Source organism: Limnohabitans sp., assembly GCF_040400975.1.
Classification (GTDB): Bacteria; Pseudomonadota; Gammaproteobacteria; order Burkholderiales; family Burkholderiaceae_C; genus Limnohabitans_A.
The window spans coordinates 1-55,582 of sequence record NZ_JBBAPF010000008.1 but is presented as its reverse complement, the minus strand read 5'-3'; the positions used below and the strand labels follow the sequence as shown (position 1 = coordinate 55,582).

The following is a 55,582-nucleotide window of genomic DNA, read 5'->3' as shown; positions in this document are numbered from 1 at the left end:
CCATCGTCGACACCTTCTGGCAAACCGAAACCGGTGGCCACATGATCACGCCGCTGCCTGGCGCCACACCCATGGTTCCAGGTTCCTGCACGCTGCCTTTCCCCGGCATCCAAGCGGCCATCGTGGACGAGACCGGCAAAGACATGCCCAACGGCCAAGGCGGCATTTTGGTGGTCAAGCGCCCATGGCCTTCCATGATCCGCACGATCTGGGGTGACCCTGAGCGCTTCAAGAAGAGCTACTACCCTGAGGACTTCAAGGGCAAGTACTACTTGGCCGGCGACGGTTCGATCCGTGACGAAAAGACCGGTTACTTCACCATCACCGGCCGCATCGACGACGTGCTGAACGTCTCTGGTCACCGCATGGGGACGATGGAAATCGAATCGGCCTTGGTCAGCTGCACCGAGTTGGTCGCCGAGGCCGCCGTGGTGGGCCGCCCTGACGACACCACGGGTGAGGCGATTTGCGCCTTCGTGGTGCTCAAGCGCTCGCTGCCCAACACCGAAGAAGGCAAGGCGATTGCCAAGCAATTGCGCGACCACATCGCCAAAGAAATCGGCCCGATCGCCAAGCCCAAAGACATCCGCTTTGGCGAAAACTTGCCCAAGACCCGTTCGGGCAAGATCATGCGCCGCTTGCTGCGCTCTTTGGCCAAAGGCGAAGAGATCACGCAAGACATCTCCACGCTGGAAAACCCCGCCATCTTGGGTCAGTTAGGTCAGGCTTACTGATCTTGAGATTTGTTTTCAGCGGTCATCTGTCCGCTGCAAGCGTTCAAAACAAAAGGCAGCCTCGGCTGCCTTTTGTCTTGGTGCTTAGCCGGGTCAGCTTTTCATGGCCAGGCCCAAACGCTCGATGGTCGCTTTTTCGGATTGAAACATGTTGTGTATGAACCGGGTGTATTCCTCGGTGCCCATGTAGATCACCGACTGGTCGTACTTGTCGAAGCTGGCCAGCACGGCCGGGTCTTGCAGCGTGCTTCTGAAGGCGTCGTGCAGGCGTTTGACCACGGCCGGGTCCATGCCCTTGGGGCCACCGATGCCAAAGGGCGAATCAGACACGGTGTCGTAGCCCAATTCGTTGAGTGTGGGCACGTTGGGCCAGCGCTTGGTGCGTTTGCTGCCGTAGGTGGCCAGCAGGCGCATGGTGCCCGCCTCGACTTGCGGGGCCCAGCCGGTGGCGTCGCTGTGCGACATGACATGGCCGCCCAACACCGCTTGCACGCCATCGGCGCTGCCTTTGAAGGGCACGTGGGTGACGTCGATCTTGGCTTTGCTGGCGAATTCGGCAAACGCCAGGTGTGGCGTTGTGCCGTTGCCCGTCGAGCCATAGGTGAACTTGCCCGGGTTGGCCCGCGCAAAAGCCACCAGGTCAGCGATGGAGCGAATGGGCGAGTCGGACCGCACCACCACGCCAAAGGTGTAGCCGGTCAGGCAAGCGATGTAGGTGAAGTCTTTGAGCGGGTCGAATTGCATTTTTTGCATGTGCGGCAAACGCGCGACGCCGATGGTGATTTGCGACAGGGTGTAGCCGTCGGGCTGGGCACGCACCAGCTCGTTGGGGCCGAGCATGCCGCTGGCGCCGGGTTTGTTTTCGATGACAACTTGAACACCCAAAGCCTTGGTGGCGCTTTCAGCCAAAGCGCGCATCACGGCGTCTGTCGAGCCGCCAGCAGGCCAGGGGCAGATCAGTTTGATGGGCCTGGCCGGGAAGGCTTGAGCTTGGGCCAGCGATGGAAATGCCACCGTGACGGCGGCGGCGGCCGAGGCCTGTACAAAAGTGCGACGTGAGGTGTCTTGGGTTTTCAAACCAGTCTCCTTTTACAAATGGGTGAATCCATTGAAAAGCAAGACCGCAGATCCGGCAAGGGGGGAAACCTTCAGCCTGGCCTGTGGTGGGTCGCTTGCGTGACTGGCAAGCGACCACGCCCAGCGGCGCGTGTTCAGTCGCCCATCACCACGCCTTCGCGCCGGGGGTCGGCACCGCCGAACCAGCCTTTGGGGTTACGTTCAATGGCTTGCAGGCCACTGGTCATGTCGATTTGCAACACGTCATGGCCACGGGCTTTGAGTGCGTCGACGGTGGCGCCGTCAAAGCCCTGGGCTTCGAGCAGGGTGGGGCCGTTCAGCGAGCCGAAGTTGGGCAGGTTGATGGCTTGTTGAGCGTTCAGCCCCCAGTGCAAGCTGCCCCTGAGCAGCTTGGCCGTGTAATGGATGATGAGGGCACCACCCGGGCTGCCACCGCTCATGAGCAGTTGGCCTGTGGCTTTGTCAAACACCAGGGTGGGTGACATCGAAGAGCGGGGGCGCTTGCCGGGCTCGACGCGGTTGGCGATGGGGCGGCCCTGCGCGTCTGTTGGGGACAAGCTGAAGTCCGTCAACTCGTTGTTGAGCAAAAAACCGCCTTGGCGAGAGGGGTCGGTGGTCACCATGCGGCGCGAACCGAAAGCGGCTTCGATGGTGCTGGTCATGGCCACGGCGCGGCCTTGTGCATCGATCACGCTGATGTGGCTGGTGCCGTATTCGGTCTGGGTCGGCATGGGCGCATAGCTGCTTTGGCTTGTGCCCGGTTGTCCGGGCTTGGCCACTTTCATCGACTGGTTGCCAATCCCTTGGCTGCGTTGGCGCAGGTAGTCAGGCGCCAGCAGGCTGCGCCAGTTGCCGCCCGGGGCGGGCACAAAATCCGGGTCGGCCAAGTATTGCGCACGGTCGGCAAAAGCCAGGCGCGAGGCTTCGGTGTAGCGGTGTAAAAAATCGGGCGAGGGCAAACCACCCACCAGCTCGGGGCCCTGCGGCTGGGTGTGGGCCAGTAGCCCCAAGATTTGCCCGATAGCGATTTGCCCAGACGACGGCGGAGGAAAGCCGCAGACACGGACCTCGCGGGCAAGAGCCGGGTGGTCAAAACACAAGGCTTCTCTTTCCTTGGGCTGATAAGTCGCCAAGTCTTGCAGGCTCAAGCTGCCGGGGCGCGGTGCCTTCGCTGTGCGTGCCACGATGGCCTGGGCCACCGGCCCTTCGTGCAGGGCGCGGCTGCCTTCTGTGGCGATGCGTCGCAGCACATGGGCGTATTCAGGGTTGCGCAGCACATGGCCCACAGGCCAAGCCTGGCCTTGGGCGTTGTAGAAAAAGCGCAAAGCCAGCGGGTCTTTTTTCAGGTGCGGGTCGGCCTGCAGCAGGGTGTACAAGCGGGGGCTGACCCGAAATCCTTGCTCAGCCAGCGTGATGGCGGGCGTCAACAGCTGCGCCCAGGGCAGGCGGCCGTGTTGCTGGTGCGCTGCCTCCAGCATGCGCACCACGCCGGGCACGCCCACCGAATGCCCGCTTTGAACGGCTTCGTCAAACGGCAGCGGCTTGCCCTGGTCCATGAACATGTCGCCCCGTGCGTCAGAGGGAGCGGTTTCGCGTCCGTCGTGCGCCGTGACTTTTTGGCCATCAAAGTGCAGCAAAAATGCACCGCCCCCAATGCCGCTGGACTGCGGCTCTACCAGCCCCAGCACCATCTGCACGGCAATGGCCGCATCGAGCGCTGAGCCGCCAGCACGCAGTACTTGGTGCCCCGCGTCGGTGGCCAGCGGATTAGCTGCGGCCACGGCCTGGCGCGAGAAGGCCCAGCCGGGTTTGGCGCTGCGGCCGCTGGCCGCTTCGGGTTGAACGGCAAGATCTGGCACGCTGTAGCGCAAGGCGTTGGCGGGTGTTGGTGGTGTGGGCCCGGACGCGCAGGCGCTCAACAGCGTCACCATGATCAGGCTCAAAGGCCAGTGTGCGTTCATGTGGTCTTCCTCTCGAGGAGATGCTAGCGGCAAACCAGGTCAGCACCCAGCGAATACGTGACAGGTGGGCCGCCGGTTTGGGACAAGTCATCCAGCGCTTTGGCCGTGTAACCGTGCGCCCAAAAGGACCCCAGCAAAGCCCCCATGCTGGAGCCCACCACCCGGTCCACGCCAATGCCCGCATATTCCAGTACACGCATCAGGCCGATGCTGGGGCGGCTTGGGATAGCTGGGCGGGCCCATGGGTCAAGGCGGTCTTCATCATGCCCATCAAATACGGTTCGGCCATTTCAGAAACACCGGGCGAGAGCACCAGGTGCTGCATGACATTGGCTTGTTCGATGCTGGCCATACCATGCAGGGCCGACCAAATGAACAGGGCTTGCAACTCCGCTTGGGCTAAAAGGGCCAGCATGTCACTCTGAGTGGCTTCTGCGTGCTGTTGCAATTGCAGCTGCAAATGCTGACGCAAAAAATCGAAAGCATGCACCGCATGGCGCACCAATTCAGGATGAACTGCAGGTTCGGGCCACGGGGTGCCAAACATCAGCCGGTATTCAAGCGGGTTTTGAGCGGCGTAGCGCATGTAGGCCTGGCCCATGCCCAGCAGGGCATCCGTGGTGTGAACTTTGGAGGCTTGGTTCAGAAAAGTGGCGAAATCCTCAAAACAGCGCTGCATGATGGCCGCCAGCAAGTGGTCTCGGCTGGGGTAGTGCCGGTAGGGCGCTTGGTGCGAAACCCCGAGTTTTCGGGAGACATCGCGCAAGCTCAGGCCTTCAATGCCTTGCTCGGCAATCACCTCGCGAGCCGCTTGAATGCAGGCTTCTTTCAGATCCAGGTCGAGGATGGTTTTGACCATGTGGGTCCTTGATGCACCATTTGTTGACAGTGTCAACATTGGGGTCAGCATGTCATTTTTAAGTTTTACCGACAGCCTTGGCGGCTCTGCCATGGGGTGGTCCAGTCTGAGCATGGCGCAGAAAATACTCTGTGCATACGGTCAGGCTGCCATGCCCGCTGTGCTGGTTTTCACCAGCGCTTACATCGCGGCTTGGGTCGCCTTGAGCTGGATTGGCATGGTGGCCTGAGTCAGCGGGCCTGCTGGGCGCTCATTTCGGAGCCAAGCGGATCGCGCCATCCAGACGAATCACTTCGCCGTTGAGCATGTCGTTTTCGATGATGTGTTGGGCCAATTTGGCGTAGTCCTGTGGGGTGCCTAAGCGGCTGGGGAAGGGCACGCCTGCGGCCAGGGCGTCTTGCACTTCTTGCGGCATGCCAAACAGCATGGGGGTGCCGAAGATGCCGGGGGCAATCGTCATGTTACGGATGCCGTTGCGCGAGAGGTCGCGGGCAATCGGCAAGGTCATGCCGACCACGCCGCCCTTGGATGCAGCATAGGCCGCCTGCCCAATCTGGCCGTCGTAGGCGGCCACGCTGGCGGTGGAAATCAGCACGCCGCGCTCGCCGGTGGATTCAGGCTCGTTTTTGCACATGGCCTCTGACGCCAAGCGGATCATGTTGAAGGTGCCCACCAGGTTGACCATGATGGTCTTGGTGTAAACGGCCAAGCTGTGAGCGCCGTTTTTGCCCACGGTTTTTTCGGCCGGGGCGATGCCCGCGCAGTTGACCAGACCCACCAGCTTGCCCATGGACACGGCCTGGGCCACCACGGCCTGGCCATCGGCTTCGTTGCTCACATCGCACTTGACGAATGCGCCTCCCAGTTCTTTGGCGATGGCCTCGCCTTTTTCAGCCTGCATGTCGGCGATCACGACCTTGCCGCCGTTGGCCACCAGCATGCGCGCCGTGCCTTCGCCCAAGCCCGATGCGCCGCCGGTGACGATGAAAACTTTGCCTTGAATGTCCATGTTCAACTCCTGAATTTGATTGACGTTACGTCAACGTCAATTATGCACAGATGGCTTGCGCAAAAGGACGCCATGCATCCGATCCATTCCGCCAAGCCCTACCGAGAACACGGTACAGGGCTACCGGCTTTGCTGAATGGATCTGGGCTAAGAGACGGCCTAGCATGGACAAAACCACGGGCCACCGGTCCGGGGGGGCATCAACAGGAGAACCGGATGGCAATAGAGCTCAATTGGGACACGAACGAATCGGCTTTGTTGCACACCGACAGCAACTGGCGGCGCGCTTGCGATTTGTTGGCCACGGCCGATATACGGGTCGGGGGCGGCAGGCCTTGGGACATGCGGGTGCGCCACCCCGACACCTTTGACCGCATCTTGACCCGCGGCAGTTTGGGTTTGGGCGAAAGCTACATGGATGGCTGGTGGGACTGCGACCAGTTGGACGAGTTCATCACCCGTATCCTCAGGGCGCGGCTGGACGAGCAGGTGGGTCGAGCGGGTTGGTTGTGGGCGTCGCTCAAGGCCCGTTTGACCAACTTGCAATCTCCCCACCGGGCCTGGCAGGTGGGCGAGCTGCATTACGACTTGGGCAACGATTTGTACGAAGCCATGCTGGACCCGTCCATGGCCTACAGCTGCGGATATTGGCCGGTGGCGCAAACCCTGACACAGGCGCAAGAGGCCAAGCTGGACCTGATTTGCCAAAAGCTGCAACTCCAGCCGGGCATGACGCTGCTGGACATTGGCTGCGGTTGGGGCAGCTTGATGTTTCACGCGGCCCGGCATTACCGGGTGCAGTGTGTGGGGCTGACCATCTCCAAAGAGCAAGCCCGAATGGGCGCGCAAAAAGCGCGTGACTTGCCGGTCCGTTTTGAGCTGGCCGACTACCGGCAGTTCAACCCACAGGGTGAGCAGCGCTTTGACCGTGTCGCTTCAATCGGCATGTTTGAGCATGTGGGGCACAAAAACTATCGCGCTTACTTCGACATGGCCCGCCGTTGCCTGAGGGACGACGGCTTGTTTTTGCTGCACACCATAGGCAAAAACCGGGCCGGTGCGGGCATTGACCCTTGGATTGAAAAATACATCTTCCCCAACGGCGTGCTGCCTTCGGCCGCAGAAATCGCTTACTACAGCGAAGAAGATTTCGTCATGGAAGATTGGCACAACTTTGGCGAAGACTATGACAAAACCCTGATGGCCTGGCATGCGCGCTTTGAAGCAGCTTGGCCTGCGCTGAAGGACCGCTATGGCGAGCGCTTTTACCGCATGTGGCGCTACTACCTGCTGTGCTGCGCGGGGACTTTTCGGGCCCGCGACAACCAGTTGTGGCAAGTGGTGCTGTCGCCCAATGGGCGAGCAGGGGGTTACCGAAGGCCGCTGATGTGAGCTTCATTTTTGGTTCATGGGGTTCACAAACATGCTCCAATGCGCGGGTCACATTTTTGGCCTTGTGCCCAGCACCCCATGTCCAGTCCGTCTTTTGCTTTTAGCGCCGATTCCTCGCCTGAAGTCTGGCCCCTGTCGGCCCGATGGTTTCTGGCGTTGGGGTCGATCAGCGCCTGCGCCAGCGTGGTGTTCAGCGCCGCATTCGCCCATTTGCCTGTGTTTGCTGGGGGCGTGCCCACGGCGGTGCAAACCGCTTTGAGCCAGCAACAATTTCATTCGCTGGGTTTGTTGCTCACCGGGCTGGCGCTTCGGGTCTGTTGGGCGTCGCGATGGCTGCAGGCAGCCGGCTGGCTCATGTTGCTTGGTTTGCTCTTGTTCAGCTTCAACCTTTATGCCCGGCACGTGTTGGCTTGGGATGCATTGCGCGCTTTGGTGCCGTGGGGCGGCATGGCTTGGATTCTGGCTTGGCTGACTTTGGCTGTGGGTTTGGTGCAGGGGAGTGGAAGATTAAATCGACAGTCTTGAGTTGAAAGCTTTTTCCTATGGGGTTGATAGGAACTACTCATGAGTGGAAACCCTAGGCTGCATTATGATTGCGACCAATGAGTTATCTCATTCGATAGTTTTTATAAACCAACCCAAGGAAACACCATGTCCTCTTTGATCAATACCCAAGTCCAGCCTTTCAAGACCCAGGCCTTCCACAACGGCAAGTTCGTGCAAGTGTCGAACGAAACCCTCAAGGGCGAGTGGTCCGTGCTGATTTTCATGCCCGCAGCCTTCACCTTCAACTGCCCGACTGAAATCGAAGACGCGGCCGACAACTACGCCGCTTTCCAGTCCGCCGGTGCCGAGGTCTACATCGTGACCACCGACACCCACTTTTCGCACAAGGTGTGGCACGAGACTTCGCCTGCCGTGGGCAAAGCCAAGTTCCCCTTGGTCGGCGACCCGACACACACCCTGACACGCGCATTTGGCGTGCACATTGAAGAAGAAGGCCTGGCACTGCGCGGCACCTTCATCATCAACCCCGAAGGCATGATCAAGACCGCCGAAGTGCACTCCAACGAGATCGCACGCGACGTGTCTGAGACCCTGCGCAAGCTCAAAGCCGCTCAGTACACCGCCGCCAACCCCGGCCAAGTGTGCCCAGCCAAGTGGAAAGAAGGCGCCAAGACTTTGGCTCCATCCATCGACCTGGTCGGCAAGATCTAAATCTCGGGTGCCCTGCTGGTCAGAGCGCTGAGTTCAACGCATGCGGGCCACAAGCCTGCGTGCCTTGCGCTCAACGTGTTCCCCCCCCCAAGTCCCCCAAATTGCCCCTGTTCCCTGGCCTGCGCCACAAGTGCGGGTCATGTTCACTGCCCCCTGAAAACCGGAGATCACCATGCTCGACGACACCCTCAAAGCCCAATTGCAGCAATACCTGGGCTTGCTGCGCCAGCCGATTTGCCTGATTGCCTCGCTGGACGACAGCGAGACGGGCTCCGACATGAAGAGCCTGCTGGAAACCATCGTGGGTTTGTCTGACAAGGTCAGCCTGGACATCTCGGGCAACGATGCCCGCAAGCCGTCTTTTGTGGTGGCACGAGAAGGTCAAACGCAAGGTGTGCGTTTTGCGGGACTGCCTTTGGGCCACGAGTTCACCTCGCTGGTCTTGGCCCTGCTGTGGACAGGCGGTCACCCGCCCAAGGTCGAGGCGGACGTCATCGACAGCATCAAGGCGCTGGAAGGTAACTTCAATTTCGAGGTCTACATGTCGCTGAGCTGCCACAACTGCCCCGACGTGGTGCAGGCGCTGTCGCTGATGGCCATTGTCAACCCGAAAGTTAAAACCGCGGTGATTGAAGGCGGTGCCTTCCAAAAGGAAGTGGAAGAGCGCCAGATCATGGCGGTGCCCATGGTGTTTCTCAACGGCCAAGTGTTCGGCTCGGGTCGCATGTCGGTTGAGGAAATCGTGGCCAAGCTTGACACCCACGCTGGTGAGCGTGACGCGGCCAAGCTCAGCGCCAAAGACCCCTTTGACATGTTGATTGTGGGCGGCGGCCCAGCGGGGGCGGCTGCGGCTGTCTATGCTGCGCGCAAAGGCATCCGTGTGGGCCTGGCGGCTGAGCGTTTTGGCGGACAGACCAACGACACCATGGCCATCGAAAACTACATCTCGGTCCTCGAGACCGACGGTCCCAAGTTTGCAGCGGCCCTGGAAGCCCAAGTGCGCCACTACGAGGTGGACATCATGAATTTTCAGCGCGCCGAAAAAATCATCCCAGCGACGGAGCCCGGAGGCCTGATCGAGGTGCAAATGGCAAACGGGGGCTCTTTGAAAGCCCGGTCGGTTATCCTGTCCACCGGGGCCCGCTGGCGCAATGTGAACGTACCTGGCGAAGCCGAGTACAAGAACAAAGGCGTGGCGTATTGCCCGCACTGCGACGGTCCGTTGTTCAAGGGCAAGCGTACCGCCGTCATTGGCGGTGGCAACTCCGGCATTGAAGCGGCGATTGACTTGGCGGGCATCGTGGCGCATGTCACGGTGTTCGAATTTGCCGACCAACTCAAGGCCGATGCGGTGCTGGTGAGCAAGCTCAAGAGCTTGCCCAACGTGAGCATCCACACCCACGCCCAAACGACCGAAATCACGGGCGCAGACGGCAAAGTCAATGGCATCCGCTACAAGGACCGCACCACGGGTGATGACCATTGGGTGGCGCTGGAAGGGGTGTTCGTACAAATCGGCCTGGTGCCCAACACCGAGTTCCTCAAAGGCACGGTGGACTTGAGCAAATTCGGCGAGATCGTGGTGGACGCCAAGGGCCACACCAATGTGCCCGGTGTGTTTGCAGCCGGAGACTGCACCACCGTGCCTTACAAGCAAATTGTGATCGCTGCAGGCGAGGGTGCCAAAGCCGCCTTGAGCGCTTTTGACCACTTGATCCGCATGCCTGCTTTGCCGGTGAGTGACGCCACGACACCCGCGCACGCAGAAGCCGTTTGAGCCGACCGTTTTAAATCCCCGAGGAGCGCTTTGATGACGTGTTTTGTGATCGACCCCACCGCCAAAACCATCACCCCCGCCCCTTGGGACGGTGGGCTGGATGCGATCCGTCAGCTGATCGGTTTTGAAACCATTGACAGCGACGAGATTGATGCGAACGGTGACCGTTTGTTTTTCGACGAAAAATGCTTCATACGCCAGACCCCGGGCGTGGGACGTTTTCAGCTCGACAGCCTGGCCCCGGTGGCGGGAGTGGGCGTGGTGGTGGGGGCCGACGTGTCCTCACCTCAAGTGACCCTTGAGGGCTTGCAGGGGCGGGTCAAGTTTTAGGCATCACCCGTCTGACCGCGTTGGCTTATTTGAAGCCAACCCGGTCCAGCATCTGCTGCACCTTGATCTGGTTCATGCCCACGGCGCTGATCGGGAGCAATTCGCTTTTGAAGCTGCCACCGGTCATGGCTTTCAGGGCCGGGTTGTCAAAGGTCACGCCTTTGGCAGCAGGCCATTCGTTGTTGCCGTTGGCAAAGTGGTTTTGGGCGGCGGGGCTGGCCAAGTACTCCAAAAACTGCACCGCGTTGCCGCTGTTTTTGGCGTGGCGTGCCACCGCGCCGCCAGCCACGTTCATGTGGGTGCCCCAGCTGCTTTGGTTGGGAAAGACCACACCGACTTTTTCAGCCACGGCTTTGTCTGCAGGGTTGGGCGACCGCATCATTCGGGCTAGGTAATACGTGTTGGTGACGGCCACGCCGCATTCACCCGAAGCCACGCCCCTGATCTGGTCGGTGTCCCCCCCTTTAGGGCTGCGCGCCATGTTGCTCACCAGGCCTTTGAGCCAAACCTCGGTGTTTTGCGGTCCCAGGTGCTCGGTCAAAGCCCCAAAAAGACTCAAGTTGTAGGGGTGTGAGCCGCTGCGGATGCACAAGTTGCCTTTGAACTTGGGATCGGCCAGCTTTTCATAGCTGTCCACATCGGTTTTGTTGAATTTGACTTTGTCATAAACCATCACACGGGCGCGGGTTGACAAACCAAACCAGGCCGTGCCGCCGTTGTCAGCGGGTTTCGCGCGCAAGTGGGCAGGGATCGCGTCTTCCAAGACTTTGGATTTGATGGGCAAGAAAAGACCATCGACCTCGGCGCGCCACAAACGTGCAGCATCGACCAACAAAATCACGTCAGCAGGTGAGGCTGCACCTTCGGCCTTCAGTCGGGCGAGAATACCGGCATCGTCGGCATCCACCCGGTTGATCTTGATGCCGGTGGCTTTGGTGAATTCGCTGTACATCACCTCGTCACTGGGGTAGTGGCGGGCGGAATAGATGTTCAGAACTTTGTCTTGGGCCAGGGTGGATGCCGCGGTCATCAGGCAAGCCAGGCTCAAAATCGTTCTCGAGAAGTACATGGTGGACGTTAGGGAGAATCAATGGTGGTGGTATTGTAAACCAAATGCGAATCGTTATCAATAAGATTTGAGGGGAAAAATGTTGCTGTCAGTGAAAACAATCAATGTAAAAAACCGATGCCGCCAGGGTTTTGGCGTGGCCGCTCTGAGGGGGCTTAGGGGTTGGGCATTGCTGTCGCTGGTGGTGGTGCTGGCCGCTTGCAGCAGTGTGCCCAGCACGCCGCCGACAGCCCCTAGCACCGTCCCTCCCAGTGTGGAGCGCCAAGAGCTACGTCTGGGTTTGGCTTTGGGCGGTGGGGCCGCCCGGGGCTTCGCGCACGTGGGCGTGATCCAGGTGTTGGAAGAGGCTGGTCTGCGGCCGGCTTATTTGGTGGGGACTTCTGCAGGCAGTTTGGTGGCCGCTTTGTATGCCAGTGGCAAGACACCCGCTGAGTTGGTGCGCGTGGCCGAGAGCATGCAAGAGGCTGAGATCACCGATTGGATGTTGCCCATTTTGAACCGGGGCGCTTTGCGCGGAGAAGCCTTGGCACGGTATGTGAATACCCAGGTTGGAGGACGAACGCTGGAGCAAATGAGGATCCCCGTGGGCATTGTGGCCACCGACTTGGGCAATGGCGATGTCATCACATTCAGGCGGGGCAACACGGGGGCTGCGGTGCGTGCTTCGAGCGCGGTACCAGGGGTTTTTCAGCCGGTGCGTGTGGCGGATCGTGAATATGTGGATGGCGGTTTGGTGTCTCCTGTGCCGGTCCGTCAGACCCGCGACATGGGGGCCAACTTTGTGATCGCCGTTGATATCTCCAGTGATCCTGAGGGCAATCCGTCTGGCGACACGTTTCAGATCCTGATGCAAACCTTTGCCATCATGGGCAAAAGCATCAACCAACTGGCGCTGAAAGAGGCCGATTGGGTGGTGCGGCCAGCCTTGTCCGGTGTGAAAAGCGCCGACTTCAGCGCCCGAATGCGATCCATCGATGCGGGCAGAGCCGCCATGCGCGAAGCCCTGCCGGGCCTGAAAGCGCGCTTGGCAGCCTTTGAGGCAGGGCGCTGACGAGGGGATTGGAAACAAAAAAAGGGCTGATCTGGCGATCAGCCCTAGAAGGGATCCCTGTTTCCCAGACGAAATTCAAAAGGATCCGAGGAGACAACTTGCAAAAAACGGTTCAAGTCAGACCGACTTGAGCATCCCTGAATTACTTCTTCTTGGCGGCTTTGGGCGCAGCGGTCACAGACTGGGTCACCGCGGCAATGTTGGACTCGGCCATGTCGGTGGCTTGCTTGACGGCTTTTTGCACCGACTCGTAAGCGGAGTTGGCGGCGGTCACAGCACCTTTCATCATGGCCACGGCTTGCTCAGAGCCCGCTGGAGCATTTTGGGTGGCGGTCTCCACCAAGATGGCAAATTGCTTTTGGGCAACAGCCGATTGGGCTTCCATGGCTTTGGTGAATTCGCTGCCTGTGCCCGATGCGATGTCGTAGAGGTGACGGCTGTAGGCGGCGGTTTTTTCGGCCAAAGGCTGAAACAGGTTGGCTTGCATGGCCAGCAATTCTTGTGCGTCTTTCACGCTCAGAACAGCTTGCGTGCTGTGGGCCGACTCGTCCAAGGCGGCTTTGGCTGCGCTCAGGTTGAGTTCGACCAGCTTTTCCACGCCTTCGAAGGCTTTGGCGGTCAGGCCAAACAGGGTTTCCACGTTGGCTTTGTGTGAGGCGACGATTTGTTCGGGTGTCATCATGAGGGGCTCCAGATAAAGGGTTGGTTTCAAGAAGACTGCGCCGTAACTGGCCGGGGCCGTACAACTTTGTTGCAGTGCAGCATAGATTGAAGTATAGGGTTTGGACGCTCTCTTGCAAGGGCATGGACCTGTTGCGGGCTCAGATTAGAGAGTGTTTTCTAGAATCGCCTTGCTCTGAATCAATCCATGCACGCTTACTACGCCGATCACTTTGTCCTGCCTTTGCCCGAAGGCCACCGCTTTCCGATGCGCAAGTACAGCCGACTGCGGGACCGACTGACACAAGAGTTGCCCGCCGTGGTCATGCGCGAGGCCCCGGCCGCCAGCGACGGTGAGCTGGCGCTGGTGCACACACCCGCCTACATCCAGGGCGTGGCCACGGGTAGTTTGGAGCCTGCGCTGCAGCGCGAGATCGGTTTCCCGTGGAGCCCGGCCATGGCCGAGCGGGCAAGGCGCTCGGTGGGCGCGACCGTGGCCGCTGCCCGTGATGCCTTGGCCCAAGGTGTCGCTGGCAACCTGGCTGGCGGCACTCACCATGCCTATGCGCACAAGGGCGGAGGCTTTTGTGTGTTCAACGACATCGCTGTGTCGGCCCGCCTGATGCAGGCCGAGGCTTGGCGGCACCATCGGCAAACATTGAAGGTAGCGGTGATTGATCTGGACGTGCACCAAGGCAATGGCACCGCGCACGTGTTTGCCAATGACCCCAGCGTGTTCACGCTGTCGATGCATGGCGAAAAGAACTTCCCGTTTCGCAAAGAGCCGAGCGATCTGGACGTGGGCTTGCCAGATGGCTGCACCGACGAGCCTTATCTGGCGGCGCTCCACCAATCTTTGCAAACGCTGCAAGATCGGTTCGATCCGCATTTGGTCATTTACTTGGCTGGAGCCGACCCGCACGAGGGGGATCGGTTGGGGCGCCTCAAACTGACGATGGACGGCATGCAGTCCCGCGACCGTGTGGTGATGGACTGGGCCTGGCAGCGCAGGCTGCCGGTGGTGTTGTGCATGGGTGGCGGCTACGGTCACGACATCGAAACCACGGTTCAAGTGCAAATGCAGACTTGGGATGTGGCTTTGGGCTACTGGCGCCTTTGGCAAGGCTGGCACAATCGCGGGCGATGAAGACCCCTGCCAATTCCTCCCCTGCGGCCACCACCAAACCCCAGGCCGACGCCCGCAGCAGCTATAAAGCATTTCGCCCCATCAGCACGCGCTGGATGGACAACGATGTCTACGGCCATGTGAACAACGTGGTCTATTACAGTTGGTTCGACACCGCCGTGAATGCCACGCTGATCGAGCAGGGTGTGCTCGACATCCACGCGGGCAGCACCATCGGCCTGGTGGTGGAAACCCAGTGTTTTTATTTCGCGCCCTTGGCCTTTCCCCAAACCATCGACGCGGGCATCCGCGTGGCCAAGCTGGGCTCGTCCAGCGTGCGCTACGAGGTGGGCTTGTTCGCCCAAGGGGAAGAACTGACCGCCGCCCGGGGCCACTTTGTGCATGTGTACGTGGACCGCGAAACACGCCGCCCCGTGGCCTTGCCAGCCGCACTCAAAGCATTTTTGGAGACATTGACATGAGCATTTTGGACATCGGACCCCAGGTCAGCACCCGCGTGAACGACCCGGCCAGCGTGGATGCGGCCATCTTGAGTCGTTTTTCAGCCCGCGCTTATTTGCCAAAGCCGGTGGACCGCGCTGTGCTGCAAGAGGTGCTGAGCATTGCCGCTCGCTCACCCAGCGGCACCAACACCCAGCCCTGGAAGGTCTATGTGCTGCAAGGCGCTAAGCGCGATGAGCTGGTCGCCAAGACCTGCGCCGCGCACGACGCCATCAGCGCCAACCCCGCTCTGGCCGCCGACTATGCCGAGGCCTACGACTATTACCCCGAAAAATGGGTCAGCCCCTACATCGACCGCCGCCGCGAGTGCGGTTTTGGCCTGTACGGCGTGCTGGGCATTGGCAAGGGCGACAAAGCCATGATGCACGCCCAGCACCAAAAGAATTTTCGCTTTTTCGATGCGCCCGTGGGCCTGATCTTCACCATCGACAAGGTCATGGGCCGGGGCAGTTTGCTCGATTACGGCATGTTCTTGCAAAGCATCATGGTGGCCGCCCGCTCGCGGGGCCTGCACACCTGCCCGCAAGCGGCCTGGAACGGGTTTTCCAACATCATCTTGCCGCTGGTCGGTGCGGGTGAAGGCGAAATGGTGGTCTGCGGCATGTCGCTGGGCTATGCCGATGAGTCGGCCCTGGTCAACACCTTTCAGACCACACGGGTGCCGGCGCAAGACTTCACCCACTGGGTGGACTGAGGCTCTGCCATCCAAGAAGAGAGCCTGATTTGGGACTCGAAGCACTGGCGCTGCAACTGCTCAACGGGCTCAGTCACGCCACCACCTTGTTCTTGATGGCCTCCGGCTTGACGCTGATTTTTGGCGTCACCCGGATCGTCAACTTTGCGCATGGCAGCTTCTTCATGCTGGGCGCTTTGTGGTCGGCGCACGCGGTGACCCATTGGTGGCCCGCGATGGCCGACACAGCTTGGGGCTATGGCGCGGTCATTTTGATGGGCGCGTGCGTAGCCGCTTTGCTGGGGGCTGTGACCGAGGTGCTGTTGCTCAAGCGCATGCGCCACGCGCCGCAGCTTTACCAACTGGTGGCCACCTTTGGGTTGACGCTGGCGCTGCACGACGCCATGCGCTGGTTCTTTGGGCCGGAAGAGGTGTTCGCGCCACGCTTTCCGGGCCTCAAGGGTGCGATCCAGATGGGGGAGTCGTATTTCCCGACTTGGCAACTTTTTACCCTGGTGTTGGGCCCCTTGGTTTGGTTGGGCCTTCATCTGTTGCTCACGTGCACGCTGTGGGGCCAGCGCGTGAAAGCGGCCACTCAAGACCGCGAGATGCTGGGCGCCTTGGGTGTGAATCCTGCGCCCCTGATGTTGGGCGTGGTCATGCTGGGCTGCGGTCTGGCGGGGCTGGCTGGGGCGCTGCAATTGCCGCGCGAGCCGGCGCACTTGCAGATGGACATGAACGTGGTGGTGGAGACCTTTGTGGTGGTGGTCACCGGGGGCTTGGGCAGCATCGGCGGGGCGTTTGCAGCGGCGGTGCTGATTGGGGTCATCCACGCTTTGGGTCTGAGCTTTTTCCCGCAAGCGACTTTGGTGCTGGTGTTTTTGACCATGGCCGTGGTGCTGGTTTGGCGGCCTCAGGGCTTGGCGGGTTCAGCTGCGCATGCCGAGCAACGTGAAAGCGTGCCGGTATTTGCGCTCTGGCCTGTGGCGGGCTGGGGCCGTGCCATGTTTGGCTTGGCCTTTGTGGGTTTGACGCTGCTGGCCTGGAGGCAGGGCGATTACGGCCGCAGCCTGGCCGAAGACGTGATGGTGATGATGCTGTTTGGCCTGAGCCTGCAGTGGATGATGGCTTTGGGCGGCTTGGTCAGTTTTGGCCATGCAGCGTTTTTTGCGCTGGGTGCCTATGGCGTGGCCTTGTCGCATCTGCATTGGGGTGCGGGTTTGTTCCCCGCTTTGGCAGCGGGCATGGCGCTGGCGCTGGCCGTGGCTTTGGCCTTTGGCGCTTTGGTGGGGCGCAGCAGCGGGGTGTACCTGGCCATGCTCTCGCTGGCGTTGGCGCAAATGATTTGGGCAGGTGCCACGCAATGGGTAGGCCTGACGGGCGGTGACAACGGTTTGATTGGCTTGCGCTTGATCGCGCCCGAATCGCGTGCTTTGGCGGATGCGGTGCTGTGCGCCTTCATGCTTTTGGCCATCTTGGGCATGGCCCGCGTGGTTCGCTCCAGCCGGGGCGCGGCTTTGCAGGCGCTGCGCGATGCACCGCAGCGGGCGGCGGCCAGTGGTTTGCCGGTACAGGCCTTGCGCTACCAGGTGTTTGTGGGCAGCGCCACCTTGGCGGGCCTGGCCGGAGGCTTGTGGGCCGCCTTCAAAGGCGCGGTGTTCCCGTCTGTGGCTTCAGTCGCCATGTCGGTGGATGCCTTGTTGGTCATCTTGTTGGGCGGTGTGCACCAGTTGTGGGGCTCGGCTGTGGGCAGTGCACTCTTGGTGTGGGGCGGGGCCGAGTTGGGTCGGGGTCTGGAGTATTGGCGCGGCGTTTTGGGCTTGGTGATCATGTGGGTCATGGTGCTGGCACCCAGTGGTGTGCTGGGTGGTTTGCAATTGCTGAGGGTCCGCTTGATGCCATCTCAGGGTGGCCGCACATGAGCACAGAGCAGGCTTTGCAGGTCAAGGGCCTGTCCAAGCACTTTGGGGGCGTGCGGGCGCTCGATGGCGTGGACTTTGCGGTGCCCGTTGGTCAGTGCGTGGCTCTGATCGGCCCCAACGGCGCAGGCAAGTCGACCTGTTTTGCCTGCTTGGCAGGCCAGCAAGTGCCCACAGGGGGCGAAGTGCTGTGGCAAGGTCAATCGCTGTTGGGCAAACCACCCGCCGAGCGCCAGCGCCTGGGCGTGGCCCGCACCTTTCAGGTGGCGCAAACCTTTGAAGCCCTCACGGTGTTGCAAAACATCCAGCTGGTGCTGCGCGGTGCTGCGCCACTGGCCTGGTGGGACCGGCTGGACCGCCGTCAGCCCGAACGTGCCATGCAACTGGCCGCGCAAGCGGGTTTAGAAACCCAAGCCAAGGCCACCGTAGCCGATTTGCCTTATGGCGCGAAAAAACGCCTGGAGCTGGCCATGGCCCTGGCGGGCTTGCCCGACGCCGAGTCAGGCGCTGCGGCCCATCAAGGTTCCCAGGCCGCGCCGTCCTTGCTGCTGCTGGACGAACCTGCTGCCGGACTGGCCCTGGCCGAGCGGGCTGACATGATGGCGCTGGTGCGCCAAGTGGCATCGCAAGGCGTGACGGTGCTCTACACCGAGCACAACATGGACGCCGTTTTTGGCGTAGCCGACCGGGTGTTGGTGCTGATGCAAGGGCGCTTGGTTGCCGACGGTTTGCCCGAAAAAGTGGCCCAAGACCCACAGGTGCGCGAACGTTATTTGGGTCAAGATTTCGACATGAAAGGCCTGCTTGATGCTCACCGTTGAAGGCCTCAACGCCTGGTATGGCCAAGCCCAGGCCTTGTTCGAGGTGAGCCTGTCGGTGGGCGAGGGCGAGCTGGTCGTCATTCAGGGTTTGAACGGCGCGGGCAAATCCACCTTGCTGCAAAGCCTGATCGGCATCGGCCCCCGGACGCAAGGCCAGATCACCTGGCAAAGCGCACCCATTCACGCCTGGCCCGCGCACCGCCGCGCCCAAGCGGGTCTGGGTTTTGTCGCCGAAGACCGGCGTTTGTTCACCGGTTTGTCGGTGAAAGAAAACCTGTGGATTGCTGCGCCATCGGGCGCATTGCCCGGCGACCCGGCCACGCCCGTGCAGCGCTTTGACCGCGTGATGGCCTTATTCCCGCAGCTGCAAACCATGCTGCACCGCCCGGCCAGCCAGATGAGCGGGGGTGAGCAGCAAATGCTGGCCTTGGCCCGCACGCTGATGACCGGCCCGGGCCTTTTGCTGTTGGACGAGCCTTGCGAGGGCATTGCCCCGGTGTTGGTGGTGGCCATGCGAGACGCGCTGCTGCAACTGGCCCGTGAGGGTGTGGCCATGTTGGTGGCCGAGCAAAACAACATCCTGGCCGGACATGCCCAGCGCGTGCTGGTGCTGACCAGTGGACGCCTGCAAACGGTGATTTGAGCCTGATCTGTCCGAGCTCAGCCATCCCTTACACTGACCTGCAGGAACAAACGGCACCAGCCGTCAGAGACAACACACACCATGATCATCACCAGTCTGCTCGATACCGACCTGTACAAGTTCACCATGATGCAGGTCGTGCTTCACCAGTTTCCGGGGGCGCAGGTCGAATACAAGTTCAAGTGCCGCAACCCGGGTGTGCCCCTGGCGCCTTTTGCCGAAGAAATTCGCCGGGAAATTCGTTCCCTGTGCAGTTTGAGCTTCAAAGAAGCTGAGCTGCACTACCTGCGTTCACTGCGCTTCATCAAGAGCGATTTCGTGGATTTTTTGGGCCTGTTCAAACTCAATGAAAAATGCATCGAGGTCTTGCCTTTGCCGTCCGGTGAGATCGACATCACCATCCGTGGACCGTGGTTGCACACCATCTTGTTTGAAATTCCGGTGCTGGCCATCGTCAACGAGGTGTACTTTCGCAACACCCAAAAGGTGCCCGACCTGATGGAAGGTCGCCGCCGCCTAGACACCAAAATAGCCCAGTTGCAGGCTGCTGGCCTTGAAACTCTGAAGATTGCCGACTACGGCACGCGCAGGCGCTTTTCACGTGCGTGGCATGAAGAAGTTTTGCGTGTCTTGTCGGCCCGCTTAGGCACCGGACCCGAGGGCCAGTTTGCCGGAACCAGCAACGTTTATTACGCTTACCTGTTGGGCCTCTCGCCCCTGGGCACCATGGCGCATGAGTACCTGCAGGCTGCGCAGGCGCTGGGGCCCCGTTTGCGTGACAGCCAGGTTTTTGCTTTTGAGTCTTGGGCCAAAGAGTACCGGGGTGATTTGGGCATTGCGCTGAGCGATGTTTACGGCCTCAATGCTTTTTTGCGCGACTTCGACCTGTATTTTTGCAAGCTGTTCGATGGCGCGAGGCACGACAGCGGCGACCCTTTCAGCTGGGGCGAACGCATGATCGCGCACTACCAACACAACCGGGTAGACCCCAGAACCAAGACACTGATTTTCAGTGACAGCTTGACCATTCCACGCACCATTGAGCTGTTTGAGCAGTTCCGGGGGCGCTGCCAGCTGGCCTTTGGGGTGGGTACCAATCTGACGAATGACCTGGGATATGAGCCGCTGCAAATCGTGATCAAAATGACTCGCTGCAATGGCCAACCCGTGGCCAAATTGTCCGATTCCCCTGGCAAAGGCATGTGCGACGATGAAAAATACTTGGCTTACCTGCGCCAAGTGTTTGAAATTTCGCCGGTGGTCTGAAATGGCATAGAGCGACCGTTAACATACGGCACCTTTTCACAGGAGTTGCACTGATGACGCTATTGGGTACGAGATGGACCGCCTGGCTGGCTTTGCCAATGTTGCTGGCCATGTCCAGTGGGGCTTTTGCGGCTGATTTTGACGGTTCGCAGTTGTCGGCGATTTGGGGTGTGCCTTTTGCGGGCCTTTTGTTGTCGATTGCCCTGATGCCATTGTTGGTGCCGCATTTTTGGCACCACCATTACGGCAAAGTGGCTGCTGCTTGGGGTTTGGCATTTTTGGTGCCTTTTGGCGTGATGTTTGGGCCAGCGATGGCCGGCGTGAACATGGTGCATGCACTCTTTGCCGAATACATCCCCTTCATCATTTTGCTCACGGCCCTGTTTACGGTGTCCGGCGGCATTTTCATTCGGGGTAATTTGCATGGCAGCCCGGCCTTGAACACGGCCATACTGGGCATTGGCGCTGTGCTGGCCAGCTTCATGGGCACCACCGGAGCCTCCATGTTGTTGATTCGCCCCTTGATCCGGGCCAACGACAACCGCAAGCATGTAGCGCATGTGGTGGTTTTCTTCATCTTCATCGTCTCCAATGCCGGTGGCTCGCTGACCCCCTTGGGCGACCCACCGTTGTTCTTGGGCTTTTTGAAGGGCGTGGATTTCTTCTGGACCCTCCAACACATCTTCCCTGAGACCTTGTTCTTGCTGGGCAGCTTGCTGACCATTTTTTACTTCCTCGACAGTTGGTATTACAACCGCCGTGAAGAGTTGGTGCCGCAAGACCCCACACCCGACTCCAAGGCCATCGGTTTTGATGGCAGTGTCAACTTCGTTTTGTTGGCCGTGGTGGTGGGCTTGGTGCTGATGAGCGGGTTGTGGAAGTCCGATGTGTCCTTCGACATCTATGGCACTGTGGTCGGCCTGCCTGGCGTGGTCCGTGATGTGGGCCTGGTGGCTGTAACTTTCTTGTCGCTCATGATCACGCCCGCCAAAGTGCATGCTGACAACCAGTTTGGTTGGGCACCGATGCAAGAAGTGGCCAAATTGTTTGCGGGTATTTTTCTGACCATCATCCCGGTCATTGCCATGCTCAAGGCCGGCGTGAATGGTCCGTTTGGTGCGGTGGTTTCGGCTGTGACCCAGCCGGACGGTAGCCCGGATGTGCTGATGTATTTTTGGATCACCGGTGCTTTGAGCTCCTTCTTGGACAATGCCCCGACCTACTTGGTGTTCTTCAATACCGCGGGCGGTGACCCTCAGGTCTTGATGACCAGCTTGGCGCCGACCTTGGCGGCCATCTCGGCAGGTGCCGTTTTCATGGGGGCGAACACCTACATTGGCAATGCGCCGAATTTGATGGTGAAAGCCATCGCTGAAGACCGTGGTGTGAAGATGCCCAGCTTCTTTGGCTACATGCTTTGGTCGGGCGGTATTTTGTTGCCCTTGTTCGTCATCATGAGTTTCATCTGGTTCAACTGATGTCCAAACCCTCCATCCTGGTGGCGCGCGCCATCTTCCCTGAAGTCCTGCAGTCTTTGGCGCAGGTGTTTGAAGTTGAGAGCAACCAGGCCGATGAGGTTTGGTCTGCGGCTGAACTCATACGCCGCATGCAAGGCAAAGTGGGCGCACTGACCACAGGCAGCGAGCGCATTGATGCAACGCTCTTGCAGGCCAATGCGCAGCTCAAGATCGTCGCCAACATGGCTGTGGGCTTCAACAACTTTGACGTGTCCGCCATGACCGCGGCCGGGGTGGTGGCCACCAACACCCCTGATGTGTTGACCGAAACCACGGCCGACTTTGGTTTTGCCTTGCTCATGGCCACCGCCCGCCGCGTGACCGAGAGCGAGCATTACCTGCGTGCCGGTTTGTGGAAAAAGTGGAGCTACGACATGTTTGCCGGCGCCGAGGTGCATGGCTCGACCCTCGGCATCATTGGCATGGGGCGCATCGGTCAGGGCATTGCACGCCGTGCGGCGCATGGCTTTGGCATGAAGGTCCTCTACAACAACCGCAGCCGATTGAGCGCCCAGTTGGAGGCGGACTGCAAAGCCACGTATGTCTCTAAGCAAGCGCTGCTGCAAACCGCTGACCATGTGATGCTGGTGCTGCCCTACAGCGCCGAGTCGCACCACACGATTGGCGCGGCCGAGTTGGCGCAGATGAAGCCCACAGCGACGCTGGTCAACATCGCACGCGGTGGCATTGTGGACGACGCGGCTTTGGCCCAAGCCCTGGCCGCGCACCAAATCGCGGCAGCAGGCATCGATGTGTTCGAGGGCGAGCCCTCGGTGCACCCCGACTTGCTCAAGGTGCCCAATGTGGTGCTGACTCCGCACATTGCCAGCGCGACCATCCAGACCCGCAAAGCCATGGCCCAGCTGGCGGCCGATAACCTGGTGGCCTACCTGACCCGTGGCCAAGCGTTAACGCCTTTGAACACCTTGCCCGGCACAGCTGCATGATCGAATGGGCTCTGCTGGCCCTGGTGGGGCTGAACCTGTTGTTGCTGGTTTTGTTGCTGCGTCGCGGTGCTTCGCCGCAAGAGCAAGCGCAGCAAACCGCTGCCCATTTGGCCGAGCAAACCGCTTGGATACAACAGCAGTTTGGCAATTTGCATGGCCAGTCAGAGCGGCTTGAACGCGAATTACGCACCGAGATCAGCCAATCCGGCGTGCAGGGGCGGCAAGAGGCCATGCAGAACCTCAGCTTGTTCCAGCAGTCGCTGCTGCAGCAAAGCGCTGAGGCCACCCGCACCCAGAACCAACAGATCGATGCGTTGGCCCAGCAATTGGCCTTGTTGCAAAAAAGCCTGACCGACAGCCTGGCCCAGCAAGTCAATGCCTTGTCCGAGGCCAACGCTCGCCGCTTGACCGAGATGCGCGGCACCATGGAAACCCAGCTGGCCCAGCTGCAACAAAGCAACGCCGCCAAGCTGGATGAAATGCGCCAGACGGTGGACGAAAAGTTGCAAGCCACCTTGCAAGCCCGCTTGGGCGAGAGCTTCAAGCAAGTGGCTGAGCGCTTGGAGCAGGTGCACAAGGGCTTGGGCGAAATGCACAACTTGGCACAAGGGGTGGGCGATCTCAAGCACCTGCTGACCAATGTCAAAACCCGTGGCATGTTCGGTGAGGCGCAACTGGCTTCGCTGCTCGAGCAGGTCCTCACGCCTGAGCAATATGCCGTGCAAGTGGCCACGCGCCCCGGCGACAAAAACCGGGTGGACTTTGCTATCCGCTTGCCGGGACGCTCCGACAGCGGTCAGCCCGTTTGGCTGCCCATTGATGCCAAGTTCCCCAACGAAGACTACGAGCGCCTGCTCGAAGCGCAGGGCCGCGCTGATCCGGTGCAGGCCGAGCTGTGCGCCAAAGCGCTGGAGGCCCGCATCAAGCTCGAAGCCAAATCGATCGCTGAAAAGTATTTGGAGCCCCCGCACACCACCGACTTTGCGGTCATGTTCTTGCCCACCGAAGGGCTGTACGCCGAAGTTTTGCGCCGTCCGGGCCTGATGGAGAGCCTGCAGCGTGAGCACCGCGTCACGCTGGCGGGTCCCACCAACCTGATGGCCATGCTCAACGCCTTGCAAATGGGCTTCAGAACCCTGGCGCTGGAAAAGCGCTCCAGCGAAGTGTGGCAGGTGTTGGGCGCTGTCAAGACCGAGTTTGGCAAGTTTGGTGATGTCTTGGACAGAGTGCGCAACCAAACGCAAACCGTGCTCAACACCCTGGACCAGGCCCAGACCCGCAGCAACGTGATGAACCGGGCGCTGCGCCAGGTCGATGCTTTGCCCGAACCCGAGGCCAAGGCTTTGTTGCCTGGCAGCGAACGCTGATTCGTCCAGTGAAAGCCGGGGGGGACCTGACATGAAGACACTCCCTCAGCTGATCGCAGGCCAAATTTTTCTGCATGCTTGCATGGCCGGGATGCGCATGGCCACGCCATTGCTGGCTTTGAAGCAAGGCTATAGCCCACTGGCTGTGGGCGCCTTGTTGGCGCTGTTTGCCCTGACGCAGGTTTTTTTGGCCTTGCCAGCAGGCCGGTACATTGACCGCACGGGCCTCAAAAAACCCTTGATGATCAGCGTGGCTATTTCGTCTTTGGGGGCCAGTTTGTCGGCCATTTGGCCGATTTTTCCGGTCCTGTGTCTGAGTGCCTTGGCCACGGGCGGTGCCACGGGCATGGCAGTGATCGCGCTGCAACGCCATGTGGGCCGCATGGCGCAAAACCCCGCTGAGCTGCGTGTGGCCTTCAGTTGGTTGTCGATTGGCCCGGCCATCTCCAACTTTTTGGGCCCCGTGATGGCCGGTTTGCTGATTGACTATGCCGGACCGCATCCGGACCATGTTTCAGGCTTCCAATGGGCTTTTTTGTTGTTGGCCATGCTGCCCTTGAGCACCTGGTTCTGGGTGCGTGCGGTGCCCGAGCTGCATACCCCGAAAGCGCCCGACGAGGTGCAGACCCGCCGGGCCATGGATTTGCTGGCCGAGCCCATGATGCGCCGTTTGCTGGGGGTCAATTGGGTGTTGTCGTCCTGTTGGGATGTGCACACCTTTGTGGTGCCGGTGCTGGGCCATGAGCGCGGTTACAGCGCTTCGGTGGTAGGCACGATTTTGGGCGCTTTTGCCATCGCGGCCACCTTCATTCGCGTCTGTTTGCCTTTCATCTCGCGGCACGTCAAGGAGTACCAGATCATCACCGGCTCGATGGCCTGCACTGCGGTGTTGTTTGGGCTCTACCCCTTCATGCCGACCGCATGGGCCATGGGACTGTGTTCGGTCATGTTGGGGCTGGTCTTGGGCACGGCCCAGCCCATGATCATGAGCACCTTGCACCAGATCACCCCGCCACACCGACATGGCGAGGCGCTGGCATTGCGGCTGATCAGCATCAACGCCTCCAGCGTGCTCATGCCGGTGCTTTTTGGTGCTGCCGGGGCGGTGGCGGGGGTGGGGCCTGTGTTCTGGGTGGTGGGATCGGTGGTGGGCTGGACATCGCAATGGGGCTGGCGGCTGCGGCCAAGCTGCGCTCAGACCGGAAACTCCTGAACAGATCGGGTGCAATGAACTGTGTTTGTATCCAGTGGTTCGCCTGAAATCCCTCTACAATCCGCCACCATGTCCACCCAATCAACTGTCAAAACATCTAGTGAGTACTCCGAAGGCTCGATCCGCGTCTTGAAGGGCCTTGAGCCCGTCAAGCAGCGCCCGGGCATGTACACCCGCACCGACAACCCCCTGCACATCATCCAAGAGGTGCTGGACAACGCCGCTGACGAGGCGCTGGCGGGTTATGGCAAAAAAATCAAAGTCATCTTGCACCTCGATGGCTCGGTCAGCATCGAAGACGATGGCCGGGGCATTCCCTTTGGTCTTCATCCCGAAGAAAACGCGCCAGTGATCGAGCTGGTCTTTACCCGTTTGCACGCGGGCGGCAAGTTCGACAAGGGCAAGGGCGGGGCCTACAGCTTCTCGGGTGGGCTGCACGGCGTAGGCGTGTCGGTCACCAATGCGCTGTCCAAGCGGCTGGAAGCCACCAGCTACCGCGAAGGACAAGTGGCCACCTTGGTGTTTTCGGGCGACGACGTGACCGAGCCACTGGTCAAGCGCGCCACAGGCGAGGGCGATCGGAAACAAGGCACCACGGTGCGGGCCTGGCCAGACGCCAAATACTTCGAATCCAGCGCCCTGCCGATGAACGAACTGACGCACCTGTTGCGCAGCAAAGCCGTGCTCATGCCGGGCGTGACGGTGACCTTGGTGAACGAGAAAACCAAGGAATCCCAGCAGTGGCAATACAAAGCTGGCCTGCGCGACTACCTGACGCAAACACTCAGCGGCGACCCGGTGATCCCCTTGTTTGAGGGAGAAGGCTTCGCAGACGGCAACAGCGAAAGCTTTGCTGAGGGCGAGGGCGCCTCGTGGGCTGTGGCCTTCACCGAGGACGGCGCGCCTGTGCGCGAGAGCTATGTGAACCTGATCCCCACCAGCGCAGGCGGCACGCACGACAGCGGCTTGCGAGATGGTTTATTCACCGCCGTCAAAAGCTTCATCGAGTTGCATGGCTTGCTGCCCAAAGGCGTCAAGCTCATGCCCGAAGACGTTTTCGCCCGCGCCAGCTATGTGCTGAGTGCCAAAGTGCTGGACCCGCAGTTCCAGGGCCAGATCAAGGAGCGTCTGAACTCGCGCGACGCTGTGCGCTTGGTCTCCAGCTTCGTGCGCCCTGCGCTCGAACTCTGGCTGAACGAGCATGTGGATTACGGCAAAAAACTGGCCGAGCTGGCCATCAAGGCCGCGCAAACCCGCCAAAAAGCCGGCCAAAAGGTGGAAAAGCGCAAGAGCTCCGGTGTGGCCGTGCTGCCCGGCAAGTTGACCGATTGCGAGAGCAAAGACATCTTGCACAACGAGGTGTTCTTGGTCGAGGGCGACTCGGCGGGCGGCAGCGCCAAAATGGGCCGCAACAAAGAGAGCCAGGCCATCTTGCCCCTGCGCGGCAAGGTGCTCAACACCTGGGAAGTGGACCGTGACCGCTTGTTTGCCAACAACGAAATCCACGACATCTCGGTGGCCATTGGCGTGGACCCGCATGGCCCCACCGACAACCCCGACATGAGCAACCTGCGCTACGGCAAGGTCTGCATCTTGTCAGACGCGGACGTGGACGGCTCGCACATCCAGGTGCTGCTGCTGACTTTGTTCTTTCGCCACTTCCCCAAGCTGATCGAAGCGGGGCACCTGTATGTGGCCAGGCCGCCCTTGTTCCGTGTCGATGCGCCTGCACGCGGCAAAAAGCCTGCGTCCAAAGCCTATGCGCTGGACGAGGGGGAGCTGACGGCCATCATCGACAAGCTGCGCAAAGATGGCGTCAAAGAAGGCGGCTGGAGCATCAGCCGCTTCAAGGGCTTGGGCGAGATGAGCGCCGAACAGCTGTGGGACACCACGCTCAACCCCGACACGCGCCGCTTGCTGCCCATTGAGTTGGGCCCACTGGACAACGCGGGCACCGAAAACCTCATGACCCAGCTCATGGGCAAAGGCGAAGCCGCCGCCCGCCGTGAGCTGATGGAGCTGCACGGCGACAGCATCGAAATCGACGTTTGAATTTCTTGTAGGTCGGAGCTTCAGCTCCGACAAATGTATGCGCATCCCACGTCGGAGCTCAAGCTCCGACCTACAAAACCATTGACATGACCACTGACCTGTTGACCCCCGAACCCACCGCCGCACCCGAAGGGGACCACCTGGGCGCCTACGCCCAGCGGGCCTATCTGGAATACGCGCTGTCCGTCGTCAAAGGCCGCGCCTTGCCCGATGTGTGCGACGGCCAAAAGCCGGTGCAGCGGCGCATTTTGTATTCGATGGACCGCATGGGTTTGTCGTACAGCGGACCGAACAACAACACCGCGGCCAAGCCCGTCAAAAGCGCCCGTGTGGTGGGCGATGTGCTGGGCCGTTACCACCCGCACGGCGACACGGCGGCGTATGACGCGCTGGTGCGCATGGCGCAAGACTTTTCGCAGCGCTACCCACTCATTGACGGGCAGGGCAACTTTGGCTCTCGCGATGGTGATGGCGCTGCCGCCATGCGTTACACCGAAGCGCGTTTGTCGCGCATCACCAGCTTGCTGCTGGATGAGATCGACATGGGCACGGTGGACTTCATCCCTAACTACGACGGCTCCACCGAAGAGCCGCGCCAGCTGCCCGCGCGTTTGCCGTTCAGCTTGCTCAATGGCGCCAGCGGCATCGCAGTGGGTTTGGCCACCGAAATCCCCAGCCACAACTTGCGCGAAGTGGCCGACGCTTGTGTCGCCCTGATCAAAAACGACAAGCTGAGCGACAGTGAGTTGATGGCCATACTCCCCGGCCCCGACTACCCCGGAGGCGGCCAGATCATCAGCCCGGCCAGTGACATCGCCGACGCATACCGCACGGGGCGCGGCAGCCTCAAGGTGCGTGCCCGCTGGAAGATCGAAGACCTGGCCCGTGGCCAATGGCAACTGGTGGTGACCGAGTTGCCGCAAGGCGTCAGCTCTCAGCGTGTGCTCGAAGAGATCGAAGAGCTGACCAACCCCAAGGTCAAAGCCGGCAAAAAAGCCCTCAGCACGGACCAAATTCAGCTCAAAGCCAGTATCTTGAACGTGCTGGACGTGGTGCGTGACGAGTCCAGCAAAGACGCTGCTGTGCGTTTGGTTTTCGAGCCCAAGACCAGCCGCATCGAACAGAGCGAACTCATCACCGCTTTGCTGGCCCACACCAGCCTGGAAACATCGGCCCCGATCAACATGACTTCGGTGGGCATCGACGGCAAACCGATCCAGAAGTCACTGCGCCAGATGCTGGTGGAGTGGATCAGCTTCCGCCAAACCACCATCACCCGCCGCAGCCAGCACCGCCTGAACAAAGTGCTGGACCGCATCCACATTCTGGAAGGCCGCCAGCTGGTGTTGCTCAACATCGACGAGGTGATCCGCATCATTCGCCACAGCGACGAGCCCAAGCCTGCGCTGATCGAGGCCTTCCGCTTGAGCGACCGTCAGGCCGAAGACATTCTGGAGATTCGCCTGCGCCAATTGGCCCGTTTGGAGGCCATCAAGATCGAGCAAGAGCTGAGCGAGCTGCGATCAGAGCAAGGCAAGCTGGAAGAAATTCTGGGCAGTCCTGCTGCGCTGCGCCGCTTGATGGTCAAAGAGATCGAGGCCGACGCCAAGACCTTTGCCGACCCGCGCCGCACGCTGATCCAGGAAGAGAAAAAAGCCGTGGCCGAAGTCAAGGTGGTGGACGAACCCGTGACGGTGGTCGTCTCGGAAAAAGGCTGGGTGCGCGCCCGCACCGGGCATGGCCACGACGCCACCAGCTTTGCCTTCAAGGCGGGCGACGGCCTTTACGGCACCTTTGAATGCCGCACGGTGGACACGCTGCTGATTTTTGGCAGCAACGGTCGCATTTACAGCGTGCCCGTGGCCACACTGCCCGGAGCCCGGGGCGACGGCCAACCGGTGACCACGCTGATTGAGCTGGAAGCCAGCACGCAAATCGCCCACTACTTTGCAGGCCCGGCCTATGCCACGCTGCTGCTGAGCGGCTCGGGCGGCTACGGCTTCATCGCTTCGGTCGAGAACATGGTCTCGCGCAACAAGGCAGGCAAGGCCTTCATCAGCCTGGGCGAGGGCGAAACCGTCTGCGCCCCCAGCCATGTGAGTGGCAGCAGCGCCACCGTGCCCCCTGACAAGCACCCCATGCCCGCAGCCAACAGTGTTTGCTGCGCGAGCACAGGCGGCCGCGTGCTGACCTTTGAGATCAGCGAACTCAAGACCATGGAAAAAGGCGGACGGGGCCTGATGCTCATCGACCTCGAAGCCAAAGACAGCCTGGCAGGGGCGGCAGCCTACACCCGCAGCGTCAAGGTCGCGGGCATTGGCAGAGGCGGCAAAGAGCGCGAAGAAACCCTGGAGATCCGCAGTCTGAACAACGCCAAAACCGCCCGCGCCAAAAAAGGCAAAGTGGCTGACTTGGGCTTCAAGCCCAATCGGGTGACGCGGGTGGAGTAATCAGGGCAGAGTGATCCCATTCGGGACAGTGGTGCACGGCGGCGCAGACCTATCATCGGCTGCTCAATCACACCCACAGCAAGCGCATGCATCCCCTCGACGAAGCCATCGACCTGCGCGCCTCAGCGCGTCAGGACCTGTCCCAGGAATTCACGGGCGCAACCCACCCGGCCTACGCCAACATGGTCGGACCCTTTGGGGGCACCACGGCGGCGCAGTTGCTGCAGGCTGCTCTTTTGCATCCCGATCGCCTGGGCGAGCCCGTGGCCCTCACGGTCAACTTTGCAGCCCCGGTGGCCGATGGCGAGATCCGCTTTGTGGCGCGGCCTGTGCGCACCAACCGTTCGACCCAGCACTGGATCATCGAAGCGCATCAGACCGTTGGTGTGGTGGCCACCGCCACGGCGGTGTTTGCCGTGCGGCGCGAGACCTGGTCGGATGTGGAGGCCGTGATGCCCTCCAAGGTGCCAGAGCCTGATGCCGTGAGCCGCATGCCTGTGAAGGGCATGCCCGCTTGGCCGCAGCGATACGACATGCGTTTTGTCGAAGGCGCTTTCCCTTCGGCCTTTGATGAGCAAGAGCAAACCCATTCGCGCTCGACCCTGTGGGTGCGCGACGAGCCCGCGCGGGCGCTGGACTTTGCTTCTTTGGCGGCCTTGAGCGACAGCTTTTTCCCGCGCATCTACATCCGCCGTCGCCGCCGGGCGATGATCGGCACGGTGTCACTCACTACCTATTTCCATGCCGACAGCGCCTTACTGGCGCAAGTGGGCACGCGCCATGTGCTAGGTGTGGCCAAGGCACTGAATTACCGCCACGGCTACTTTGACCAGACCGGTGAGCTGTGGAGCCCCGAAGGTCAGCTGCTGGCGAGCACGCACCAGTTGGTGTATTTCAAGGACTGAAAAAGCATGCGCAAGGACATCATCATCCGCCCCATTCAGCGCGAGGACTATGCCCAATGGCGACCACTTTGGGATGGGTACAACGCTTTTTATGGCCGGGAAGGCGAGACAGCATTGGCAGAGAACATCACCGATGCCACTTGGTCACGGTTTTTCAGCGCTGAAGAGCCGGTTCACGCCTTTGTGGCTGTGGATAGCGACACGGTGGTGGCCTTGGTGCACTGCCTTTTTCACCGCAGCACAACCAGGCTGCATGATGTTTGCTATTTGCAGGATTTGTTCACGACGCCCAGCCACAGAGGCCAACGAATTGCACAGCAACTCATTGAGGCCGTTTATACGGCTGCACGCGCTGAGGGCAGTTCCCGGGTTTATTGGACAACGCAGATCGGCAATGCATCTGGCCGAGCCTTGTATGACAAAGTGGCCAGCCATACAGGTTTCATCATTTATTCGAAGGAACTCTGATGCGCGAATGGCATGAACCGGAGGGGCATGCCGTTTTCTTATTCAGCGCTTCATCTGCTGCAGCGCACTGGCCACTTCCGTCACCAGCGCCGGGCCTTTGTAGATGAGGCCGGTGTAAATCTGCACCACGTCGGCCCCGGCCTCGATTTTGGAAATCGCATCGTGTCCGCTCAGGATGCCGCCGACGCCGATGATGGGGAAGTCTTTGCCCAAGGCGGCGCGCAGACCGCGGATCACGCGGTTGCTGCCTTCAAGCACGGGCGAGCCGGACAGACCGCCCATTTCTTCGGCATGGGGCAGGCCGCTTACGGCATCTCGGGCCAGCGTGGTGTTGGTGGCGATCACGCCGTCCATGCCGTGCTTTTGCAGAGTGGCGGCGATCACGTCCACTTGTGTCACGTCCAGATCCGGGGCGATTTTGAGGAACATGGGCACGCGGCGGCCGTGTTCAGAGGCCAATTCTTCGCGCCGCGCCACCAGGGCACCCAGCAGCCCGTCCAGGGCTTCGTCGCTTTGCAGGGCGCGCAGGTTTTTGGTGTTGGGGCTGGAGATGTTCACCGTCACGTAGTCGGCGTGCGGGTAAACGCCGGCCAGTGCGATCAAATAATCGTCGGTGGCGTTTTCAATGGGCGTGGCGGCGTTCTTGCCGATGTTCAGGCCCAGCAGGCGACCTTGCTGGCGGAATTTGGAGCGTTTGACGTTGGCAATGAAGGCGTCCAGCCCGTCGTTGTTGAAACCCAGACGGTTGATCAGCGCATTGGCCTCGGGCAGGCGGAACATGCGCGGCTTGGGGTTGCCCGGCTGGGCTTTGGGCGTCACGGTGCCGACTTCGACAAAGCCAAAACCCATGGCGCCCAGACCGTCGATGCAGCGGGCGTTTTTGTCCAGACCCGCAGCCATGCCAACCCGATTGGGGAAATTCAGACCCGCCAGCGTGATGGGTTGCGCCACAAAGGGCTGGCGGTAAAGGCGATCAAGCGGGGTGTTTTGGGTGCGGGCCAGGCCTTCGATGGTCAGGTCGTGGGCCTCTTCGGGGGCCATCCTGAACAAAACAGGGCGGGTCAGGCAATAAGGGATCAGGGACATTGGATAATTCCGGTCTTGTGCAGCAAGTGGCGACGTTGGGCTCAGTGGCCTTGATTGTCTCAAACCCTGACCCGCCTTCTTGAATTTCCAACCGAGCCCCTTTCATGACCCAAGACGAACTCAAAGCCCTGGTGGGCCAAGCCGCCCTGAAATACGTTGTGCCCGGCGAGATCGTTGGTGTGGGCACCGGCTCCACCGTGAATAAATTCATCGACGCGCTGGCCACCCTGAAAGACCAGATCAAGGGCGCGGTCTCCAGCTCCGAGGCTTCCACCGTGCGCTTGAGGGCTCTGGGTATCCCGGTGTTTGACAGCAACGAGGTCGAGAGCCTGTCGGTCTACATCGACGGCGCAGACGAAATCGACCACCAGGGCCACATGGTCAAGGGCGGGGGCGCGGCGCTGACCCGCGAAAAAATCGTGGCGGCGCAAAGCAAGCAGTTCGTCTGCATCGCAGACGAGAGCAAGCTGGTGGATGCATTGGGTGCCTTCCCATTGCCGGTCGAAGTGATCCCGATGGCCACCGCCCGGGTGATGCGCCAGTTTGCGGCCATGGGCGGCATGGCTGTCGTGCGCCAGAAAGACGGCCAGCCACTGGTGACCGACAACGGCCAGCACATCGTGGACGTGAAGGGTCTGAAGATCACCGACCCGGTGGCCTTTGAAACCGATGTCAGCCAGTGGCCCGGCGTGGTCACCGTGGGGGTGTTTGCCCATCAAAAAGCCCAGGTGTGCTTGCTGGGCACGTCTGAGGGCGTGAGGACGCTGAATTTTTAAGCCGAGTCAGCTCAGCCGCTGTCGCAGCTCGGTCTTGAGCACCTTGCCGTAGTTGTTTTTGGGCAAGCTGGCCACGATTTCATAGCGTTTGGGGCGTTTGAAGCGGGCGATTTCTTGCAGACACAGCGCATCCAGCGCCGCCGTGTTGAGCGTCTGGCCTTCAAGAGGCACCACAAAGGCCACCACCACCTCGCCCCATTCGGTATCGGGCGCGCCCACCACAGCCACTTCGGACACGCCCGGGGCGTGCAGCAGCACCTCTTCGATTTCGCGCGGGTAGATGTTGGAGCCGCCGCTGATGATCAGGTCTTTGCTGCGGTCTTTCAGGGTCAAAAAGCCGTCGGCGTCCAGGCAACCCATGTCGCCCGTGAACAGCCAGCCGTTCTGAATGGCATGGGCTGTGGCCTCGGGGTTGCGCCAATACCCGGCCATGACGCTGTCGCCTTGGATCAGCACCTCGCCCACTTCGCCCAGGGGCAGGTCTTGCCCTTGCGCGTCGGTGACCCGAATGCGCACCGGCGTTTGCGCCACCCCCACAGAGGCCAAACGCTCCGCGTGGCGGGGGTGCGCCGTGTCTTGCAGTTGTTGGCGAGACAGGGCGGTGCCCACCATGGGGCTTTCGCCTTGGCCGTAAATCTGCACAAAGAGCGGGCCCATGACGCGCAGCGCCCGTTGAATGTCGGCTGCGTACATGGGCGCACCACCATAGACCACCGTTTTGAAAGACTGTCCGCATGCCGGCTCAGACAAGCCTGTTTGCTCCGCATGGTCCACCAGGCGCTTGACGATGGTGGGCGCAGCAAACAGGGACAGCGGGCCGATCTGCTGGCCCAGCGCAAACAGCTCGGCCGGATCGAACCCGCCCGAGGGCGGGACCATGTGCCGTGCCCCCGCCATGAGGTGGGGGATGGCGTAAATGCCCGCGCCGTGCGACATGGGCGCAGCGTAGGCGATGCAGTCTTGCGGGCTGATGGCATCCACATCGGTGAAGTAGGTCAGCCCCATGGTCATCAGGTTGCGGTGGGTGATCATCACGCCCTTGGGCCTGCCTGTGGTGCCGCTGGTGTAGAAAAGCCAAGCCAGGTCGTCGCGCTGACGCACGGTGATGGGGGTATCGAAGGGTGTTTCGTTGGGGTGCGTTGCACCGAGTGAGGCGTTGGGGCTGGGCAGTTGCCACAGCGCATCGGCTTCGGGGCTGTCCACGTCAACGGTGCGTTCGAGCCCTGTGAGGTGTTCTCCGTTGTCGCCGGTGATGTCGGCCGTCACAAAGGCCCAGCGCGCTTGGGCGTTGTCGATGATCCATTGCGCTTCGCGCACATGCAGTTTGGCGTTGATGGGCACCACCGCCAGCCCGGCCCACCAAGCCCCAAACATCACTTCCAGATAGCGCACATGGTTGCGCATGAAGAGTGCCACGCGGTCGCCCGGCTGCAAGCCTGCGGCTTGAAACTGCGCCGCCAGGAGCTGGCAGCGCTTGGCCCATTGCCCATGGGTGGCCACCACCTGCGTGCCCAGAAAAATGGCGGGGCGCTCGGGGGCCATGCGGGCCTGGCGTTGCAGCAGATGGGCGAGGTTCAATTCGGACTCCGGCAAAAAAGAGGGGGCATTTTGGCGGTAAGGGCCCCTTGCAGGCTGTCTCGCTCAGGTCTTTCAGGCTTTGCGCATCAGCAAGCGCACATCTGGCCCGATCCGGTCGACGGCGTGGAACGCCAGTTTCACCGAGTCGCTCAGCGCTGTCAGGGCGGGCAGATGGGCCAGGCCTTGGCCCGGACCGAGCAACTGGGGGGCCAAGTACACCAAGTACTCGTCCACCAGTCCTTCGCGGATGAAGGAGCCGTTGAGTTTGTATCCCGCTTCGACGTGCAGTTCGTTGATCTCGCGCCGAGCCAAGTCGCGCAGCATGGCGGCGAGATCGACCTTGCCGCTGGGGCTGGGCAGGTGGATCACCTCGGCACCGCGTGCGTTCAGGGCTGCGCTTTTTTCTGCTTGCAGAGGTTTGTGGGGATCGATGGCGGTGTAAATCCAAATCTGGCGAGCCTGATCGCCCGAGCCTTGGGTGTCCAGCAGCTTGGCGTTCAGGGGCATGTCCAACCTGCTGTCGATCACCACCAGATGGGGTTGGCGCGGTACATCCAAGCCGCGCACATTGAGCAGCGGGTCGTCTTCAAGCACGGTGCCAATGCCCGTGAGCACAGCGCATGCACGCGCACGCCAAGCGTGGCCATCGGCGCGGGCTTCTGGGCCCGTGATCCATTGGCTTTGGCCATTTTGCAAAGCGGTTTGGCCATCCAGCGAGGTGGCCACTTTCATGCGCACCCAGGGCGATTGCCGTTCCATGCGGCTGAAAAAGCCGATGTTCAACCCGCGGGCTTGCTCAGCAGCCTCGCTGTGCGGATCGAGCAGTTCGGTCTGTACCCCAGCTGCAGCCAATCGTGCCATGCCCTGACCCGCTACAAGCGGGTTGGGGTCACGCAGGGCCATGACCACGCGGGCAATGCCGGCGGCGGCCAGGGCATCGCAACAGGGCCCTGTGCGTCCTTGGTGGGCGCAGGGCTCCAGCGTGACCCAAGCGGTGGCGCCTTCCACGCTGTGCCCGTGCTCTGCCGCATTTCGCAGGGCCATGATTTCGGCGTGGGGCCCGCCAGCGCGCTGCGTGTGGCCTTGGCCCAATACAGTGCCGTCAGGGGCGGTGATCACGCAGCCTACGCGCGGATTAGGCGAGGTCAGCCACATGGCTTGGGCGGCCAAAGCCAGCGCCTGCTGCATGGGCTGGCTGGGATGAATGGGACTTGGGGTTGAGGGCACAGTCATGGGGCTCAAAAATCTGGAAAAACGCTTCAGCGCAGTGTCATCAGGGTGAGGATACGCCAACCCAAGAGGGCAAGGTGCTCACGCTGCTGCGCCAGGTGATCTGTGGGGCCGAATGGGCGTTTGAGTTGGCGCTTGAGGAGGCGTTCAGTCTATCTGTTGATGGGCCACCCTCCCGTCTGTTGGGCCAAGACACTTGCACCAGCAGGTCTGTGGACTGCGCTTGTGGCGAAGTCTGTGCTTGCCGGATGTAGCGGGTGCCCTGCACCACGATGCTTTGCTGCGCCGAACACGTGGTGCTTGGGGTATGTGCCTGGGCCTGCAGACAATCCATGGCCTCGAGTGCGAGCATCTGTCCCACGGTGTTTTGTCGGTTTTCGGTGGCCGTTTGCTGTGATTTGAGCGCGAGTTGGGCGGCACCCATCAAGCCGATGGCCAAGACGGCCGAGGCGATGAGTGCCTCGACCAAAGCCATGCCATGTTGGCGTGCAGGCCGCTTTGCATTCCATGGGGGTTTCATGGCGTACCCTCGCTCCAGCTGCCGTTGATGCGTTGAACTCGGCGGGCATCGATGCCCACGGGCCAATTCAAAATATAGGCGTCTCGGCCTTGTGGGGTGGCCACAACGGTGCCCGAGCGCCATTCGGGTATGCCCGATTCGACCACCAGTTGGCCTTCTATGCGACCGCCTTCCCAACCGCGCATTTTCTCGTCGTTGCAGCCCGAGTCCAGCAACACGCTTCCCATGATGCGCACCCCTGCACCGATGCGTGGACACCGCTGGGCGCAGGCCAGGGCTGAAAAAACCAACAAAGCCGGAACCTCAGGGGTGCCCACATGGGTGTGCCAGTCCGCAGGGCTGTCGATCCAATAAATCGAGCGAGGAGGCGAGGTTTGCGCGGTGAGGCCGTTGCGCTCCTGAGCCTGGGACCAAGCTTTTAACTGCGCGTCTTCAATTGAACCCAACACACTGGCCCAAGCTTTGCGCTGACAGGGGCTGCGCGTCCCGGCCGTGCTGGGAGCGCTGCGGGTGCCCCCGCCGGGCATGCTGACCGTGCTCAGAGCCAAGCAGGCGTTTCTTTCGGTTGTGGAGATGAGGCCATTGCCATTGGTGTCCACCACAAAATGGGTTTGAACCACCGGGGCTTTGGCTGAACCGCTGCAGCTTTCACCACGGCTCACCAAGGGACAGATCCGCAGCAGCGCGCCCAGCGCTTCACTGATGCAGCCTTGGGTGACCACCGCTGCAGGGCTGGCCAAGCTGGGGGCGGGTGCCACGGCGGGCACAAAAAGGCTCTCGCGCATGTGGGCTTGGCTGCCTTGCCCGCTGTGGCTGGCCCTGGCATGCAGGGTGATGACATGGGGCGACATCAGCAAATCGCGCACGGCGGTGGCCTGCCCTTGAACCCTCGGCATGTCCGGATGCTGCGCGGCACCCATGTCGCTGCATTGCCAGCCCAAACCCGATACGCCTGAGGGGCAGGGCGCTTGAATTGCCAACAAGTCCGGCAAAGGCGTGATTGCGACTGTGCTTTGAGCTTGGGCCAGAACCATGCCTGCGGCCAAGCGCGCTTGCGCGGCGCGGGCGTGGTTTTGGCTGGCGAGTTGGTCAAACAGCACTGTGCGGGCGCTGTACAAACTGGTCAGACTGGCCAACATCACCAAGCCAACGGCGACCATCAAAGTGACAGCGCCGTTTTGTCTCGGATGCGAGGGGCGTGCGGTCATGGGCAAAACAGCGCTTGTTGGCTGCCCGGTATGTCGTTTCGCAAGTGCACCGTCTTGGACAAAGTGATGTGCCGAGACCCATCGTTGGGCCACTGGGCTTTGAGGGTCATCTGAACGCTGCGACGCAGCCAGCCTTGGTGCTGGTCGCATTGCAGTTGCCAGGCCAGATCGGTGATGTGCACGCTTTTGCTGTGTGTGATGGCCTGCCAATCACCGCTGGCGTTGCAAGATCTTTTGGCTTGCAATGTGGTACCCGAGAGGCGAAAACCCATGCATTCGTCGTTGTCTTGCTCCCCGTTGTGATTTCGGTCGAGGCTGAAATCAATCCAATCGCCTTCGATGCTGAAGTCTTCGAAGCCATCGCAAAAAGTGTCATTGCAGAGCGTGGGGGAGCGGGTTTCCCATGCCTTGGCTGTGTACTGGGCTTTGCGCAGCTCGCGCCCCATCCAATCTGCGGCGACCCGCAATTCATGGTTCAGATGGCTGTCTTGCCAGGCCATCCGGTGCCCGCGCAAATGGTGGGTCAGCAGACTGCTGCCACCGGCCAGCACGACCAAGCCCACCGACAAGCCCACCATCAGGCCCATCAAGGTTTCCCCTTTTTCAAGGATTTTGGCCATGGCGCTAACGTCGCCAGCAGCGCGCCACATCGCTGTCGGGCGATGCGCCTGCGCCCAGCACCACATGGGCACTGCCTTGCCAGCGCAACTGCAAGGGGGTGCAGGTTTGGTCTGCGGCTTGAGCACCTAAAGCAATGGCCTGTGCGGTGTAGGCGTCCTCTGTGCTTTCAATCAGGCGGACACGGTAATGCCCCAGGGGGGAGAGCTCACTCGGCCAACCCAAGGCCGTCAGGGTTGGGGCGTGGCTGTCGTGCATGCTGCGCCAACGGGCTTGGTCAGTTTGCAGCTGCAACAAAGCCGCTTGACCATCGCTGCGGCGGGCCTGCCGCTGTTGCTCTTGGTAAGCGGGCAGGGCCATCCCGGCCAGTATGCCCAGCAGCGCCAGACAAACCAGCATTTCGGTCAAGGTCCAGCCTCGGCTGCCGGCCTCTTGAAAGCGCAGTGCTTGGGGGACAAAGCCCAGTTTCGGGGGCGTGGCGTTGAACCGCTGCATGGGGTGAGCACCTCTTGAGTTGATTTAATTGTGGCTTTTTGTATTCATCTTGTACAGTTTCAAGCCAATGCCCTCTAGAACCTGCTGCCTGAAGATGCCGATTCCAATCCTTGATCCAGCCCCGCCCCATGGCAAAGCTCAGCTGCATGGCTTTACTCTGCTGGAGGCCTTGGTAGCGATGGCTTTGCTGGGCATTTTGGTGGGCTTGGCCGCTCCTGCCATGTCGGGGCTGCGGACACGTCAGCAGTTGCAAGGACAAGGTGAGGCTTTTTTGAACAGCTTGGTTTTGGCCCGTTCGGAGGCTTTGCGAAGACAGCAGCGTGTGAGCATTTGCGCTCAAGGCTTGGATGCACAATGCGACACGCTGGGTCGCTGGCAGCAAGGCTGGTTGGTGTTTGCCGATACCAACCACAATGGCCTGCGGGATTCGGGGGAAGTGCTGATCGAGGCCAGATCTGCGGTGCCAGTTGCCATTCAGGTGGGGGTGAGCAACACGGTGAAAACCTATTTTTCCTACAACGCAGAAGGTCGCAGTGCCAGTGCCAGCGGTGCTTTCATGGCTGGGACTTGGCGCTTTTGCAGGCCGGGTTCAAGCGCGGGCTGGCAAGTGGTGGTCAATGCGCTGGGCAGGCCTCGGATCGAGGCCTACACCGTACAACTTTGTTCTTGAGTGCCAAGTGCGGATCAGCGTTGTACCTCATCGACCAGCGTCTTGAATGCGTCGATGTCTTCAAAGTTGCGGTACACGCTGGCAAAGCGCACATAGGCCACTTTGTCGAGTTTTTTCAGTTCGCGCATGACCAACTCGCCAATGCGGTGCGACGCCACCTCGCGGATGCCCAGATTGAGGAGCTTTTCCTCGATGCGCTCAATCGCCCCGTCCACCTGTTCAATGCTCACTGGCCGCTTGCGCAAGGCCAAGCGCAGGCTGGCCAATAACTTGTCGCGTTGGTAGTCTATGCGCCGGCCGTCTTTTTTGACGATGGCCGGAAAGCTGACTTCCGGCTTTTCGTAAGTGGTGAAGCGCTTTTCACAGGCACCACACTGGCGCCTGCGCCGGATGAAATCCCCGTCCTCGGCCAAACGTGTCTCGACCACTTGGGTTTCGAGGTGACCACAAAAAGGGCATTTCATCGTTTGGGCCGATCAGCCGTAAACCGGGAAGCGGCTGGTCAAGGCGTGCACCTTGGCGCGCACGGCCGCGATATTGGCTTCATCGTGTGGGTTGTCCAGCACATCGGCGATCAGGTGGGCTGTGGCGCGGGCTTCTTCGTCCTTGAAACCACGGGTGGTCATGGCCGGTGTGCCGATGCGCACGCCGCTGGTCACAAAGGGCTTTTCTGGGTCGTTCGGGATGGCGTTCTTGTTGATCGTCATGTGCGCTGCGCCCAAAGCGGCTTCGGCCACTTTGCCGGTGATGCCTTTGGAGCGCAAATCAACCAACATGACGTGGCTTTGGGTGCCGCCACTCACGATGCGCAGGCCGCGCTGAGTCAAGGTCTCAGCAATGATTTGCGCATTTTTGATGACTTGGGCTTGGTAGGCTTTGAACTCCGGGGCCATGGCTTCTTTGAAAGCCACGGCTTTGGCCGCGATGACGTGCATCAGCGGGCCGCCTTGCAGGCCGGGGAAGATGGCGCTGTTGATGGCTTTTTCGTGCTCGGCCTTCATCAAGATGATGCCGCCGCGTGGACCGCGCAGGCTCTTGTGGGTGGTCGATGTGACCACGTCGGCGTGGGGCACGGGGTTGGGGTAGACGCCTGCGGCAATCAGGCCTGCGTAGTGGGCCATGTCCACCAAAAAGATCGCGCCGACTTCTTTGGCCACTTTGGCAAAGCGGGCCCAGTCGATGTGCAGCGAATAAGCCGAGGCACCAGCAATGATCAGCTTGGGCTTGGTTTCGCGGGCCTTGGCTTCCATAGCCTCGTAGTCGATGGCTTCGTTGGCGTCCAAACCATAGGAAACCACGTTGAACCACTTGCCCGACATGTTCAGCGGCATGCCGTGGGTCAGGTGGCCGCCTTCGGCCAGGCTCATGCCCATGATGGTGTCACCGGGTTTCAAGAAAGCCAGAAACACGGCCTCATTGGCCGAGGCGCCGCAATGCGGCTGCACGTTGGCGGCCTCAGCACCGAAGATTTGTTTGATGCGGTCAATGGCCAGTTGCTCGGCCACGTCGACGAATTCGCAGCCACCGTAGTAGCGCTTGCCGGGGTAGCCTTCGGCGTATTTGTTGGTGAGTTGGCTGCCCTGCGCAGCCATGACGGCGGGCGAGGCGTAGTTCTCGCTGGCGATCAGCTCGATGTGGTGCTCTTGGCGGGCGTTCTCAGCTTGGATGGCGGCGTAAAGCTCGGGATCGGTTTGTTCAATGAGTGTGTTGCGGTGGTACATGGCAGTCCTTCGAATGATGGAACCTTGGCAGGTGACCTGTGAGGGTGACCGACAAGGGCTGCCCAGGCGAACGGCTTGAAACCTTGCTCGGGCTAGATGCAGTCCGGGCAGGCTGTGCGCTTCCCAGTGGTTCTGGGGTGGACCAAAATGGCCGCCACGCTCCACGTCAGAGTGGTCTGTTTTGGATTCAAAACAGGCTCCTATCGCCAGTCGCGCACCCGGGGAGTGTAGCCCAGACAGACCCCTCAGTTGAGGGCGGGACGCGTCTGAAGGCGGCCGTTTTGGGCCACTTCGATGCTTTTGGAAGTGCCCGCCATGTTTTCGAGCAGCTTTTGCTCAGCCAGCACCCGGTGGGTGTATTCGGCGCCATTGCGTTGGCCTGAGGCCGCTGCGTACAAGAGCAAGGCTGCTTCCACGGATGAACTTTGTGCAATGAGTGTTTGCAGGTGTTGAGCACCCACGCGCAGGTTGGTCATAGGGTCGAAGGCCGCTAAGGGTCCTCCAAAAGGCAACAAGGCCAGGTGTTGGGCTTGCGGTTCGATTTGCATAAGACCCATACCGCCTTGGGTGCCAGAGGCAAAAGGGTTGAACCGAGATTCAATGGCCATGACGGCCAACAACAAGGTTGGCGACACCTGGATGCGATCGCCCAAAGCCCAGGCTTCGGAGACCAATCCTCCCAATGGCTCTGGAGACAGTTTGTACCTGCGACTCAACCAACGTGTGACGGCCTCTTGTTCTTCACTCAAAGCCCATTGGCCAGCGGCGACCATGGAAGGCACAAGGGGGTCAGCGTGCGAGGTGGTGGAAATATCTGATGCGCCGTCTTGTCGCGAGTCCAGCCAGCTGAGCAAGTTGAGGCTGGCGCTGAGCCGCCATGCGGGTTGACTGGCCAAAAACAGCACGCTGGCCAGACTCACCAAGCCGAGCAGTGCCAAGCTGTGGCGAGTGAGTTTCAAGAGGCCCCAATTGAAGCGCTGGCTCAATATGTTGCTTTTCAGTTTGTCGGTCACGATGTTCCTCTCATGCCAAGGACTGGCGACGCGCATGGCGTTGTCAGTCCAAGTGGGTGGATGGGTCAGTGGCCACAAGTGCTGATCACTTGGGTCCAAGCCGCCTGGTCGGCAGCCTTATCGGGTTATCCCTAGCTTTGTAGGATGCAAGATTCTAGGGGATAAAAATGCCGATTGCTTTATATCAAATTAAATATTGAGATTTAATTTGATATATCAAGTGGGAAAACCGCCGATAAACACCAGAGATTGCAACGGAAAGTGGTTCAGCACACAGCGGGGTCCAAATAACAGCGAAAATACCCGCTTTGTGTCTGGCTGGATGAGGGCGTACTTGTGCTCGTTCTGGCCGAGCGTGATGCCAGCCCGGCATGCCCTGTGTTTTAAAGCTTCTACCGTGACCACTCCCTCCAAGCCCCTTGACCCTGTCAACCTGGACCCGCTGACCGCTGGGATCTTTCAAGCCGCCACATCGGGCGATCGCAGCGCCCGCTTGCGCGAATGGCTTCAGACAGGGCCCAGTGAAGCCTCGTTGCATGAGGTTTATCGCGAGTTGTCATCCAAGGACAAAGGCGTGGCCAAACAGCTCAAAGAAAAGATTGATGAAATCAAGCGCAGCCACGGTCAAGAGGCACTGGCCAGCGATTGGGCGCAAAAAGCGACGCTGATTTTGTCAGCCCCACGCCTCAACATGGCCGATGCATTGGCTTGGCAACGCGACGCCGCCAAGGCGGGCGCACCCCTTTCGCGCGAGCCTTTGGCCAGTCTGAAGGTCAAGTTGGTCGACGTGGTCAAAGGCGTTGAGGACCTGCAACACCAAGTCATGGTGCAACGCGAATCGGCGGTCTTGTTGGCCCAACGGATTGAAGTTTTGTCGACCAAACCGATCGCTGAGGCCCAACATGGCCACACCGGTTTGCAAAACGATGTGGCTCAGTGGCAATCTCAGGCGCAAGCCCTGACTGCCAACGCCGTCTGGCCGAGTGTCGACCTCAAATACCCCAACCAACTGGATGCAGCGGGCAAACAAATGCAAGCGGTTTGGGATGGTTTTTCTGCTGCCCTGGCCTTGGCCAATTTGGCTTTGTCCGACGCCAGTGCGGCTTTGCCACCGGTACCTGTGTGGGCCGACGAGATTCGCCGGCAGCGCGGCGAAGTGGTCACCGCCCCTGCAGCCGCCTTGGCCACCGCTGGCTTGCCCGGTGCTGAAAAAACGGACAAATCCGACAAACCAGCCAAACCAAAAATCGACCCAGCGCAGCGCCAAGCCTTGCGGGAGCTCGCGACAAAAACCGTCACCCAAACGCTGGAAAGCCTGGAAAAACAACTCACCGAAAACCAAGGCACGCCGCTGTCCGAGGCTTGCGCCGCTTTACGCAACGCGCTCAAAACGCACGGTAAAAATCTGGACACCAGTTTGGACGAGCGTTTGCACAAGGCCCTCAAGGCCGCAGGCGATGCCGAGGGTTGGCAACGCTGGTTAGCCGATCAAGTGCGCCTTGAATTGGTCACGCAAGCCGAAGCTTTGCTGGACGAGCACAAAGCTCCAGCATTGGGTGGACGCAAGTTGCAAGACAAGTTGCGTCAGTTGCGTGACGGGTGGAAGCAAATTGACCAGGGGGGTTTGCCCAACCATGCGTTGTGGAAGCGCTTTGATGCCGCTTGCAACGAGGCCTACAAAGCGGTGTTGGCATGGCTGGAGCAAATGAAAAAAGACTCGGCCGATCAACGTGCCCAGCGCATCGCCCTGATGGATGAAGTCAAGGCTTGGACTGTGTCCCAAGCCGAGAGTGACGATTGGCGTGCCCAGTTGCGAGCGCTGCACCAATTCGCTGATCGCTGGCGCAATGCGGGTCATCTGAGCGAGAAAGCCTTTGGCGAAATGCAGGGCCAATGGAAAGGCATTTTCAAAGCTGCCACCGCGCGCCTTGAGGCTGCACAAAAGGCCAGCATTGACCGACGCCAAGCCCTGATTCAAGAAGCCCAAGAGCTGGGAGCAGCCCCGGCTTTGCGGTTGGACGCCGTCAAAGCCCTGCAGCAGCGCTGGCAGATGGAGGCGCAGTCGGTGCCCTTGGACCGCAAAACAGAACAAAAACTCTGGGAAGTTTTCCGCGCCCCCTTGGACGAAGCTTTTCAACGCAAAGGCACAGACCGACCCCATGCTGCAGGTCCCATGAGCGACCATGACCGTGCGGTCATCGAGGCTTCCAAAGCCCTCGACGCCGCCAACGCCAGTGGAGATGTGGCTAAGATTCGCTCGGCCATGGCCGCTTTGGATGCGGCTTTGCGCGGACAGGCCATGCAATCCAAAGCTGTGCAGCCCGCCCCTGTCAATGCTCCATTGGTGCCGGCGGCTGCCGCAGAGCCGGTAGCAGACACAGCCCAAGAGTCGGCCTCCGAGGCTGCTTCCAATGTGGCACCTGTCGAAGAAGCACAAGAGGGCTCTGCCCCATCCGTCACGGACGCAGGCAGCGAACACAGGCCAGCACCCGCTGCTGTGGGCAAGCCAGCCAAACCCGTGGTTGCCGTTCGTGGCGATGACCGACCCGGACAAAAGCGCACAGAAGCGCCAGCGGGCCGTGACGGTCGACGCGACGCACGCTCTGGTGAGCGCGGTGCGCGACCAGGCGCTGACCGCGGCCCGGGCCGCGGCGGCGACCGTTTTGCAGACCGTGCGCCACGTGGTGATTTCCGCGAAGAACGCGGCCCACGTTTGGGCGATGCAGCCTTTCGCGCCCAACGCGAGGCCATGGAGCGCGCCGAAATGTCGCTGCGCAAACTGGCTGCACAAGCACATGGCGAAACCCTGACCCGTTTGATGTCGGCTTGGCAGTTGCGTCAGGCCGATGCCTTGCCGACTTCGCAAGAATTGGGCAAAGCGGTTGCAGCACCTACTCGTCAAGCTTGGGTGCAAGCGCTTGGCGGCGAAGCCAAGGCACCTGCTGACACAGCCTTGTTGCGCCTCGAAATGGCCGCCGAAGTGCCAACACCTGCCGATCAATTGAATGCGCGTCGTGCACTGCAGCTGCAGTTGCTGACCCAGCGCAACCAGCCCGGGCCCACAGAAACCTGGGCCCAGGATGTGGCGCAGGTCTTGTCAGGGCCTCACGAAGAGACGACAGCGCGTCGTTTGCAAAACGCGCTCAAAAACCTGCTGCGTTCTTGATGTTCAGGCGGCGCAAGCCGCCTGATTTTTCAAGCCGAAGGACCTGAGCTCGAAGCGGCTAATGGTCCAGTGACCAATCGCTCAGCACGTGTCGCTGTCCTTTGCCCAGGGGGTGGTCGGCGGGCTGGTGGGTGTGGCCATGCACCAGACAGTCGGCCGATGCCCAGGTCACCCAAGCCAATGCCATAGCCGGGTCAGCATCGGCAAGCACCTTGTTGCGTTGTTTTTGCGACTCGCTCATGGCGCGCATGCCTCGGGCCAAGTCCATGCGTTCATTCAGCGGTTTGCTCAAAAATTCATGCTGCCAAGCTTGATCTCGCACTTGAGCACGAAAAACTTGGTAATCCGAATCGCCCAGGCACAAGGCGTCGCCATGGCTCAATAAAATCTGCCCGACTCCGAATTCGAGCACACTGGGATCGCTCATTGGATGAATGCCACAGCCAGATAAAAAATCTTGTCCAACCAGAAAATCGCGGTTGCCTGGCATGAAGGCTACGTGCCGTTTTTGTGCCGCTTGACGCAAAACCTCGGCACATGCGGCCAAAAAAGGGTCCTGGGCAACGGCATCGTCACCCACCCAAACTTCAAACAAGTCACCCAAAATCAGCACTGCGTCCGCCGGGGTTTGGGCCATGTAGGTCTGCCATGCCTCAAAAGTGGCGGTCTCGGATGCCTGCAAATGCAGGTCCGAGATCAAGTCCACGGTTTGCCATGCCTGTGGCGCGATCAGCTTGCCGAAGGTCGGCGCGGTAGTGCGCGGGTCAGACATGACTCAAAGCATCAAAGGGCGATGGCTTTTTCGATCACGACGTCTTCTTTGGGCACGTCACCGTGGCCGCCGCGATTGCCGGTTTTCACCCCCTCGATCTGGTCGACCACTTCGCTGCCCTTGACCACTTTGCCAAACACGGCATAACCCCAGCCCTGCATGGACGGCGCAGTGTGGTTCAAGAAGTCGTTTTTGGCCACATTGATGAAGAACTGGGCCGTGGCCGAGTGCGGGGCCGAGGTGCGGGCCATGGCCACGGTGTACTTGTCGTTTTTCAGGCCGTTATTGGCTTCGTTTTCGATGGTGGCATCGGTGGGCTTTTGGCCCATGCCCGGTTCAAAGCCGCCGCCTTGGACCATGAAGCCAGGGATCACGCGGTGAAAGATTGTGTTGTTGTAGTGACCCTTGTTCACATAGGCCAGAAAGTTTTCGGTCGACTTGGGGGCTTTTTCAGCGTCCAGTTCGAGGGTGATGACGCCGTAGCCGGTGATGTGCAGTTCGACTTGTGGGTTGCTCATGGTGTTACTTCAACAAAGTGATGGTTTGAATGACGACTGGTGTGCGAGGCACATCGGTCGGGAAGGGGCCGCCTGCGCCCGTGGGCGTGTTGCGGATTTTTTGGAGCACCTCCATGCCGGAGGTGACTTTGCCAAAAACGGTATAGCCGAAGCTTTGGAAACTGGGGTCCAAAAACGCGTTGTCCACCACGTTGATGAAAAACTGTGCCGTGGCCGATTGCGGGTCGTTGGTGCGGGCCATGGCCAGTGTCCCCGTGGTGTTTTTCAGGCCAGCGGCCAGGGCTTGGCGACCTTCGTGCGCCACGGGCGCACGGGTTTTCTTTTCTCTGTATTGCCCGTCGTAGCCGCCACCTTGGACCATGAAGCCAGGGATCACGCGGTGGAAAATCGTGCCATCGTAGTGTTTGTCGTTCACGTACTGCACAAAATTGGCCACGGTTTTGGGTGCCTTGTCGGCATACAACTCGGCTTCGATGTCACCCATGGAGGTGCTGATGCGCACTTTGCTCGTGGGGGCAGGGGTTTGCGCCCAAGAGGAAAGGGGCGCGAGCCATCCCACGGAGAGCAGGACGCAGGTCAAGCGGCGGGAAAGTTTCAAACGTGTGGTCATGGCATGTAGGGGAAATCAGACAAGATGGAGAAGGCGAATTCAGGGCGCTTTCAGAACCTGTTGGATGTTCGCTTGTTTGTTTTGCAAGCGTTTCAGGTCAGGGGTCAAATTCAGGGCTTGTCCGTAAGCGCGGGTGGCCAAGGCCAAGTACAGGTCGCCCAAGTTTTCGAGCGCCAAAGCGTAATCCGGACGGGCCCGGACGGCCGCTTGCAATGACAACAAGGCCTCTTCATGGCGGTTGGCGCGTGCCAGCAAGGCTGCCAGGTTGTTGTGGGGCTCGGGCAGCTCAGGAAAAGACAGGGTCAAAGCCCGCAAGGTGTCCATGGCGGCCTCGGTTTTCCCCTGTCCGGTTTGGATGTGGCTGAGCAAAAGCCGCATCTGAGGGTCGGTGGGGGTGGTTTTGAGGCGGGACTCTGCCAGTGCTTGCGCAGGCTGCCACTGACCGCTTTGAACCAAGGCATTGACTTCTGTGTAGATGTCCGCTTTGGCACCGCTGCTCAAAGTCAAGAGGGTGCAATAAGCCATCAAAGTCAGCCAATTTCGCATGCGAGCCCGAAAAAATGGTGGGTGTGTTCCCCGATGTCAAGATGGCAAAACCTGACCCAAATAGACCTTCCAACGCCAAGGTACGGGGATATACTGAGCGGCCATTGTAGCGGAGCACGTTCTCTTCTTGGGGTGCCAAGACCCTGGTCAGCCCCCAATGGGTTGGCTTCATGGGGCGCTTGGCGCTCTTGCCACAGACGCCTGTTCGGACGGTCTTTGACCTTTGCGGATTTTTGACCGCCATTTCAATTTTCATTCATGAGTTTGCGCATTTTCAACACGCTCAGCCGTGCTGTCTCCGATTTTTCACCGGCCGATCCGGGTCATGTGCGCATGTACGTATGCGGCATGACGGTCTATGACCTGTGCCATTTGGGCCATGCCCGCTCGATGATCGCCTTTGACGTGGTGCAGCGCTGGCTCAAAGCCAGTGGTTACCAGGTCACGTATGTGCGCAACGTGACCGACATCGACGACAAGATCATCAAACGCGCCCTGGAAAACGGCGAAACCATCCGCCACTTGACCGACCGCATGATTGACGCCTTGCATCAGGACGCCGATGCCCTGGGCATTGAGCGCCCCCAACATGAGCCCCGCGCCACCGATTACGTGCCCCAGATGCTCAGCATGATCGGCAGCCTGGAGCAAAAAGGCCTGGCTTACCGCGCTGGCAATGGTGATGTGAACTATTCGGTGCGCAAGTTTGCGGGCTACGGCAAGTTGTCTGGCAAGTCGTTGGACGAATTGAATGCCGGTGAGCGTGTGGCCGTGGAGACGGACAAGCAAGACCCGCTGGACTTTGTGCTTTGGAAAAGTGCCAAGCCCACCGAACCCGAAGACGTCAAATGGCCCAGCCCCTTTGGCACGGGCCGTCCCGGCTGGCACATCGAGTGCTCGGCCATGGCCTGCGAGCTGCTGGGCCAGACTTTTGACATCCACGGCGGCGGGGCTGATTTGCAGTTTCCGCACCATGAAAACGAAATCGCCCAAAGTGAAGGGGCCAATGGCCAGCCTTTGGCGCGTTTTTGGATGCACAACGGTTTCATCAATGTGGACAACGAAAAGATGTCCAAGAGCTTGGGCAACTTCTTCACCATCCGCGATGTGCTCAAAGAGTTCGACGCAGAGACGGTGCGCTTTTTCATCGTGCGCAGCCATTACCGCAGTTCGCTCAATTACAGCGATGTGCACCTGAACGATGCCAAGGGCGCCTTGAAGCGCCTGTACACCGCGTTGCAAGCCGTGCCGCCCGCCAAGGTGAAGATCGACTGGGCTGACCCTATGGCAGCCCGTTTCAAATCTGCCATGGACGAAGACTTTGGCACGCCCGAAGCGGTCGCTGTGTTGTTTGAATTGGCCAGCGAGGCCAACCGCAGTGGCTCGGCCGAGCGCTCGGGCTTGCTCAAAAGTTTGGGAGGCTTGTTGGGTTTGCTGCAGACCGACCCCACGGACTACCTTCAAGCGGGCGCAAGCTTGGGAGAGTCGGCCATTCAGGCACAAATCCAAGCCCGAGCAGACGCCAAAAAAGCCAAAAATTTTGCCGAGGCCGACCGCATTCGCAACGATTTGCTGGCCCAAGGCATCGTGCTCAAAGACGCTGCTTCTGGCACCACCTGGGAGGCGGCTCAGTGAGGGCAGCAACGCTCGCAGTCACGCCCGTGACGCCCGCTTATTGGGCCGAGGCCTGTGCACACTTGGCCAAAAAAGACCGGGTCATGAAAAAGCTGATCCCCCAGTTTGGCAACGCCATTCTGGAGACACGGGGCGATGCCTTTGTGACCTTGGCCCGTTCCATCGTAGGCCAACAAATTTCAGTCAAGGCCGCCCAAACGGTGTGGGACCGCTTTTCCTTGTTGAGCAAGCGCCTCACGCCTTCTGCGGTGCTCAAACTCAAAGTGGACGACATGCGCGCTGCAGGTTTGTCGGTGCGCAAGGTGGAGTACTTGGTCGATCTGGCTGTGCACTTCAGTTCAGGCACTTTGCACGTCAAGGCTTGGCAAGACATGGACGACGAGGCCATCATCGATGAGTTGGTCGCCATTCGGGGCATTGGCCGCTGGACAGCCGAGATGTTCCTGATCTTTCATTTGTTGCGACCCAACGTGCTGCCGCTCGACGATGTGGGCCTGATCAACGGCATCAGCCGAAACTATTTTTCGGGTGAACCCGTCAGCCGCAGCGACGCACGTGAAGTGGCCCACGCCTGGAACCCCTACGCGACCGTGGCGACTTGGTATATTTGGCGCTCGCTGGATCCGGTTCCGGTGGCGTATTGAGGGCTGGACAAAGCGTCCACCCGGTTTAGAACAGAGGAGTCCCACTTGGCCAAAAAATCATTTCTCGACTTTGAGCAACCCGTTGCCGAACTCGAAGCCAAGATCGAAGAATTGCGTTATGTGCAGACCGAGTCGGCGGTGGACATCACCCTCGAGATCGAGCAGCTGAGCAAAAAAAGCCAGCAACTGACCAAAGACATCTACAGCGACCTGACCCCTTGGCAGGTCACCAAAATCTCACGCCACCCCGAGCGGCCTTACACGCTGGACTACATCAACGGCATCTTCACTGATTTTGTCGAGATGCATGGCGACCGCCACTTTGCCGACGATTTGTCGATCGTGGGCGGCTTGGCCCGCTTCAATGGCCAAGCCTGCATGGTGCTGGGTCACCAAAAAGGGCGTGACACCAAAGAGCGTACGCTGCGCAACTTCGGGATGAGCAAGCCCGAGGGCTACCGCAAGGCCCTGCGCCTCATGAAAACCGCCGAAAAATTCAAACTGCCCGTCTTCACCTTTGTGGACACGCCGGGCGCCTACCCCGGCATTGACGCCGAAGAGCGCGGCCAGTCCGAAGCCATTGGCCGCAATATTTTTGAGATGGCCCAGCTCGAAGTCCCGATCATCACCACCATCATTGGCGAAGGCGGCTCGGGTGGTGCGCTGGCCATTTCGGTGGCCGACCAGGTGCTGATGCTGCAGTACTCGGTGTATTCGGTCATCAGCCCAGAAGGATGCGCCTCCATCTTGTGGAAAACCAGCGAAAAGGCCGAAGTCGCAGCCGACGCGTTGGGCATCACAGCGCACCGACTCAAGGCATTGGGCTTGGTCGACAAAATTGTCAATGAACCCGTGGGCGGTGCCCACCGCGATAGCGAGCAAATGGTGGCCTTTCTCAAGCGGGCATTGGGTGACGCTTGGCGTCAACTGGCGGACCTCAAGCCCAAAGAGCTGCTGGAACGCCGATACGAACGGCTCAACAGCTACGGCCGCTTTACAGACACCAAAGCGGGCAAGTAAGCACGCGGTTCAGCCCAGTGGCCTCAGCCATGACGGCATCCCTCCCAAGACCCCTCGAGCAGACTCTGGCTGACTTCAGTCCGGGCCTTCCTTTTGCTGTTGCCCTGAGTGGTGGGGCCGACTCAGTGGCGATGGTTTTGGCCTGTTCAAGGCGCTGGCCAGGGCAGGTGAGGGCGGTACACATTCACCACGGTTTGCAAACGGCTGCTGATGATTTCGAATCGCATTGCCGATCGGTCTGCGCGCAGTTGGGTGTGCCACTGGCCATTCGTCGTGTCCAAGCGAGCAATGCCCCTGGACAAAGTCCCGAAGACGCCGCTCGGCAAGCCCGCTACCAGTCGTTGTCTGAAGCCGTTCACACCGAATGGCCCCAGGTGCGCGATGTGGTGCTGGCACAGCACGCTGACGACCAGGTTGAAACCCTGCTCATCGCTTTGTCTCGTGGTGCTGGCTTGCCTGGTTTGGCCAGTATGCCTGCCCACTGGCATCGGCAAGGCCTGAACTGGCATCGCCCTTGGCTTGGCGTGCCAGGTGCCGAATTGCGCGAATGGCTGCGCAGCCAAGGCCAAGCCTGGATCGAAGATCCCAGCAACAGCGATCAAAAATTCACCCGCAACCGCGTTCGGGCCCAAGTCTTACCCGCTCTGGCCGATGCCTTTCCTGCTTTCAGAGAAACCTTTGCCCGCAGCGCAGCCCATGCAGCGCAGGCTCAAGAAGTTTTGAACGAAGTGGCCACACAAGACTTGTCCCTGATTGGTGTGCCCCCACGCATTCAGGTGTTACAGCAGCTCAGCCGTGCCCGCCAGGCCTTGGTGCTGCGCCATTGGTTGCGACAGCACCATGCCACCACGCCCAGCACCGCGCAGTTGAACGAGTTGTTAGCTCAAATCGAAGCCTGCAACACCCGCGGTCATCGGCTGCACTTGAAAGTGGGGCAGGGCTTTATCGAGCGAGCCGATGGGTATCTGGCCTGGCACAGGGCATGAGCTCGCACGAACCGCTCAAAACCACCACCCAAGGCCAAACATCGGGCGTGGGTTTGGGTCAAGAAACTGTCAGGCCGGTGGGTACAATCTAGGGTTTTTCCGGGTCCAGTGTTCAGCTGCTTTGGCCTAGACACTCGGTTTCAATTTTTTTCTGCATTACACATGGCTTTGATCGTTCACAAATACGGCGGCACCTCGATGGGCTCGACCGAGCGCATCCGCAATGTCGCTAAGCGCGTGGCCAAATGGGCGCGCGCTGGCCACCAGATCGTGGTGGTGCCCAGCGCCATGAGCGGTGAGACCAACCGCCTCTTGGGTTTGGCCAAAGAGCTGGCACCCGCCAAGCCCGACGCCACTTACAGCCGCGAACTCGACATGCTCGCCTCGACCGGCGAGCAGGCCTCCTCAGCCCTGTTGGCCATTGCGCTGCAATCCGAAGGCCAACCCTCGGTCAGCTACGCCGGCTGGCAAGTGGCCATCAAAACCAACGACGCCTTCACCAAAGCCCGCATCCAGTCGATCGACGACCAAAAGGTCATGGCCGACCTGAATGCCGGCAAGGTGGTCATCATCACCGGCTTTCAAGGTGTGGACGACAACGGCAACATCACCACGCTTGGCCGCGGCGGCTCAGACACCTCGGCCGTGGCGGTTGCTGCGGCGCTCAAAGCCGATGAGTGCCTCATCTACACCGATGTGGACGGTGTCTACACCACCGACCCCCGCGTGGTGCCCGAAGCGCGCCGCTTGAACACCGTGAGCTTTGAAGAAATGCTCGAAATGGCGTCGCTTGGCTCCAAAGTCCTGCAAATCCGCTCGGTCGAATTTGCGGGCAAATACAAAGTGCCCATGCGCGTGCTCTCGAGCTTCACGCCTTGGGACATCGACATCAACGAAGAAGCCGCATCCGGCACCCTGATCACTTTTGAGGAAGACGAACAAATGGAACAAGCCGTCGTATCCGGCATCGCATTCAACCGCGACGAAGCCAAAATTTCTGTGGTGGGCGTGCCCGACAAGCCGGGCATCGCTTACCAAATCTTGGGTGCTGTGGCAGATGCCAACATCGAAGTCGACGTGATCATCCAAAACCTGAGCAAAGACGGCAAAACCGACTTCAGCTTCACGGTGCACCGCAACGACTTCGCCAAGACCCTTGACCTGCTCAAGGAAAAAGTCCTGCCCGCCTTGGGTGCCGCGGAAGTGCTGGGCGATGCCAAAATTTGCAAAGTCTCCATCGTGGGCATCGGCATGCGCAGCCATGTGGGTGTGGCCAGCAAGATGTTCCGCAGTCTGAGTGAAGAGGGCATCAACATCCAGATGATCTCGACTTCTGAAATCAAGACCTCGGTCGTGATCGACGAAAAATACATGGAATTGGCCGTGCGCGCCCTGCACAAAGCCTTCGATCTCGATCAAGCCTAAGTTATAATCAATACACTGGAAACGTGACCGAGTGGCCGAAGGTGCTCCCCTGCTAAGGGAGTATGGGGTGTAGAGCCTCATCGAGGGTTCGAATCCCTCCGTTTCCGCCAAGACCAAACCCTAAGTAGTTGATCTGCTTGGGGTTTTTTCTTTTCTAATGTGGCTTGCTCACCTTTGAGTCCACCTTTTCGTGTGGTTCTCTTGCACTGCCGTTGAGCACGATCTCACGAGCCTGGCGATTTGGCGTATTTCAACTTGCAAGACAGAGGCTGGATACAGCTCTAGCTCACTACAAAGTGCTCTGACAAGCTACTGATCACAGCCTCATACCTATCAGCCACTTTCTATGCATTCTGAGTGGCATTCCCCAACTCAGTAGTATGTAAAATCATAAAGCGTTACAGCTCTTACAGGACATCTGATAATGAACAATCTATATCGAATTAGACCGTTGGAGAAGAATTCAGTAGAGTATTTTGTTGACGTGTTTGAGCGCCTGCCAGATGGCACCATCAGAGGATTTGATGTCACTCAAATCTGGCGCTGGGGTCTGGGTTATAGGACTGAGGACGATCCTGTTTGGAAGTTTGAAACCGGTGACCACGGAATACATTGCAAGCCGGAGGTGGGTTGGGGTTGCGAACTTGATGGTTTGTGTTCAGTTTATGTAAACTTTTCTGATGGTTTCACCAATGATGAAAAATCTGAAATCGAAGCAATCTTAAGATATGAACGAGAAGATGGTGATGGTCGCGCCGGTACAGGATGGATTTACGATGGTGACCATAATTGGGAGATCGAAGACCAGCATGTGCGTTTTACTGGTCCTGTTCAAATAGACTTTCTAGACGAACAAGGGGAAGTTATCGAAGAAAACGTCGAGCCATACGATAGTGATGCAGAGTAGGTTAAATGCTTCGTCAACATAATTAAACGTGATTTACGAAGTTCTAAGCGCCTCAGACAACAAGCGTTCAACCTCATGACATGGTACATGAACGGCAATTGATTCTCTTGAGACATGCGTGGTGTTGCATACAGGGGCTAGGGACTTGATCAACGATTTCTCTGCATGTTCAATATGTGCTTTTATCGCTGCAGATGTCAGGTCGGTAGATGTGGGAGAGATTCGCACGTAGGTGAACCTGAAGCGTCTCAATACTTGTTGCGGATCTGTATTTGAATTAAAGAAGATTTGACTTTTGGTGGCTGCGAAAAGCAGCCTTTTGATCGGTCCTAAATTTCCGTTATCTTTGTGTAGTAATGTTGGATCATTGCTGGACCTGAATCCAATCACCAAGGGGTGATTTTCCGTTAGAGTGTCACTCAATATTTTGATAGCAGACTTAGCAATGTGTAATTTATGTCCGCGCGATGTTATGGCACCAATGTGTGTCCACCACCGTTGACTTACGACGTCTCCTTCGAAGTTAGAACCATTTCGATTGGTCCCTAAATAGCTGCCTATATAAATCAGTTGATCATCGAAGCAGATTCCATATAAACCGCAGCCTGCAAAATCTTTAGCGTCAGACCCAGGGCGATGCGCTAGCGGTAGTGGATCAATTTTCCAATTTAAAAAACTGACACCAGCGCGCCCCTGCGGTAAAACCTGAATATTCAACACTTGATCGGCGAAAAATTGCGCCATTGATATCCTTCTGATTGCCTGTGACTCACCGAAATACTGAGATCATTAGGCTACTTCTAATTTTTTCCACGCGACGACATTATGCAATGACTCAGCGGAATCTGCTCTGGTCAAGTTCCCAATATTGGCACTCCCCCAAATCAGTAGACAAATAATGATGTCAAAACTGAAATGGAGAAATGCAAATGCAAGGAGCGAAATATGCCCCTGAGTTCAAAGACGAGGCAGTCAAACAAGTCATCGATAAAGGCCATTCGGGATTGCTGAAGGTGTTCTGTGCACGTGGGTCAGCAAGTTCAAGAAGGCGGACGAACCCCAGTCCAACGACCTCAAGTTGATGCAAGCCGAGATGGCCAAGCTCAAGGCTGAGCTGAGACGCACTACCGAGGAGCGCGACATCTCAAAAAAGGCCGCCGCGTACTTTGCAAAACAGTCCGGGTGAATTACGCAATCATTCAAGCCGGCATCTACGGCAGTCCGCGCATCTTCTGTGACCCAAAGACTCGGTGATCATCCATTCGGATCAAGGCAGTCAATTTGGCAGCGACGAATTCAATCGTTGATGCAAATACAACCGACTGAGCCCGAGCATGAGCCGTCGCGGCAATTGCTGGGCGGATTCAAATCTGAAGTGCAACACCCATTGGATTAATGGATGAGGGTGGATT

53 protein-coding genes, 1 tRNA gene and 1 pseudogene (1 of these 55 cut by a window edge) are annotated in these 55,582 nt (G+C 59.7%); 33 read left to right on the top strand and 22 right to left on the bottom strand.

Annotated features, from left to right (window positions below; genetic code table 11):
* Nucleotides 1-734, top strand: partial view of an acetate--CoA ligase gene (gene acs, locus ABWQ00_RS06905; RefSeq protein ID WP_353237938.1) — the 3' end only. Its footprint begins 1,228 nt before the window's first position; only the last 734 of its 1,962 coding nucleotides appear in the window; the start codon falls outside the window, past its left edge; its stop codon occupies nt 732-734.
* 93 nt (nt 735-827) lie between these two features.
* On the opposite strand, the gene ABWQ00_RS06900 is transcribed toward acs, so the two are convergent.
* The 5 genes from ABWQ00_RS06900 to ABWQ00_RS06880 all read right to left on the bottom strand — a co-directional run bounded on the left by ABWQ00_RS06900 (nt 828) and on the right by ABWQ00_RS06880 (nt 5,640).
* Complete coding sequence (locus ABWQ00_RS06900) at nt 828-1,811, bottom strand: tripartite tricarboxylate transporter substrate binding protein (protein WP_353237937.1); 984 nt, start codon at nt 1,809-1,811, stop codon at nt 828-830.
* Nucleotides 1,812-1,945: 134 nt separating this feature from the next.
* Nucleotides 1,946-3,772, bottom strand: a complete 1,827-nt coding sequence (locus ABWQ00_RS06895) for a gamma-glutamyltransferase family protein (protein WP_353237936.1) — start codon at nt 3,770-3,772, stop codon at nt 1,946-1,948.
* A gap of 23 nt (nt 3,773-3,795) precedes the next feature.
* Complete coding sequence (locus ABWQ00_RS06890; RefSeq protein WP_353237935.1) at nt 3,796-3,972, bottom strand: hypothetical protein; 177 nt, start codon at nt 3,970-3,972, stop codon at nt 3,796-3,798.
* Nucleotides 3,972-4,631 (bottom strand): TetR/AcrR family transcriptional regulator, encoded by a 660-nt coding sequence (locus ABWQ00_RS06885; protein ID WP_353237934.1) that lies wholly within the window; start codon nt 4,629-4,631, stop codon nt 3,972-3,974. Before ABWQ00_RS06885 ends, ABWQ00_RS06890 begins: the two co-directional genes overlap by 1 nt.
* Nucleotides 4,632-4,881: 250 nt before the next feature.
* Complete coding sequence (locus ABWQ00_RS06880) at nt 4,882-5,640, bottom strand: 3-hydroxyacyl-CoA dehydrogenase (RefSeq protein WP_353237933.1); 759 nt, start codon at nt 5,638-5,640, stop codon at nt 4,882-4,884.
* Nucleotides 5,641-5,856: 216 nt separating this feature from the next.
* Between ABWQ00_RS06880 and cfa the strand changes: the two genes are divergently transcribed.
* From cfa to ABWQ00_RS06855, 5 genes are all read left to right on the top strand, one after another.
* Nucleotides 5,857-7,032 (top strand): cyclopropane fatty acyl phospholipid synthase, encoded by a 1,176-nt coding sequence (gene cfa / locus ABWQ00_RS06875; protein WP_353237932.1) that lies wholly within the window; start codon nt 5,857-5,859, stop codon nt 7,030-7,032.
* A gap of 78 nt (nt 7,033-7,110) precedes the next feature.
* Nucleotides 7,111-7,557: a DUF423 domain-containing protein gene (locus ABWQ00_RS06870; RefSeq protein WP_353237931.1), complete on the top strand. Its 447-nt coding sequence runs from the start codon at nt 7,111-7,113 to the stop codon at nt 7,555-7,557.
* Between the two features lie 126 nt (nt 7,558-7,683).
* Entirely contained in the window at nt 7,684-8,250 is a 567-nt protein-coding gene (ahpC, locus tag ABWQ00_RS06865) for an alkyl hydroperoxide reductase subunit C (RefSeq protein WP_353237930.1), read from the top strand.
* 172 nt (nt 8,251-8,422) lie between these two features.
* Complete coding sequence (ahpF, locus tag ABWQ00_RS06860; RefSeq protein ID WP_353237929.1) at nt 8,423-10,027, top strand: alkyl hydroperoxide reductase subunit F; 1,605 nt, start codon at nt 8,423-8,425, stop codon at nt 10,025-10,027.
* 33 nt (nt 10,028-10,060) lie between these two features.
* Nucleotides 10,061-10,357: a hypothetical protein gene (locus ABWQ00_RS06855; protein WP_353237928.1), complete on the top strand. Its 297-nt coding sequence runs from the start codon at nt 10,061-10,063 to the stop codon at nt 10,355-10,357.
* 25 nt (nt 10,358-10,382) lie between these two features.
* Here the strand turns inward: ABWQ00_RS06855 and ABWQ00_RS06850 are convergent, their stop codons facing one another.
* On the bottom strand, nt 10,383-11,426 hold the full coding sequence (locus tag ABWQ00_RS06850) for an extracellular solute-binding protein (RefSeq protein WP_353237927.1): 1,044 nt from the start codon (nt 11,424-11,426) through the stop codon (nt 10,383-10,385).
* A gap of 136 nt (nt 11,427-11,562) precedes the next feature.
* Here ABWQ00_RS06850 and ABWQ00_RS06845 point away from each other — a divergent pair, with 136 nt between their 5' ends.
* The gene (locus tag ABWQ00_RS06845; protein ID WP_353237926.1) at nt 11,563-12,477 is read left to right on the top strand and encodes a patatin-like phospholipase family protein; all 915 of its coding nucleotides are present in this window, start codon (nt 11,563-11,565) and stop codon (nt 12,475-12,477) included.
* A 142-nt stretch (nt 12,478-12,619) separates the two neighbouring features.
* On the opposite strand, the gene ABWQ00_RS06840 is transcribed toward ABWQ00_RS06845, so the two are convergent.
* Nucleotides 12,620-13,159 (bottom strand): phasin family protein, encoded by a 540-nt coding sequence (locus ABWQ00_RS06840; RefSeq protein ID WP_353237925.1) that lies wholly within the window; start codon nt 13,157-13,159, stop codon nt 12,620-12,622.
* 186 nt (nt 13,160-13,345) lie between these two features.
* Here ABWQ00_RS06840 and ABWQ00_RS06835 point away from each other — a divergent pair, with 186 nt between their 5' ends.
* The 15 genes from ABWQ00_RS06835 to ABWQ00_RS06765 all read left to right on the top strand — a co-directional run bounded on the left by ABWQ00_RS06835 (nt 13,346) and on the right by ABWQ00_RS06765 (nt 31,026).
* A complete protein-coding gene (locus ABWQ00_RS06835) occupies nt 13,346-14,284 on the top strand; it encodes a histone deacetylase family protein (RefSeq protein ID WP_353237924.1) in 939 nt (312 codons plus the stop codon).
* Nucleotides 14,281-14,745 (top strand): acyl-CoA thioesterase, encoded by a 465-nt coding sequence (locus tag ABWQ00_RS06830; protein ID WP_353237923.1) that lies wholly within the window; start codon nt 14,281-14,283, stop codon nt 14,743-14,745. The genes ABWQ00_RS06835 and ABWQ00_RS06830 overlap by 4 nt, the downstream gene beginning before the upstream one ends.
* On the top strand, nt 14,742-15,479 hold the full coding sequence (locus ABWQ00_RS06825; RefSeq protein WP_353237922.1) for a nitroreductase: 738 nt from the start codon (nt 14,742-14,744) through the stop codon (nt 15,477-15,479). Before ABWQ00_RS06830 ends, ABWQ00_RS06825 begins: the two co-directional genes overlap by 4 nt.
* Before the next feature lie 29 nt (nt 15,480-15,508).
* Complete coding sequence (locus ABWQ00_RS06820) at nt 15,509-17,380, top strand: ABC transporter permease (protein WP_353237921.1); 1,872 nt, start codon at nt 15,509-15,511, stop codon at nt 17,378-17,380.
* Nucleotides 17,377-18,198, top strand: a complete 822-nt coding sequence (locus ABWQ00_RS06815; protein WP_353237920.1) for an ABC transporter ATP-binding protein — start codon at nt 17,377-17,379, stop codon at nt 18,196-18,198. The genes ABWQ00_RS06820 and ABWQ00_RS06815 overlap by 4 nt, the downstream gene beginning before the upstream one ends.
* Nucleotides 18,185-18,841: an ABC transporter ATP-binding protein gene (locus ABWQ00_RS06810; RefSeq protein ID WP_353237919.1), complete on the top strand. Its 657-nt coding sequence runs from the start codon at nt 18,185-18,187 to the stop codon at nt 18,839-18,841. The genes ABWQ00_RS06815 and ABWQ00_RS06810 overlap by 14 nt, the downstream gene beginning before the upstream one ends.
* Before the next feature lie 81 nt (nt 18,842-18,922).
* On the top strand, nt 18,923-20,107 hold the full coding sequence (pncB, locus tag ABWQ00_RS06805) for a nicotinate phosphoribosyltransferase (protein ID WP_353237918.1): 1,185 nt from the start codon (nt 18,923-18,925) through the stop codon (nt 20,105-20,107).
* Nucleotides 20,108-20,205: 98 nt separating this feature from the next.
* Complete coding sequence (locus ABWQ00_RS06800) at nt 20,206-21,585, top strand: sodium:proton antiporter (RefSeq protein ID WP_353237991.1); 1,380 nt, start codon at nt 20,206-20,208, stop codon at nt 21,583-21,585.
* Nucleotides 21,585-22,571, top strand: coding sequence for a 2-hydroxyacid dehydrogenase (locus ABWQ00_RS06795; protein WP_353237917.1), 987 nt, complete (start codon nt 21,585-21,587; stop codon nt 22,569-22,571). The genes ABWQ00_RS06800 and ABWQ00_RS06795 overlap by 1 nt, the downstream gene beginning before the upstream one ends.
* Nucleotides 22,568-23,938 (top strand): DNA recombination protein RmuC, encoded by a 1,371-nt coding sequence (locus ABWQ00_RS06790; RefSeq protein ID WP_353237916.1) that lies wholly within the window; start codon nt 22,568-22,570, stop codon nt 23,936-23,938. The genes ABWQ00_RS06795 and ABWQ00_RS06790 overlap by 4 nt, the downstream gene beginning before the upstream one ends.
* Nucleotides 23,939-23,969: 31 nt before the next feature.
* On the top strand, nt 23,970-25,151 hold the full coding sequence (locus ABWQ00_RS06785) for an MFS transporter (RefSeq protein ID WP_353237915.1): 1,182 nt from the start codon (nt 23,970-23,972) through the stop codon (nt 25,149-25,151).
* A gap of 69 nt (nt 25,152-25,220) precedes the next feature.
* Nucleotides 25,221-27,203 carry a DNA topoisomerase IV subunit B gene (locus tag ABWQ00_RS06780; RefSeq protein WP_353237914.1) on the top strand — a complete coding sequence of 661 codons (1,983 nt, stop codon included), beginning with the start codon at nt 25,221-25,223 and terminating at the stop codon, nt 27,201-27,203.
* A gap of 86 nt (nt 27,204-27,289) precedes the next feature.
* Nucleotides 27,290-29,653, top strand: coding sequence for a DNA topoisomerase IV subunit A (parC, locus tag ABWQ00_RS06775; protein WP_353237913.1), 2,364 nt, complete (start codon nt 27,290-27,292; stop codon nt 29,651-29,653).
* 86 nt (nt 29,654-29,739) lie between these two features.
* The gene (locus ABWQ00_RS06770) at nt 29,740-30,558 is read left to right on the top strand and encodes an acyl-CoA thioesterase (protein ID WP_353237912.1); all 819 of its coding nucleotides are present in this window, start codon (nt 29,740-29,742) and stop codon (nt 30,556-30,558) included.
* Nucleotides 30,559-30,564: 6 nt separating this feature from the next.
* Complete coding sequence (locus ABWQ00_RS06765; RefSeq protein ID WP_353237911.1) at nt 30,565-31,026, top strand: GNAT family N-acetyltransferase; 462 nt, start codon at nt 30,565-30,567, stop codon at nt 31,024-31,026.
* A 42-nt stretch (nt 31,027-31,068) separates the two neighbouring features.
* Here the strand turns inward: ABWQ00_RS06765 and ABWQ00_RS06760 are convergent, their stop codons facing one another.
* Nucleotides 31,069-32,112 (bottom strand): quinone-dependent dihydroorotate dehydrogenase, encoded by a 1,044-nt coding sequence (locus tag ABWQ00_RS06760; protein ID WP_353237910.1) that lies wholly within the window; start codon nt 32,110-32,112, stop codon nt 31,069-31,071.
* Between the two features lie 104 nt (nt 32,113-32,216).
* On the opposite strand from ABWQ00_RS06760, the gene rpiA reads away from it, so the two are divergent.
* Nucleotides 32,217-32,888 (top strand): ribose-5-phosphate isomerase RpiA, encoded by a 672-nt coding sequence (gene rpiA, locus ABWQ00_RS06755; protein ID WP_353237909.1) that lies wholly within the window; start codon nt 32,217-32,219, stop codon nt 32,886-32,888.
* Nucleotides 32,889-32,894: 6 nt separating this feature from the next.
* On the opposite strand, the gene ABWQ00_RS06750 is transcribed toward rpiA, so the two are convergent.
* From ABWQ00_RS06750 to ABWQ00_RS06725, 6 genes are all read right to left on the bottom strand, one after another.
* The gene (locus tag ABWQ00_RS06750; RefSeq protein WP_353237908.1) at nt 32,895-34,466 is read right to left on the bottom strand and encodes a class I adenylate-forming enzyme family protein; all 1,572 of its coding nucleotides are present in this window, start codon (nt 34,464-34,466) and stop codon (nt 32,895-32,897) included.
* A gap of 72 nt (nt 34,467-34,538) precedes the next feature.
* On the bottom strand, nt 34,539-35,699 hold the full coding sequence (gene ribD, locus ABWQ00_RS06745) for a bifunctional diaminohydroxyphosphoribosylaminopyrimidine deaminase/5-amino-6-(5-phosphoribosylamino)uracil reductase RibD (RefSeq protein ID WP_353237907.1): 1,161 nt from the start codon (nt 35,697-35,699) through the stop codon (nt 34,539-34,541).
* Nucleotides 35,700-35,739: 40 nt separating this feature from the next.
* Nucleotides 35,740-36,216: a type IV pilus modification PilV family protein gene (locus ABWQ00_RS06740; protein WP_353237906.1), complete on the bottom strand. Its 477-nt coding sequence runs from the start codon at nt 36,214-36,216 to the stop codon at nt 35,740-35,742.
* Nucleotides 36,213-37,424, bottom strand: coding sequence for a hypothetical protein (locus ABWQ00_RS06735; RefSeq protein WP_353237905.1), 1,212 nt, complete (start codon nt 37,422-37,424; stop codon nt 36,213-36,215). The genes ABWQ00_RS06740 and ABWQ00_RS06735 overlap by 4 nt, the downstream gene beginning before the upstream one ends.
* Complete coding sequence (locus ABWQ00_RS06730) at nt 37,421-38,044, bottom strand: PulJ/GspJ family protein (RefSeq protein WP_353237904.1); 624 nt, start codon at nt 38,042-38,044, stop codon at nt 37,421-37,423. Before ABWQ00_RS06730 ends, ABWQ00_RS06735 begins: the two co-directional genes overlap by 4 nt.
* 4 nt (nt 38,045-38,048) lie before the next feature.
* Nucleotides 38,049-38,537, bottom strand: coding sequence for a type IV pilin protein (locus ABWQ00_RS06725; RefSeq protein WP_353237903.1), 489 nt, complete (start codon nt 38,535-38,537; stop codon nt 38,049-38,051).
* A 94-nt stretch (nt 38,538-38,631) separates the two neighbouring features.
* On the opposite strand from ABWQ00_RS06725, the gene ABWQ00_RS06720 reads away from it, so the two are divergent.
* Nucleotides 38,632-39,207, top strand: coding sequence for a GspH/FimT family pseudopilin (locus ABWQ00_RS06720; protein ID WP_353237902.1), 576 nt, complete (start codon nt 38,632-38,634; stop codon nt 39,205-39,207).
* Between the two features lie 14 nt (nt 39,208-39,221).
* Here ABWQ00_RS06720 and nrdR read toward each other — a convergent pair whose 3' ends face one another.
* The 3 genes from nrdR to ABWQ00_RS06705 form a co-directional block, all read right to left on the bottom strand.
* Entirely contained in the window at nt 39,222-39,671 is a 450-nt protein-coding gene (gene nrdR / locus ABWQ00_RS06715; protein ID WP_019428054.1) for a transcriptional regulator NrdR, read from the bottom strand.
* Between the two features lie 12 nt (nt 39,672-39,683).
* Nucleotides 39,684-40,928 carry a serine hydroxymethyltransferase gene (glyA, locus tag ABWQ00_RS06710; RefSeq protein ID WP_353237901.1) on the bottom strand — a complete coding sequence of 415 codons (1,245 nt, stop codon included), beginning with the start codon at nt 40,926-40,928 and terminating at the stop codon, nt 39,684-39,686.
* Between the two features lie 245 nt (nt 40,929-41,173).
* Entirely contained in the window at nt 41,174-41,941 is a 768-nt protein-coding gene (locus ABWQ00_RS06705; protein WP_353237900.1) for a transglycosylase SLT domain-containing protein, read from the bottom strand.
* A gap of 358 nt (nt 41,942-42,299) precedes the next feature.
* On the opposite strand from ABWQ00_RS06705, the gene ABWQ00_RS06700 reads away from it, so the two are divergent.
* Entirely contained in the window at nt 42,300-45,107 is a 2,808-nt protein-coding gene (locus ABWQ00_RS06700) for a DUF349 domain-containing protein (RefSeq protein ID WP_502908091.1), read from the top strand.
* A gap of 58 nt (nt 45,108-45,165) precedes the next feature.
* Here the strand turns inward: ABWQ00_RS06700 and ABWQ00_RS06695 are convergent, their stop codons facing one another.
* The 4 genes from ABWQ00_RS06695 to ABWQ00_RS06680 are packed head-to-tail and all read right to left on the bottom strand — an operon-like array spanning nt 45,166 to nt 47,553.
* On the bottom strand, nt 45,166-45,879 hold the full coding sequence (locus tag ABWQ00_RS06695) for a UDP-2,3-diacylglucosamine diphosphatase (protein WP_353237898.1): 714 nt from the start codon (nt 45,877-45,879) through the stop codon (nt 45,166-45,168).
* Between the two features lie 11 nt (nt 45,880-45,890).
* Nucleotides 45,891-46,397, bottom strand: a complete 507-nt coding sequence (locus ABWQ00_RS06690) for a peptidylprolyl isomerase (RefSeq protein WP_353237897.1) — start codon at nt 46,395-46,397, stop codon at nt 45,891-45,893.
* 4 nt (nt 46,398-46,401) lie between these two features.
* Complete coding sequence (locus ABWQ00_RS06685) at nt 46,402-47,007, bottom strand: peptidylprolyl isomerase (RefSeq protein WP_353237896.1); 606 nt, start codon at nt 47,005-47,007, stop codon at nt 46,402-46,404.
* Nucleotides 47,008-47,046: 39 nt separating this feature from the next.
* Nucleotides 47,047-47,553: a tetratricopeptide repeat protein gene (locus ABWQ00_RS06680; RefSeq protein WP_353237895.1), complete on the bottom strand. Its 507-nt coding sequence runs from the start codon at nt 47,551-47,553 to the stop codon at nt 47,047-47,049.
* 258 nt (nt 47,554-47,811) lie between these two features.
* Here ABWQ00_RS06680 and cysS point away from each other — a divergent pair, with 258 nt between their 5' ends.
* From cysS to ABWQ00_RS06645, 7 genes are all read left to right on the top strand, one after another.
* Nucleotides 47,812-49,188 (top strand): cysteine--tRNA ligase, encoded by a 1,377-nt coding sequence (gene cysS, locus ABWQ00_RS06675; protein ID WP_353237894.1) that lies wholly within the window; start codon nt 47,812-47,814, stop codon nt 49,186-49,188.
* Nucleotides 49,185-49,832, top strand: coding sequence for a DNA-3-methyladenine glycosylase family protein (locus tag ABWQ00_RS06670; protein WP_502908090.1), 648 nt, complete (start codon nt 49,185-49,187; stop codon nt 49,830-49,832). Before cysS ends, ABWQ00_RS06670 begins: the two co-directional genes overlap by 4 nt.
* A 45-nt stretch (nt 49,833-49,877) precedes the next feature.
* Nucleotides 49,878-50,852 carry an acetyl-CoA carboxylase carboxyltransferase subunit alpha gene (locus ABWQ00_RS06665; protein ID WP_353237893.1) on the top strand — a complete coding sequence of 325 codons (975 nt, stop codon included), beginning with the start codon at nt 49,878-49,880 and terminating at the stop codon, nt 50,850-50,852.
* A gap of 29 nt (nt 50,853-50,881) precedes the next feature.
* On the top strand, nt 50,882-51,838 hold the full coding sequence (gene tilS / locus ABWQ00_RS06660) for a tRNA lysidine(34) synthetase TilS (protein WP_353237892.1): 957 nt from the start codon (nt 50,882-50,884) through the stop codon (nt 51,836-51,838).
* Between the two features lie 162 nt (nt 51,839-52,000).
* On the top strand, nt 52,001-53,263 hold the full coding sequence (locus ABWQ00_RS06655) for an aspartate kinase (protein WP_353237891.1): 1,263 nt from the start codon (nt 52,001-52,003) through the stop codon (nt 53,261-53,263).
* Nucleotides 53,264-53,280: 17 nt separating this feature from the next.
* Nucleotides 53,281-53,373, top strand: a tRNA-Ser gene (locus ABWQ00_RS06650).
* A gap of 314 nt (nt 53,374-53,687) precedes the next feature.
* Entirely contained in the window at nt 53,688-54,170 is a 483-nt protein-coding gene (locus ABWQ00_RS06645) for a hypothetical protein (RefSeq protein ID WP_353237890.1), read from the top strand.
* Between the two features lie 33 nt (nt 54,171-54,203).
* On the opposite strand, the gene ABWQ00_RS06640 is transcribed toward ABWQ00_RS06645, so the two are convergent.
* Nucleotides 54,204-54,914, bottom strand: a complete 711-nt coding sequence (locus ABWQ00_RS06640; protein ID WP_353237889.1) for a hypothetical protein — start codon at nt 54,912-54,914, stop codon at nt 54,204-54,206.
* A gap of 343 nt (nt 54,915-55,257) precedes the next feature.
* On the opposite strand from ABWQ00_RS06640, the pseudogene ABWQ00_RS16325 reads away from it, so the two are divergent.
* Nucleotides 55,258-55,373, top strand: a pseudogene (locus ABWQ00_RS16325) (IS3 family transposase); the annotation flags it as partial.
* Between the last annotated feature and the right edge of the window lie 209 nt (nt 55,374-55,582).

Excerpts from the sequence above, each read along its gene's own strand:
- ABWQ00_RS06895 (WP_353237936.1), bottom strand. The coding sequence starts at position 3,772 with ATGAACGCACACTGGCCTTTGAGCCTGATCATGGTGACGCTGTTGAGC.
- ABWQ00_RS06890 (WP_353237935.1), bottom strand. The coding sequence starts at position 3,972 with ATGCGTGTACTGGAATATGCGGGCATTGGCGTGGACCGGGTGGTGGGC.
- ABWQ00_RS06885 (WP_353237934.1), bottom strand. The coding sequence starts at position 4,631 with ATGGTCAAAACCATCCTCGACCTGGATCTGAAAGAAGCCTGCATTCAA.
- ABWQ00_RS06880 (WP_353237933.1), bottom strand. The coding sequence starts at position 5,640 with ATGGACATTCAAGGCAAAGTTTTCATCGTCACCGGCGGCGCATCGGGC.
- cfa (WP_353237932.1), top strand. The coding sequence starts at position 5,857 with ATGGCAATAGAGCTCAATTGGGACACGAACGAATCGGCTTTGTTGCAC.
- ABWQ00_RS06870 (WP_353237931.1), top strand. The coding sequence starts at position 7,111 with ATGTCCAGTCCGTCTTTTGCTTTTAGCGCCGATTCCTCGCCTGAAGTC.
- ahpC (WP_353237930.1), top strand. The coding sequence starts at position 7,684 with ATGTCCTCTTTGATCAATACCCAAGTCCAGCCTTTCAAGACCCAGGCC.
- ahpF (WP_353237929.1), top strand. The coding sequence starts at position 8,423 with ATGCTCGACGACACCCTCAAAGCCCAATTGCAGCAATACCTGGGCTTG.
- ABWQ00_RS06855 (WP_353237928.1), top strand. The coding sequence starts at position 10,061 with ATGACGTGTTTTGTGATCGACCCCACCGCCAAAACCATCACCCCCGCC.
- ABWQ00_RS06850 (WP_353237927.1), bottom strand. The coding sequence starts at position 11,426 with ATGTACTTCTCGAGAACGATTTTGAGCCTGGCTTGCCTGATGACCGCG.
- ABWQ00_RS06840 (WP_353237925.1), bottom strand. The coding sequence starts at position 13,159 with ATGATGACACCCGAACAAATCGTCGCCTCACACAAAGCCAACGTGGAA.
- ABWQ00_RS06835 (WP_353237924.1), top strand. The coding sequence starts at position 13,346 with ATGCACGCTTACTACGCCGATCACTTTGTCCTGCCTTTGCCCGAAGGC.
- ABWQ00_RS06830 (WP_353237923.1), top strand. The coding sequence starts at position 14,281 with ATGAAGACCCCTGCCAATTCCTCCCCTGCGGCCACCACCAAACCCCAG.
- ABWQ00_RS06825 (WP_353237922.1), top strand. The coding sequence starts at position 14,742 with ATGAGCATTTTGGACATCGGACCCCAGGTCAGCACCCGCGTGAACGAC.
- ABWQ00_RS06815 (WP_353237920.1), top strand. The coding sequence starts at position 17,377 with ATGAGCACAGAGCAGGCTTTGCAGGTCAAGGGCCTGTCCAAGCACTTT.
- ABWQ00_RS06810 (WP_353237919.1), top strand. The coding sequence starts at position 18,185 with ATGCTCACCGTTGAAGGCCTCAACGCCTGGTATGGCCAAGCCCAGGCC.
- pncB (WP_353237918.1), top strand. The coding sequence starts at position 18,923 with ATGATCATCACCAGTCTGCTCGATACCGACCTGTACAAGTTCACCATG.
- ABWQ00_RS06800 (WP_353237991.1), top strand. The coding sequence starts at position 20,206 with ATGTTGCTGGCCATGTCCAGTGGGGCTTTTGCGGCTGATTTTGACGGT.
- ABWQ00_RS06795 (WP_353237917.1), top strand. The coding sequence starts at position 21,585 with ATGTCCAAACCCTCCATCCTGGTGGCGCGCGCCATCTTCCCTGAAGTC.
- ABWQ00_RS06790 (WP_353237916.1), top strand. The coding sequence starts at position 22,568 with ATGATCGAATGGGCTCTGCTGGCCCTGGTGGGGCTGAACCTGTTGTTG.
- ABWQ00_RS06785 (WP_353237915.1), top strand. The coding sequence starts at position 23,970 with ATGAAGACACTCCCTCAGCTGATCGCAGGCCAAATTTTTCTGCATGCT.
- ABWQ00_RS06780 (WP_353237914.1), top strand. The coding sequence starts at position 25,221 with ATGTCCACCCAATCAACTGTCAAAACATCTAGTGAGTACTCCGAAGGC.
- parC (WP_353237913.1), top strand. The coding sequence starts at position 27,290 with ATGACCACTGACCTGTTGACCCCCGAACCCACCGCCGCACCCGAAGGG.
- ABWQ00_RS06770 (WP_353237912.1), top strand. The coding sequence starts at position 29,740 with ATGCATCCCCTCGACGAAGCCATCGACCTGCGCGCCTCAGCGCGTCAG.
- ABWQ00_RS06765 (WP_353237911.1), top strand. The coding sequence starts at position 30,565 with ATGCGCAAGGACATCATCATCCGCCCCATTCAGCGCGAGGACTATGCC.
- ABWQ00_RS06760 (WP_353237910.1), bottom strand. The coding sequence starts at position 32,112 with ATGTCCCTGATCCCTTATTGCCTGACCCGCCCTGTTTTGTTCAGGATG.
- rpiA (WP_353237909.1), top strand. The coding sequence starts at position 32,217 with ATGACCCAAGACGAACTCAAAGCCCTGGTGGGCCAAGCCGCCCTGAAA.
- ribD (WP_353237907.1), bottom strand. The coding sequence starts at position 35,699 with ATGACTGTGCCCTCAACCCCAAGTCCCATTCATCCCAGCCAGCCCATG.
- ABWQ00_RS06740 (WP_353237906.1), bottom strand. The coding sequence starts at position 36,216 with ATGAAACCCCCATGGAATGCAAAGCGGCCTGCACGCCAACATGGCATG.
- ABWQ00_RS06735 (WP_353237905.1), bottom strand. The coding sequence starts at position 37,424 with ATGACCGCACGCCCCTCGCATCCGAGACAAAACGGCGCTGTCACTTTG.
- ABWQ00_RS06730 (WP_353237904.1), bottom strand. The coding sequence starts at position 38,044 with ATGGCCAAAATCCTTGAAAAAGGGGAAACCTTGATGGGCCTGATGGTG.
- ABWQ00_RS06725 (WP_353237903.1), bottom strand. The coding sequence starts at position 38,537 with ATGCAGCGGTTCAACGCCACGCCCCCGAAACTGGGCTTTGTCCCCCAA.
- ABWQ00_RS06720 (WP_353237902.1), top strand. The coding sequence starts at position 38,632 with ATGCCGATTCCAATCCTTGATCCAGCCCCGCCCCATGGCAAAGCTCAG.
- nrdR (WP_019428054.1), bottom strand. The coding sequence starts at position 39,671 with ATGAAATGCCCTTTTTGTGGTCACCTCGAAACCCAAGTGGTCGAGACA.
- glyA (WP_353237901.1), bottom strand. The coding sequence starts at position 40,928 with ATGTACCACCGCAACACACTCATTGAACAAACCGATCCCGAGCTTTAC.
- ABWQ00_RS06700 (WP_502908091.1), top strand. The coding sequence starts at position 42,300 with ATGCCAGCCCGGCATGCCCTGTGTTTTAAAGCTTCTACCGTGACCACT.
- ABWQ00_RS06695 (WP_353237898.1), bottom strand. The coding sequence starts at position 45,879 with ATGTCTGACCCGCGCACTACCGCGCCGACCTTCGGCAAGCTGATCGCG.
- ABWQ00_RS06690 (WP_353237897.1), bottom strand. The coding sequence starts at position 46,397 with ATGAGCAACCCACAAGTCGAACTGCACATCACCGGCTACGGCGTCATC.
- ABWQ00_RS06685 (WP_353237896.1), bottom strand. The coding sequence starts at position 47,007 with ATGACCACACGTTTGAAACTTTCCCGCCGCTTGACCTGCGTCCTGCTC.
- ABWQ00_RS06680 (WP_353237895.1), bottom strand. The coding sequence starts at position 47,553 with ATGCGAAATTGGCTGACTTTGATGGCTTATTGCACCCTCTTGACTTTG.
- cysS (WP_353237894.1), top strand. The coding sequence starts at position 47,812 with ATGAGTTTGCGCATTTTCAACACGCTCAGCCGTGCTGTCTCCGATTTT.
- tilS (WP_353237892.1), top strand. The coding sequence starts at position 50,882 with ATGACGGCATCCCTCCCAAGACCCCTCGAGCAGACTCTGGCTGACTTC.
- ABWQ00_RS06655 (WP_353237891.1), top strand. The coding sequence starts at position 52,001 with ATGGCTTTGATCGTTCACAAATACGGCGGCACCTCGATGGGCTCGACC.
- ABWQ00_RS06645 (WP_353237890.1), top strand. The coding sequence starts at position 53,688 with ATGAACAATCTATATCGAATTAGACCGTTGGAGAAGAATTCAGTAGAG.
- ABWQ00_RS06640 (WP_353237889.1), bottom strand. The coding sequence starts at position 54,914 with ATGGCGCAATTTTTCGCCGATCAAGTGTTGAATATTCAGGTTTTACCG.